Raw genomic sequence first — 46,292 nt, forward strand, 5'->3', positions numbered from 1 at the left:
GCTCGAGACGCTGCGCATGATCGACCCGGACAGGGAGCCGATGTTCCTGACGAACCGCCCGCCCGTCTCCATCCCGCGGGCGCCCGAGAAGCCATTCACGTCACAGGCGGCGACGAACACGATGCGTCGGCATGTTCGCCATCTGGTGGTCATCGACGGCGGAAAGAACGGCAGCTAGGCGCGGTCAAGGCTACCTATGCGCGCAATCCATCAACTTACGCCTTTTTAACAGGTTGAGCGTAGGGATGAAGAAACCCTCCATGAGGAGGTTTGCGACTGACGGGACCTTGCAATGAATGCTGTGGCGGGAGAGATCGCGTCGTCTTCGGTTGAAAGGAGAACCTTTCAACGCGTCCGCGTGAAGATCTTCGGCCGCTATATGCTGCCCGACCGGACCGAACATACTTGCCAGGTGATCGACATGTCGCCCGGCAACGTCTCACTTCGATGCGAGGCCAAAGGCCAGCTCGGCGACCGCGTGGTCGCCTATCTGGATCATGTGGGTCGGGTCGAAGGAGTCGTCAGCCGCCTCTTCGACGACGGTCTGGCCATGACACTGGTGGCTTCGGAGCGCAAACGTGAGAAGCTGGCCGCCCAGCTCACCTGGCTGGCCAACAAGCATGAGCTCGACCTGCCCGAAGACCGGCGCCACGAACGTATCGCCCCCGCCAACCCCCTCACCGTCATGCAACTGGCCGATGGCCGGCAGTATGAGTGCCGCATCATCGATCTGTCGCTCTCCGGCGCGGCGGTCGAGAGCGACGTGCGGCCCGCGATCGGCGTTCAGGTGATGCTGGGCACCATGCGGGGCCAGGTCGTACGTCATTTCGACGATGGCATCGCCATCGAGTTCGCCGTCATCCAAGACGAGACCTCGCTCCACGCCCAGTTCGACCGCAACCGGCGCTGAGCGACATTTCCCACTGCTGAACTGACGCGGCCGCCGCGATCCCCGGATCGCGGCGGCCGCGTCGTATTCAAGCTGCCGTCCGCGCGGTCGGCAGCCGACCCGCGCTCGAACACGCGGCGGATCCCTGGCCGGCCAGCAACCGGATCGCCCCGATAGGACAAATTTGAATCAAATCTGTGTTTCATTCTATATTTGTTTTATGCGAATTTGTTCTTATTTTTGATCGATCTCTATTTAAACTCTACTTCCCTCTTTTGCCTGGTATAAATTCGACTGTGTCAAGGTCTTCTCAAACGGGGAGACTACATAATGGGACACATCGCAAGAATTCTGGCTGCCGTGGCGGCCTCGGCAGTCATGAGCGCGGCTACCGGCGCGGCGGCGCAGGCCCAGGCGTTCATGCCGACCACCGGCCTGTCGAGCCAGCCCATCGGCCACTACGAGTTCTGCCAGCGCAAACCTCAGGAATGCGGACCGACCAACGCCGGGGGCGCGCAGGTGGAACTGACGCGCGAATTGTGGGCGACGATCGTCGAGGTCAACAACGCCGTCAACACGATGGTGACGCCGCGTACTGACTGGGAATTGTGGGGGGTCGAGGAATACTGGGCCTACCCCAACAACGGATATGGCGACTGCGAAGCCTATGCGCTGGAAAAGCGCCGCATGCTCATCCGCGCCGGCGTGCCCGCCGCCAGCCTGCTGATGACGGTCGTCAGGCAGACCAATGGAGAGGGCCATGCGGTGCTGACGGTGTCGACCAGCATGGGCGACTTCATTCTCGACAATCTCGAGCCGCGGGTCCTTCGCTGGCACGACACCGAGTACGAGGTCCTCAAGCGCGTCTCGGAACGCCACGCGGGTCAGTGGATCGGCGTCAGCGACCACCGCAACGTCATCGTCGGCAGCGTCCGCTAAGGGAACACAGATACCCGGTCGAGTCCCCCTCCCCGTCCCCAACGACCGGGTCAGGAGCCGGCCCTTCCCCGGGGCCGGCTCCGCTTTCCTCAAAGTGGGGCTGGCCTCTAGACGGGCTTCAGGCCGGCGCGAAAGCGGCGGGCATTGGCAACATAGTGGGCTGCCGAAACCCTGAGCCGCGCCACTGCCGCGTCGTCGAGCGTGCGCACGACCTTGGCCGGGGAGCCGACAATCAGCGAATTGTCCGGGAAATTCTTGTTTTCGGTAACCAGGGCTCCGGCACCAACGAGGCAATTGCGCCCGATGACAGCGCCGTTGAGGATCGTCGCTCCCATCCCCACCAAGGAATTGTCGCCGATCGTGCAGCCGTGCAGAATGGCGCGGTGACCGATCGTGCATCCTTCGCCGACCATTAGCGGAAATCCCGGGTCGGTATGCATCACCGTGTGCTCCTGGACGTTGGAGCCTGTGCCAATGGTTATGGGCTCATTGTCGCCCCGCAGGACCGCGCCGAACCAGATCCCGACCTCGCGGCCGAGAGTCACGCGGCCGATCACCACCGCATCCGGCGCGATCCAGACCGTATCGGCATCCTCGATGGTCGGCGCGACTTCGTCGATTGAATAAAGCGGCATTTCATCTCCCTGCTCTTGACGCAGGAAGCATAGGCGCAGGCACCGACGCCCGGCAAGGCACCGGTCACCGGCCGGAAACCTTTACGCTCCCTTTACCATAATCATGCACCTCATATTGCTCGAGCGGCCGCCGCGCGCGCCGATCAAGGAACCGACCGGGGTCATGAGCGAGACGATCACTGCGATAGAGCGGCAGTTGCGCCCCGCCTTCCTGAGGCGGCTGTTCCATGCATTCCTGGCACTGGCGGTGCTCTCGGGCGTGGTCAGCCTGGCCGGCCAATGGCTGGGCAGCCGCCTGGCCCTCGGCGGACACTCCCCTGCCACGACACAGCACGAGGTCGTCCTCGGCAACGACGTCCTGCTGGTGGCGGAGAACTCCATCCGTTTCGAGGAAGCTCGCCAATCCGGCGTCGCCAGCCGCCTCGACCTCTATCTGCACTGGCCAAGCCTGGACGGCTATTCGGAGGCTGCACGGGACGCCTTCAACCATGTGAACGGCTCTCGCGAGATCATCTTCCTGACGTTTCACAAGCGGCTCACATCCCGCGACATGAGCGGGCGATACGACCCGATCTATGCCGCCGTCACCGAAACCGGACATGCTGGTCCCAACGGTCTTGCCATGCGGCCGTTCAAGGCCGGCTCAGGCTTCGTCGAGGAGATACTGGCGGTCGGCCCGCCCAACATTTCGGGCCGCCGCTTCGTCGCACGCTGCCTGTCGGCAGCGCTGGCCAGCGAATCCCTGGCGCCCTGCGAACGCGACCTGCACCTAGGTGAAGGGCTGAGCGTGAACTATCGGTTTCCCGAGCATCTGCTGGCTGAGTGGGACGCGCTCGACGAAGCGATCTCCGTAAAGATCGCCGAGATGCTTCAGTAAAGAGCGCTGGACAAACGGAAACAGACCATTGCGCGGTCTGTTTCCGTGAGGCCGGCGGTTGCCGGCGGGTCCAATCGCCAAGCGCGGCCGGTCCCTTTTCAGGGACATTAGCCGCGGGCAGTGTGCCGCCGGAGTTTCCCCCGCGGCACGCCGTGCAACGCCATCAGGAGTTGACGGCGTCCTTGAGGCCCTTGCCGGCCGAGAATTTCGGCACGTTGCGGGCCGGAATCTGGACCGTGTCGCCGGTCTGCGGGTTGCGGCCGGTGGAAGCCTCTCTGCGCGAAACCGAAAAATTGCCAAATCCGACGAGACGGACATCGCCGCCCTTCTTCAATTCGCCGCTGATGACGGAGAAAACCGCATCGACAGCCGATTGAGCGTCGGCCTTCGAGATCTTCGCTTCATCGGCGACCGCGGAAACTAGCTCGTTCTTGTTCATCAAAAACTTCCCTTCGCTATGAAAGACCGGAATGAACGACTCAACCGGCAGGTTCGGGATACTATGCAGCGAAGGCCCGCGGACCAAGCCGGAAAATGCCCCGAAAGCCCGGAAATCCAAGGTTTTTGACCTTCAAGACACGAAAAAGCCGGGCCACGGGGCCCGGCTCTCCAAATATTTCCGATTGTGTCGTCTATCAGTGAGCCAACGAGGCCTGGCTCGTGTCCTCGGCTTTGGCTGCCGGGGTGTCGACAGGTTCGACCCATTCGATGGGCTCGGGCATCCGCAATAGGGCGTGGCGGAGCACCTCGCCGACGCGACTGACCGGCACGATTTCCAGCCCGCTCTTCACGTTGTCGGGGATGTCCACCAGATCCTTGGCGTTCTCCTCGGGGATCAGCACCTTCTTGATGCCGCCGCGAAGCGCCGCAAGGAGCTTTTCCTTCAAGCCCCCGATCGGCAGCACGCGGCCGCGCAGGGTGATCTCGCCGGTCATGGCGATATCCTTGCGCACCGGGATGCCGGTCAAGACCGAGACGATGGCGGTGACCATGGCGATGCCGGCCGACGGACCGTCCTTAGGCGTCGCACCCTCCGGCACGTGCACGTGGATGTCGCGCTTGTCGAAGATCGGCGGCTCGATGCCGAAATCGACGGCGCGGCTGCGCACATAGGACGCAGCGGCGGAGATGGACTCCTTCATCACGTCCCTGAGGTTGCCGGTGACGGTCATCTTGCCCTTGCCGGGCATCATCACGCCTTCGATGGTGAGAAGCTCGCCGCCGACCTCGGTCCAGGCCAAGCCGGTAACCACGCCGACCTGATCCTCGCCGTCGGCCTGGCCCACGCGGTAGCGCTGCACGCCGAGATACTCGTCGAGGTTCTTCTCCGTGATCTTCACCGACTTCTTGCCGGTCTTCAGGATCTCAGTGACCGCCTTACGGGCAAGCTTCATCAGTTCCCGCTCGAGGTTACGCACGCCCGCTTCACGGGTGTAGTTGCTGATCGTCGCGCGCAGCGCCTCGTCCGTGACGGCGAACTCCTTGGGCTGGAGTGCGTGGTCGCGGATTGCCTTCGGCAGGAGGTGCCGCTTGGCGATCTCGACCTTCTCGTCCTCGGTGTAGCCGGCAATGCGGATGATCTCCATGCGATCCATCAGCGCCGGAGGGATGTTGAGCGTGTTGGCCGTCGTCACGAACATGACGTTGGACAGGTCGTACTCAACCTCCAGATAGTGGTCCATGAAGGTCGCGTTCTGCTCGGGATCGAGGACCTCGAGCAAAGCCGAAGACGGATCACCGCGGAAATCCATGCCCATCTTGTCGATCTCGTCGAGCAGGAAGAGCGGGTTGGATTTCTTGGCCTTCTTCATCGACTGGATGACCTTGCCGGGCATCGAGCCGATATAGGTCCGCCGGTGACCGCGGATCTCGGCCTCGTCGCGCACGCCGCCAAGCGCCATGCGGATGAACTCGCGGCCGGTGGATTTCGCAATGGACTTGCCGAGCGAGGTCTTGCCGACGCCGGGCGGGCCGACGAGGCAGAGGATCGGCCCCTTGATCTTGCGCTGGCGCGACTGGACCGCGAGATACTCGACGATGCGCTCCTTGACCTTCTCGAGACCGAAATGATCGGCATCGAGCACGTCGAGCGCGTAGCCCAGGTCCTTCTTGACCTTGGACGGCTTGTTCCACGGGATGGACAGGAGCCAGTCGAGATAGTTGCGCACGACGGTGGACTCGGCCGACATGGGCGACATCGTCCGCAGCTTCTTGAGCTCGGCCTCGGCCTTCTCGCGCGCTTCCTTGGACAGCTTGGTCTTCTTGATGCGCTCCTCGAGCTCGCCCGCCTCGTCGCGGCCGTCCTCGCCCTCGCCGAGCTCCTTCTGGATCGCCTTCATCTGCTCGTTGAGATAGTATTCGCGCTGCGTCTTCTCCATCTGGCGCTTGACGCGCGAGCGGATGCGCTTCTCGACCTGGAGGACCGATATCTCGGACTCCATGTAGCCCATGGCTTTCTCGAGCCGCTCGCGCACGGACAGCGTGGCCAGCATCTCCTGCTTGTCGGCAATCTTGACGGCAAGATGGGAAGCGATGGTGTCGGCGAGCTTGGAATAGTCGTCGATCTGACTGGCGGCGCCCACGACCTCAGGCGAGATTTTCTTGTTGAGCTTCACGTAGTTCTCGAAATCGGCGACCACGGAGCGCGACAGCGCCTCGATCTCGACCTCTTCCTCTTCCGGCTCGGCCAGCGTTTCGGCATTGGCCTCGTGGAACTCGGCATTGCCCGTGTAGCCGGTGATCGACGCGCGCGCCGCGCCCTCGACCAGGACCTTCACGGTCCCGTCCGGCAGCTTCAGGAGCTGCAGCACGTTGGCGAGCGTGCCGACCTCATGGATGGCGTCGGGCGCCGGATCGTCGTCGGAGGCGTTCTTCTGGGTGGCCAGCAGAATCTGGCGGTCGGACCCCATCACCTCTTCCAGTGCCTTGATCGACTTTTCCCTGCCCACGAAGAGCGGAACGATCATGTGCGGGAAGACGACGATGTCGCGCAGGGGAAGCACCGGATAGGTGCCGACAGCGCCCGTGGTCCTTTCAGGTGTGCTCATTTTCAAGCCTTTCATGTCGCGGTCGCCTCATGGCCAACCGCGAATCCTATTGTAACCGCTGGAAGCAAATCCGCCTATTGCGGGAATTCAGGGGTTTCAGCACGGAAATGTCAGACCCAGCCTGCATCATAGGTGGAGGCCTGAGGCCCAAAGATCAAGGGCGGGAAATGGCGCTCCGTGCGGCACCTGTGCCCCGGCGGCCGAACGCCGCCGGGCTGGGCAGCAATACCAGACGATCACGCGCTGGCGCTGCCCTTTTCGTTCTCGCGCTCGGCATAGATGTAGAGCGGGCGGGCATTGCCCTGTACGACCTCGTCGGAGATCACGACTTCGCGAACGCCTTCGAGCGCCGGCAGCTCGAACATGGTGTCGAGCAGGATCGATTCCATGATGGAGCGCAGGCCGCGTGCACCCGTCTTGCGCTCGATCGCCTTCTTCGCGATCGCCGACATGGCGCTCTCATGGAAGGTCAGTTCGACATTCTCCATGTCGAAGAGCCGCTGGTACTGCTTGACCAGCGCGTTCTTGGGCTCGGTCAGGATCTGGATCAGCGCCGCCTCGTCGAGGTCCTCAAGCGTCGCCAGGACAGGCAGACGGCCGACGAATTCGGGGATGAGACCGAATTTAAGCAGATCCTCGGGCTCGACCTTGCGGAAGAGCTCGCCGGTCTTGCGGTCCTCGGGCGAGGAGACATTGGCACCGAAGCCGATCGAGGTCTTGCGGCCGCGGTCGGAGATGATGCGGTCGAGACCGGCAAAGGCGCCGCCGCAGATGAACAGGATGTTGGAGGTATCGACCTGCAGGAACTCCTGCTGGGGATGCTTGCGCCCGCCCTGCGGCGGAACGGAGGCCACGGTGCCTTCCATGATCTTCAAGAGCGCCTGCTGCACGCCCTCGCCCGACACGTCGCGGGTGATCGAGGGGTTGTCGGACTTGCGGCTGATCTTGTCGATCTCGTCGATATAGACAATGCCGCGCTGGGCACGCTCGACATTGTAATCGGCCGATTGCAGCAGCTTGAGGATGATGTTCTCGACATCCTCGCCCACATAGCCGGCTTCCGTCAGCGTGGTGGCGTCGGCCATCGTGAAGGGCACGTCGATGATGCGGGCCAGTGTCTGGGCCAGCAGCGTCTTGCCGCAGCCCGTGGGGCCGATCAGCAGGATGTTCGACTTCGCCAGTTCGACGTCCTGGTTCTTGGCCGCATGCGCCAGGCGCTTGTAGTGATTGTGGACCGCCACAGACAACACGCGCTTGGCGTGGGACTGGCCGATCACGTAATCGTCGAGAACCGTCAGGATCTCCTGCGGGGTGGGAACGCCTTCGCGCGACTTCACCATCGAGGATTTGTTTTCCTCGCGGATGATGTCCATGCACAGTTCGACACACTCGTCGCAGATGAAAACCGTCGGGCCCGCGATCAGCTTGCGGACCTCATGCTGGCTCTTGCCGCAAAACGAGCAGTAGAGCGTGTTCTTCGCATCGCCCCCGCCGTTGCTGATCTTGCTCATATTCCATGTCCTTTCGGCACTTCCGTCTCGTCGACCCCAAGGGTCGCGAAGCGCTGTGGCACTTTAGGGCGCGAGGCCGTCGCTGCCAACCGGCGACCGCCGCGTCCCTGCTTCCGAAATCCTGGAGATCCGACCTTTCGCCGGCTCCCCAAACCCTCCAACGCAGAAAGTTGGCATCGGATCATCAACATAGGCTTAAGGGACGCCCCGCAGCCAAACTTATGTATCAACCCGGATATTGCCGCCTGACCAGACCAGATACCGACGCAACGCGGCTGGACCCTGCGACTTCGAAACTAGGTACGAAACGAAACACAGGAAAGGGCCAACTGTGGCAGAATTGACGCTGCCACCGTCAAAAATCGTTCACAATCGACGTGACGACCCAAATCAGCTCGAGGCAGGCGCGTCCATCGCCTCGCGATTCGTGATGACCTTGTCCACAAGTCCGAAATCCTGCGCCTCTTCGGAGGTCATGAAATGATCGCGATCGAGCGTCTTTTCGATGGTCTCGTAGTCCTGGCCGGTATGCTGGACATAGACCTCGTTCAGGCGACGCTTCAGCTTGATGATGTCCTGGGCGTGGCGCTCGATGTCGGAGGCCTGGCCCTGGAAACCGCCCGAGGGCTGATGCACCATGATGCGGGCGTTCGGGGTGGCGAAACGCATGCCCTTCTCGCCAGCGCACAGCAGCAACGACCCCATGGAGGCCGCCTGCCCGACACAGAGCGTGGACACGGCTGGCTTGATGAACTGCATGGTGTCGTAGATGGCCATGCCACTTGTCACCACGCCGCCGGGCGAGTTGATGTAGAGGGAAATTTCCTTCTTCGGGTTCTCGGCCTCAAGGAAGAGAAGCTGCGCGCAGACCAGCGTCGCCATGCCGTCCTCGATCGGGCCGGTGATGAAGATGATCCGCTCCTTGAGGAGGCGAGAGAAGATGTCATACGCCCGCTCACCGCGATTGGTCTGCTCGACCACCATCGGCACGAGGTTCATCGCGGTTTCGACTGGATGCTTCATCGGGCATGTCCCTTGTTCTGGAAGCGATTCGCGACCGGACGGCGGAATCTCTGAGATGCTGGGCCCTAGATAGGTTGGCAGGACCGGCTTGCGCAAGAGCTAGACGGCTTCGGCGCGCAGCCAACTGCCAAGTGAAGCCGAATCGCCCGTTTCGAGCGCTTCGGCGACGCGCCGACCAACGGCTGCCCCGAACTTGTAACCATGTCCGGAACAGGCAGAGACGACCAGGCAGACACCGATTTCCTGGCAGTGGAAACGCTCGTCAGCGGTGAAAGTGTAGGCACAGGTGACGAATTCACGCACCGCGTAATCGCCGACCCGGGCGATGGCTCCAGCGAACAGATCGCGCAGGGCCTCACCCTCGCCGGGCCTGGGAACGCGGTCGGCATCGGCGTCGTCCGTGGGGCGTTTGGTGAGACCGGACCCGAATTTGAGCCCCGCCCCTCCCGAAGGCGGGATGATGTAGCCATCCGTTTCGCCGCCCACGTCCAGAATGATCGGGGCGGAATCCCACGCCGAGACGAGCTCGGCTGGAGGCTGGAGGTAGACAACGCCGGTCCGGTGGGTGGAGAGCGTGCCAGTCACCTCTGGAAACAGCTTCGGCACCCAGGCACCGGCGGTCACGACGACGCGGTCGGCCAAGATGGTGTCGCCGCTCTCGAGCTGCAGGCGGCCTTGCTTCGGGTCAACGGAGATCACGCGTGTGTTTTCAAGCACGGTCGCGCCGTTCCGGCGCAGCCAGGCGGCGGTCCCGGCGGCGATCCTGCGACAGTGCAACGCACCGCCTTCAGGCGAATGGAAGACGAAGCGCATGGAGACCGCATCGAGGAACGGCCATCGCTCGGCTGCTTCTTCGGCACCAAAGACCTCATGCGCGTATCCGCCGGCTCTCATGCCCTCAAGATAGCGTTCGGCCTCGTCACCTTCCTCGCGCGACATGCAGATGAAGCCGCGATGATCGTAGTGATTCGTGCCCAGATCCGCCCAAAGGGCGTCCCAGGCCTCGTAGGCCTCGGTGATAAGACGGCCGTAACCGCTGTCTGGGCCGTAGGCGCGCCGGATGATGCGGTGATGATCGCCGGAGGCCGCGAGTGGATTGGGAATCGTGCCCTGCTCGACGAGCGTGACGTCGTGGCCGCGCGCGGTCAGCGACCAGGCGGTGGACAGGCCGGCAATGCCGGCTCCGACGATGGCAATCTTCATGGGAATTCTCCGCAGGCAGGTCGCGGAAGCTTAGCCTCTGGCACAGGCCTGGCAAGACAGGCTAAGCAGCGCTCATGACACAGACCGCTCCAGCGCCCGACCATCTCCATTTCGATCGCGCCCGCCGGAAAGTGCGGATCGATCCGCATGACCACCGCTTCTTCCAGGATCCGTATCCGGCCTACGCCTATCTGAACCGGGAGGCGCCGGTCTTCTTCTGGGAGGAATTCGGCCACTGGTGCCTGGCCGGTTTCGATGACGTCAACCGGCTGTTCCGCGACAAGCGCTTCGGGCGCGAACGGCCCGGCGGCTACATGAACGCGGTGAAGGCCTTGGGAGACCGGTCGCATCTGGCAGCATTCGACGCGGTCGAGGCGGGGTCCATGCTGGAACTCGAGCCGCCTGTCCACACGCGGCTGAGGACCCTGGTCAATCGCGCCTTTGTCTCGCGCCAGGTCGAGAAACTGCGCCCGCGGATCGAGATGCTGGCGCACGCGCTTGTCGACGCTTTCGAGGACAGGGGCGAGGTCGACCTCATTCCGTCCTTCGCGACGCCACTGCCCGCCACCGTGATCGCCGAAATGATGGGGTTGCCCGCCGAAACCGGACCGCAGCTCGTCGCCTGGTCGAATGACATGGTGCGCATGTACATGCATGCGCCCACGCGCGCGGACGCTGACAAGGCCAACGAATCGGCCGCTGCCTTCGCGGGCTTCATCCGCCACCACGCCGACGGGCGGCGCAAGGACCCGGGCGACGATTTGCTCAGCGTCCTGATCGCCGCGCACGAAAGCGGCGACAGGCTGTCGGAGGACGAACTCGTCTCTTCGGCCATCCTGCTGCTCAATGCGGGCCACGAAGCGACGGTGCACCAGACCGGCAATGCCGTGCGCACGATCCTGCGCCAGGGCGGCGACCCGCGCCGCTTTTTCGGCGACGACGCGGCGACGGCGGCCACGGTCGAGGAATGTTTGCGGATCGACGCGCCGCTGCACATGTTCACCCGCTTCGCCTATGAGGACGTGGAAATCGCCAAGGGCGTCGTCCTTCGGCAGGGCGAAACGCTCGGCCTGCTCCTGGGCGCGGCGAACACCGATGCGGCGGCTTTCGACGCCCCCCTCGCCTTCTTGCCAGACCGGCAGGACCAGAAGAACGTCTCCTTCGGCGCGGGCATCCATTTCTGCATCGGCGCGCCCCTGGCGCGGCTCGAAATGCAGGTGGCGCTCAAGGTGCTGTTCGAACGACTGCCGGGGCTGAAACTGACCGAAGACCCGCGCTACCGCGACACCTATCATTTTCATGGGCTGGAGCGGCTGACGGTTGCGTGGTGAGAGGCGGCAGGAGTCTTCAGATCCTGCGCGGCCTGCGGGGCTGTCCCATCTCGCAGTCCAGTTCCTTTCGCTTCCAGCCGCCCAGATCGGCGGCCGCCTCGTAGGTGCTCTGCAGGAAGGCGAGGAGCATCGCCTCGGGGTCCCTTGCCTCGCGAACTGCATCGTAGGGCAGGATGAATTCGCCGAGCTGGCCATCGAAATAGGCGGCCTCGGGCATTGCCCGTGCCTGGGCAAACCCCTCCGGCGCAGGATAGGCATAGGAATAGAAGGCCGGGAAACCGCTCCCTGCGCCGGGCCAGAAACCAGCCGAGGAAACCTGGTGGCTGTATGCTTCCCGGGTGATCTCGTCGGGAAGGGCCGGAATGCCGCCAGCATGAAGCGGCGCCACCTCGCCCGAAAATCTTGTGACGGCGAGGTCGAAGGAGCCCCAGAAGAAGTGGACCGGACTCGCCTTGCCCAGGAAGCCGGTGCGGAAGCGCTTGAACGTGCGGTCGATCGACACGCAGGCGCGGAAGAAGCGGTTCACCGCATCACGGTCATAGGCGCGCAGGCGCGTGTCATCGGCGAAGCGGATGCCGTCGGCGATTTCGCTCGGGCGAGCGCTGAAGCGGCTGGACAGTCCGAGTTCATCCAGCAGGGCGATAAACCGTTCGTGGAAATGCCGCACGGACATCGGTTCCAAATCGAACCCGCCATCGCCGCCGGCGGCGGTAAAGGCGCGCACCTTGTGATCGACGAGATCGAGAACGATTTCCGCATCCTCGTTGCCATCGGGGACAAGTCCGGTCGTGAGCCCCCGCGCGCTCACATAGAGCGTCGCCTGCCAGGAATGGTTCTGCCAGGGCGTGTTGGCCAGGCGGTACTTTCCAACGATCTGGCTGAAAAGATGAAGCGCCTCGCAGCTTTCCCGCCACGCCTCGTAGGGTATTGCAGGCCAGGCTCCGTTCATGGGCGTCACATTCCGCTCGCTGGACCGATCCGAAAACAAGGAAAGCACTGGGATCGCTCCCAGTGCCTCCCTGTTCAGATCGACATCCGCTCGCCAGTATGCCCGAAGGCAGTCCGCCGCGCCGGACCCCGAACCTGACCGGTCTTCGGTTCCGCCAACCCCAAGGGGATGGCTTGCCTCGACCTTGCTCCTTCGCCCGAAAGCTGGGGAGTTTGCCATCGAAGAACGTCCGGCCTTCATGGCAGCATCGGCTGCGGCGCGGCCGAAGCCGCAACCAGCAGTTCCGCGGGATACCTGGCGATCGGTTGGCGGGCGAACCCACGGCCCCGATCGGGCCAGCACGGTCCCAGGAACTCTTTCAAGTCTCGCTTTCGGCTTGTTCCCCGTATCCGCTGGGGGCCTTTGGCTCCTGAGATGATTGAAGCCTATGCCTCTTCCCTTGCGTCAGCAATGTGCGCAAGCCTGTGGATAGTGTGAATAGCGTGGATCAGCGACCGCACTGCGAAATGCAATGGACTAAGCGCGGCCGGCCCGCATCGGGAGCAGGACGGCGACTGCCGCGATGACAGCCAGGACGATGCCGGTGACGCGCGGATCGAAGTAAGTATGGAATGTAAGGCTCGCGACATTCGTGATGGCATGGATCAGTGCGGCGGCGAAGACGCTCTTGCCTGCGTTGTTGTAGATCCACACGATAATGAACCGGATCGCCACGACCCAGAGCGTCCACCAGGCAATCCACTCCAGCGAACGACCCACCTGCAGCAGCGGTATCCAGTGCCAAGCAGCCGTCGCCAGACCGAGGACAAGACTGGTGGCCAGTGCGGAATGACGCGCCTGAAGTGCATCGGTTGCATAGCCTGTCCAGCCCAACTCCTCGCACTCTGCCGCAATGAAGAACACCACGAACATCATGATGGCGACGGGTATGTGAAGTTCGGGGGGTGAAGGTGGCTGATCCCAAACCGCGATGATCAGGAAGGTGGCGGCCGTCGCGAGCGGCATCAGTAGAAGTATTGGCACAAACCAGTAATGCGGCCGGATGCGGCGGCAGTCGAATGCCCGCCTCCAGAGTGCGGCAACGCCACGGCGGCCGGCTTGGCGATAGACAAGGATGGACGCGGCCGCCACGGGGCAGAGAACCGCGAGCGCGCTGAAGGGCACGCCCGGCGCGAACCGCAGATCGACAAATGCGTTGGCCAGCCAGAATGGAAGGGAGAGCAGGGTAACGAGCAGAAAGAATTGCAGCGACGACGGCTTCACTGGCACCTCCCTTGCTGCCTCCACCTCAAATCCTGATCACATACTCCTTGCGCGTCGTCTCGCGAACTTCCCAGCTTCCCTTGAAGCCCGGCCGCAGGACGAAACTGTCGCCTGCGCGGACCGTGCGCGCCTGCCCGCCCTCCTCTTCGATCACCGAGACACCGGACAGGATGTGGCAGAACTCCCATTCGTCATACTCGATCCGCCACTTGCCGGGTGTCGATTCCCAGATGCCGGCAAAAAGGCCGCCTTCGGCCTCCTCGACATTCCATGTTCGGAAGCGAGGATCGCCGGAAATCAGGCGACCAGGGGCAGGACCGCCCTCCACCGGCTCGATGCCGTCGGCGGCGATGGTCAACAGGAGAGGCATAACGGGCTTCCTCGAAAACAGCCGATCCGCCAGGGGTTTGGCGGATCGGCTTCACGGGGTGATTCAGGCCTTGGCCAGCGCCTGCTCGAGATCGGCGATGATGTCGTCGGCATCCTCGATGCCGACGGACAGGCGGATCACGTCCGGGCCGGCGCCGGCGGCGGTCTTCTGCTCGTCGGAGAGCTGGCGGTGGGTGGTCGAGGCCGGGTGGATGATCAGCGACTTGGTGTCGCCGATATTGGCCAGGTGCGAGAAGAGCTCCACGCCCTCGACGACCTTCACGCCGGCATCGAAGCCGCCCGTCAGCCCGAAAGTGAACACCGCCCCGGCGCCCTTGGGCGAGTATTTCTGCATCAGGGCGTGGTTCTTGTCCGATGCCAGGCCCGGATAGGAAACCCACTTGACCTTGTCGTGCTTCGACAGCCACTCGGCGACCTTGAGCGCGTTGTCGCAGTGACGCTGCATGCGCAGCGGCAGGGTCTCCATGCCGGTCAGGATCATGAAAGCGTTGAAGGGCGAGATGGAGGGCCCGAAATCGCGCAAGCCGAGCACGCGGCAGGCAATGGCGAAGGCGAAATTGCCGAAGGTCTCGTGCAGGACGACGCCGCCATATTCGGGCCTCGGCTCGGACAGCATCGGATAATTGCCGGATTTCGACCAGTCGAAGGTACCGCCGTCGACGATCACGCCGCCCATGGAGTTGCCATGGCCGCCGATGAATTTTGTCAGCGAGTGGACGACGATATCGGCGCCGTGTTCCAGCGGGCGCAAGAGGTAGGGCGATGCCATGGTGTTGTCGACGATGAGTGGCAGGCCGTGTTCACGGGAGACGTCGCCGATCTTTTCGAGATCGACAAAGGTGCCGCCCGGATTGGCGAGGCTTTCCACGAAGATCGCGCGGGTGCGCTCGTCGACGAGATCGGCCATGGAGGCCGGGTCGTCCGTATCGGCCCAACGCACCTCCCAGCCGAAATTCTTGAAGGCGTGGCCGAACTGGTTGATCGAGCCACCATAAAGCTTCCTCGCCGCGATGAAGTTGTCGCCCGGGCGCATCAGCGTGTGAAAGATGAGCAACTGGGCGGCATGGCCCGACGCCGTGGCGAGCGCGGCCGTGCCGCCCTCCAATGCCGCCATGCGCTCCTCCAGCACCGCCTGGGTGGGGTTCATGATGCGGGTATAGATGTTGCCGAAGGCCTTCAGCCCGAACAGCGAGGCCGCGTGGTCGACGTCGTCGAAGACGTAGGACGTGGTCTGGTAGATCGGCGTGGCGCGCGCGCCGGTCGCGGGATCTGGCTGGGCACCGGCATGGACGGCGAGCGTGTTGAAGCCAGGGGTGCGCTGGGACATGGATTCTCCTCCTGCATTGTCATCGACTGCGGCGGGCATTGATTGCAGAGGCCGGCGCCAAAGGCAAAGAAGATCGTTGCCGAAATCGACCCCGAGACAGCGCTTCCGTTCTAGCGCTGCCTGATGCCGAAGCTCTGGAAACCCTGCCGCATGACCGGCTTGCGCGAGGACAGGACGCCGCTGTTGACGCCGTTCCAGCCGATCTCGCCGGACAGCCGCGCATATTCGATCTTCGGGCAGCGGTTCATCACCACCCTGATGCCGGCCGCCTCCGCCTTCGCGGCGGCCTCGTCGTGGCGAACGGTGAGCTGCGTCCACAGAACCTTCGGCACGGGATCGAGCGCAAGCATTTCGTCGACGATGCCGGGCAAGGCTTCGGAGGCGCGAAAGAGGTCGACCATGTCGATGGGGACCGCCACATCGGCCAGGCGCGCGACCACGGGACGCCCGCAGATTTCCTTGCCCGCCTGCCCCGGATTGACCGGGTAGACCTCGTATCCCTTGTCGACCAGATATTTGAGGACGAAGAAGGAGGGCCGGACCTCGTTTGCCGAGGCGCCCACGATGGCGATCGTCTTCACCTCGTTCAGGATGCCGGAGATGTAGGAATTGTCATAGGTGTCGTGGTTCATGCGGGCAGCGAAATTCGCCCCTCCTCGTCGATGGGGAAGTCGGGATTGTGGGCGACTTCCCACAGATGACCGTCAGGATCGGCGAAATAGCCGGATCGTCCACCCCAGAAGGCCGTGGTCGCCGGCTTGACGATGCGGCCCCCGGCCTGAGCGGCCGCATCCAGAACCGCATCGACCTCAGCAGCCGACCGGGTGTTGTGGGCAAGCGCCAGGGAAGAAGCGGCGGCCGGTCCCATCTCGATGCCTGCGTCGCGCGCCAGGTCCTCGCGCGGAAACAGAGAAAGGATCACGCCACCCAGCTGGAAGAAGGCAACCCCATCGGTGAAGCGCTGGTGGCGCTTCAGTCCCATTGCCTCGTAGAAGGCGGTCGCACGGTCGAGGTCGTCGACACCGAGCGTGACGATAGAGATGCGTGGCTCCATCAGGATTTCTTCCACTCCGGCCTTCGCTTCCCGAAGAATGCGGCAATCCCCTCTTCCGCGTCGGCGGCGAGCATGTTGTCGACCATCGCCTTTGATGCGTGATCGTAGGCGGCCGCCACGCCCATCTCGCTCTGGGCCTGGAAGGTGTGCTTGCCGAGCTGGATCGCGAAAGGCGATTTGGCGGCAATGGTTTGGGCGTATTTGTCCACGATCTGATTCAGGTACTGTTCCGGGACCACCCGGTTGACCAGCCCGTACTCGCGGGCGCTGGCGGCATCGACCATCTCGCCGGTCAGGAGCATTTCCATGGCGTGCTTGCGATGCACCTTGCGCGAGAGCGCGACGGCGGGTGTCGAACAGAACAGGCCGACATCGATGCCGTTGACGCCGAAGCGTGAACGGTCGGTCGCGATGGCGAGATCGCAGGAAGCGACCAACTGGCATCCGGCGGCTGTCGCGATGCCGTCAATCGCGGCGATGACCGGTTTTGGATGGTTCACCACCGACTGCATGAGACGCGCACACATGGCGAAGGTTCGCTCGAAGAACGCCCTGCCGGCGTCCGGATCGCTGCGGTGAGCGTTCATCTCCTTCAGATCATGGCCGGCCGAAAAGACCTTGCCGGGTCCGGCCGCGAGAACGATCACCCGCACCTCTGGGTCACCGGCCGCGGCGTCGAGCGCAGCCTGCAATGCCTCCATCACGGCGATGGACAAAGCGTTGGCCGGCGGGTTGGAAAGGGTGATGCGGCAGATGCCGTCGGAGCTTTCCGCCACCACGGGCTGATGCGGCTCATGCGCGGTCGGTACAGTCAGATTATCGGTCACGCCATCATCCATTTCCTGCCATGATGAGGCAGACTAGAGCATATGACGCATATTGGGAATCAGGTAGCGTCGCTTACTGGCACACGGATTGCGGCAGCCAAGCCGAGATCTCGATCGTCGTTCCCTCCCCGCCGCGGGAATTGGGCCAGTCATATTGCCTCGTCGCGGCACGAACCAGGCCATGATCCGCGAAGAACTCTCCCCCCGGCCCGATCGCCAGGGCGCCGGTTACTTCAAGCGCCCCGACATCGACCCACGGCGATCGTCCCGCTTCGAACTGATCGAACCATTGTGCCCGTGTCGGAAGGGTACTCGCGACGATGGCGGCAGGCGACTCGCCCCCAACGACGCCAAGGGGCAATGGCGGCAGGCAGTGTGCCTCCAGTCCCTCGTCCCAGACATCCTGGGCGGCATTAACCAAGGGGGCGGCCGGCATCAACGGCGTCCATTCCATCGGCCGGCCGTCGGCCCTCCAATAGGCCGCCTGCCGTTCGAGCGGATAGACCAGCATGATGACGAGCACGGCGCCGAGCACCAGCACCTCGCCGCCAGGCCGAAAACGCATTGCCCCCCAGCGCCCCCTCATGCCGCGCGACAGCAGCCATGGCGGCAGAAACAGGAAGTTGACGAGAAGCCAATGATCCTTGATGTCGACGCCCAGCACCAGCGCGCCGAGTGCTATCACGAGGAGCGGCCCGAACGAGGCCACCGCCAGCATCGTCTCGAGACGGCCTGCCTCTTCGTCTGCGGGCTTTGGCGCGCCCGCGATACCGAAACGAACGGCAATCCATGGCAGAACCAGCACCCCCAGCGTTGCCCCGATCACCACCAGCGGACCCATCAGATGATCCGACCAGCGGCCGGAATCCAGACCCGTGCGCTCCACGATGAAGTCGCCTGCCTCCGACCCGCCGGAAAAGAATGTCCGCCAGAGCGTCGGCGCAACCAGGGCCGCAAAGAGCACGAGCGACGCCGCCAGGTGCACCGGCCGCAGGCGCGACCGCCAGTATGGGTCGATCAGCACGAGGAGGCCGAGGCACGCAGGTATCAGGACGAAGGTGAACTTCGACAGGAGGCCGCCGGCAGCGGCGACAGCCGCCAGCAGCCACCAGCCGATTGACCCGCGTGTCAGCGCCCGCCACGTGCCGAGCAGGAACAGGGCCGCGAACGGGTATTGCGCAATATTGGCATTCCACTGCGGCAGGTGGACGCCGAAATAGAAGACGAGACCGGACAAAACGACCGCGATGAAGGCGAATGTCCGGTCATGCACGTCACGCAGCAGGGCATAGAGGGCCAGTTGCGCTGCGACGAAGGCGAGCGCGGAGACCAGATAGACACTTGGCAGCCAGCCACCCGTCGCCAGAAAGGCGATTTCCTGGAGCCAGACCTTCATTGGCGGATGGCGATAGAGGCCGAGCGGCCATTCGCGCCCCCAGGCACTCTGTTCCACCACGTCGAGCGGCAGCCCGGCATTGGACCAATATGGGATGAGCACCCATGCTCCCGCGTAGAGGAGCAACCACAGATGGACGCCGTAAGGACTGGCCGCAAGCCTGTTGAGAATCATGACGCCTCTGGTTGGCCCTTCTTGCATCCGCCAGCGGGTTTACCGACGATAACCGGCGAGTCGGTTGCAGAAAGGTTCAAGGCCGACTTAGCTTCTGCCCGCATGGGGTTCAAGGCGGCTGGTTTTTCGGAGGGGCCGAGGTGGCGCATGCGCTGGCCACGCGCGGCAAAGGGAGGTGCGCATCTCATGAACAAATCCGACCTGGTTCCTCTCATGTCGGCCGAAGAGGTCAATGCGTTGCTTGGCCGCGTCTATCCGCAGCTAAACGACGATTTCGCCGATTATCGGGCAACGGACGTGTTTGCCGGGGGGTGCACGGTGCGGCTGATGGCGGGCGAACGACACCTGCGGCCGGGCGGCACCGTATCCGGCCCGTCGCTCTTCACGCTCGCCGACATCGGCGGCTATGTGTGCGTCCTGACCCATGGCGGGCCGGACGTCCTGTCGGTCACCACGAACCTCAACATCAACTTCATGCGCAAGGCACCGGCCGGCCCGATCGACGGCCATTGCCGCATTCTCAAGCTCGGGCGCAGCCTGATGGTGTTCGAGATCGACATGGTGGCAGGTCCCGACGGACTTACCGTGGCGCATGCGACGGGGACCTATTCGATCCCCCCGAGGCGCGGGTAGCGGACGGCAAAACAGGCAAAAATGCCAACAGCTGTGTGGTAAAATCTTACCGTTTTCGTAAGCTATTGTTTTTGCTTCATATTTGCGCTTCCGTTCCAGCATTTGCGTGTTGACGCTCGGTTCTCGCTCCCCTACAAGCACCTCCTGAAGCAGCGGCCCGTGGGTCGCCGTTTTTTCTTGGCCGGGCAAGTTGCACGGACAAGTCAAGCAACAAGAAACGCCTTCGCCTGGCGAAGGTCCCGGATTAAGGCAGAAACCATGAAGACATTTTCGCAGAAGCCTGCGGACGTGACGAAGAAGTGGGTGCTGATCGACGCGCAGAACGTTGTCGTCGGCCGCCTCGCCACCATCGTCGCCAGCCGCCTGCGCGGCAAGCACAAGCCGTCCTTCACCCCCCATGTCGACGATGGCGACAACGTCATCATCATCAATGCCGACAAGGCGGTGTTCACCGGCCGCAAGCTGACGGACAAGAAGTATTACTGGCACACCGGCCATCCCGGCGGCATCAAGGAGCGCACCGCGAAGCAGATCCTCGAGGGTCGTTTCCCCGAGCGCGTGGTCGAAAAGGCCATCGAGCGCATGATCCCGCGCGGCCCGCTTGGCCGCCAGCAGATGAAGAATCTCCGCGTCTATGCCGGCGCCGAGCACCCCCACGAGGCTCAGCAGCCCGAGACGCTCGACGTCGCGGCGCTGAACCGCAAGAACACAAGGGCCTGACAACATGGCTGAACTGAATTCCCTGCAGGACCTCGGCACGGTCCAGGACGCGCAGCCGGCAGCCCCGGTCCACGTCCAGAAGCTCGACGGTCATGGCCGCGCCTATGCCACCGGCAAGCGCAAGGACGCCATCGCCCGCGTCTGGGTGAAGCCCGGCTCCGGCCGCATCATCATCAACGACAAGACTTTCGACGCCTATTTTGCGCGTCCAGTCCTGCAGATGGTGCTGCAGCAGCCGATCGTGGCGGCCAACCGCAATGGCCAGTACGACATCATCGCCACCGTCACCGGCGGCGGGTTGTCCGGCCAGGCCGGTGCCGTTCGTCATGGCATCTCCAAGGCGCTGACCTATTTCGAGCCGGAGCTGCGCGCCGTGCTCAAGAAGGGTGGCTTCCTGACCCGCGATAGCCGCGTTGTCGAGCGAAAGAAGTACGGCAAGGCCAAGGCCCGCCGTTCCTTCCAGTTCTCCAAGCGCTGATTGCGTCACGGATTTCGGAACATGGAAAGCGGGCCTTCGGGCCCGCTTTTTTGTTGCCCCGATGTCAGGCTCGATTGATAGGTTCGTTACCGGAAAGGATACGGAACATGCCCACGAAATCCATCGACAACGCCTTTACAGCCCGCGCAATGACGGGCGCCGCCAGCGATCCGACCCACGCCGGCGCGCTGTCCTTCATGCGGCGGCGCTATACAAAGAACCTGAAGGGTGCGGATGTCGTCGTGTGGGGAATTCCCTTCGATGCCGCCGTCTCCAACCGGCCCGGCGCGCGCTTCGGTCCGCAGGCAATCCGGCGTGCCTCTGCGATCTTCGACAACGATCCGCAGTATCCGTTCGACCGCGATCTCTTCGATGAGCTGGCGGTGATCGACTATGGCGACTGCCTGCTTGATTACGGCAACCACCAGAAAACCCCGGCGACCATCGAGCGCGAGGCAGTGAATATCCTCAAATCGGGCGCCTTTCTGATCACGCTCGGCGGCGACCACTATGTCACGTGGCCCCTGCTCAGGGCGCATGCGGCCAGGCACGGCAAGCTCGCGCTCGTCCAGTTCGACGCCCATCAGGATACATGGCCCGACGATGGCAAGCGCATCGACCATGGCTCCTTCGTCGGCCGCGCGGTGCGCGACGGGGTGGTCGATCCCGGCCGCTCGATCCAGATCGGCATCCGCACCCACGCACCGGAGGATTGCGGAATCCGCATGATCTACGGTCATGAGGTGGAGGAGATGCGGGCCTCCGAGATCGCAAAGACGATCCTGGAGCATGTCGGCGATGCGCCCTGCTACATCACCTTCGACATCGACTGCCTGGATCCGGCCTTCGCGCCGGGTACCGGAACGCCGGTGGCGGGCGGGCCATCGTCGGCCAGGATGCTTTCGACACTGCGCGCGCTGGGCGGGCTGAACATGGTCGGAGCCGACATCGTGGAGGTGGCGCCGGCCTATGACCATGCCGACATCACCGCCATCGCTGGCGCATCGGTGGCGATGCACTATATCGGGCTCGTTGCGGAAACACGGACGCGCCGCGGCTGAGACTCCGATTCAACTGCCTGACGGCCAGAGTCTCGTTCAGGCCTCAACCTTCTGATTTTGCGAGAGATTGTTTTCGACCATGAAACCCAGGATCTTCATCGACGGCGAGCACGGCACCACGGGACTGCAGATCAGGGCGCGGCTTTCGGGCCGCGACGATCTCGACATGCTGTCGATCCCGGAGGCCGAACGCCGCAATGCCGGATTGCGGGCCGAGATGCTGGCGGAGGCCGACGTGGCGATCCTGTGCCTGCCGGACGACGGCGCCCGCGAGGCCATCGCCATGCTCGACGGCAACAATTCGACGCGGCTGATCGACACCTCCACGGCCAACCGGGTGAACCCGGACTGGGCCTACGGCTTTGCCGAGATGGACGAGGGGCAGGAAAAGGCGATCGCCACGGCACGTTTCGTCGCCAATCCGGGCTGCTACCCCACGGGCGCGATCGCGCTGATCCGGCCACTGGTGAAGGCCGGCATCCTGCCGGCCGACTATCCCGTCACGGTCAATGCGGTTTCGGGCTATTCGGGCGGGGGAAAGCAGCTGATCGCGCAGATGGAGCAGGCCGACCATCCCGAGCATGTCGCCGCTCCGCATTTCCTCTACGGGCTCTCGCTCACCCACAAGCACCTGCCGGAGATGCAGCTTCACGGGCTGCTCGACCGCGCGCCGCTGTTTTCACCCAGTGTCGGGCGTTTCCACCAGGGCATGATCGTGCAGGTGCCGCTTCATATCGGCGACCTCAAGGGCAGCCCGAATCTTGCCGACATCCATGCCGCGCTGGCAGCACATTACGGCGATGGGGGATCGGTGGAGGTCGTGCCGCTGGCGGTCTCGGCCGCCCTGCCCCGTGTCGATCCGACGGAACTGAACGACACAGACCGGATGCAGCTCCATGTCTTCGGCACCGAGGGCAAGGGTCACGCCAATCTGGTCGCCGTGCTCGACAATCTTGGCAAGGGCGCCTCGGGTGCGGCCGTCCAGAACATGGAGCTGATGCTGGCCGGCCGGGCCTGAAGGCCGGTCAGCTTGCCCGCACGATGGCCGTCTGCGGCGGGTAGGCGCCCGTCGCGGCGCGCCAATGCGCCACCGCAAACCCCAGCACGACGATGGCAAAGGCGTGATGGGCAAGCGCAAGGCCGAATGGTACCACGTAGACCAGCGTCAGGATGCCCAGCGCCGCCTGTCCCAGGATGAGCACCAGAAGCACGGTGGCGCGGCGGGCATGGGTGCTGCCCGGCTCTCTGCGCCATGTCGTGTAGACGTGCCAGGCCGCGATCAGCAACAGCAGATAGGCGCCCGTGCGGTGCATGAACTGGACCGTGCGCGAATTCTCGAAGAAGTTCAGCCAGGCCGGCGTCATGGTCATGAGCTGGTCGGGCAGCATGCGCCCGTCCATCAGCGGCCAGGTGTTGTAGATCATGCCTGCATGGAGACCCGCGACCAGCGCGCCGAGATAGATCTGCACAAGCACGAGAATGGCGACAAAGCCTGCCATCTGTCGCGTGTCAGGGCGCGACGGCGGCGCGGAATGCGGTGCCAGGCCGCGCGCCACCCACATGATGGACGCAAAGATGATGCAGGCGAGCGTCAGGTGCACGGCCAGCCGGTACTGGCTGACGCTGACGCGCTCGCTCAGGCCAGAAGCGACCATCCACCAGCCGATGAAGCCCTGCAGGCCGCCGAGCGCCAGAAGGACGAGGAGCCTGGGCTTGAGGTGGCTCTCAAGCCGGCCGGTCAGCCAGAAGAAGGCGAGTGGCAGAGCAAAGACCAGACCGACGCCGCGGGCCAGCGCGCGGTGGCCCCACTCCCACCAGAAGATCACCTTGAACTCGTCGAGGCTCATGCCCCGATTGATCTCCTGATATTGCGGGATCTGGCGATACTTCTCGAGTTCTTCCAGCCATTGCGCCTCGGTCAGCGGCGGAATGACGCCATGGATCGGCTGCCATTCGGTGATCGACAGGCCGGACCCGGTCAACCGCGTGGCACCTCCGACGACGAAGAGGGCAAAAAGCACCAGCAACACCACGTAGAGCCACCAGCGCACGAGCGCGCGATTGTGGGCCTCCCGCTCACGCGAGGCCAAGGGAGCCGCATCGACCGCAACTGTGACCATTCCGATTATCCAACACTCATCGAGGTGCCGACCACTTGGCCCAGTAAAGCGTTTTTATCAAGGACACCGGTCGCGCGACATGCCGTCGCGCACGGCTGGCGGGTTCGTGATTGCCCCTTCGTCCGCCACGCTCTATTTGCTTGTCTGAAAAGGAAAAGCGAATGCCCGTGCGCCTCAAGATTTTCATCGGGACCTTCATCCTGGTCACCCTGGTCGTCATCTACGCGATCGTTGCAACGGCAGTCGCCGTCGCCCAGCTGGCCGAGTCCGGACCCGTGGTCCACCTGCTCTATTTCTTTCTGACCGGCTTCCTGTGGGTGCTGCCGGCGATGGTGGTGGTGAAGTGGATGCTGACCGAGCCGAAGGGCAAGAAGCAGCGCCTCACACAGTGACCAGCCGCTTGCGGCTTTCGGCCAGCACGGTCAGGCCGGACAGCATGGTACGGACATAGCCGATCTGCTGATAGCGGCCGTTGACGGACAGGCGCGGCAGGGCATGGAGATGGTTCCGGTGTTCGGCCTGAAGCATGCCGTGGCGCGTGGTGACGGCCGACGCGAAGCCCGCCTCGCGCACCATGCGAACCTCTCGCTCGCCGACGGCTTTCTCATAGCCGTAGGGATAGGCGAAATGCCGGGGCGAGGTGCCCGTCTCGATGGCGATGATGTCACGGCTGGCCGCGATCTCGCGCTCCGCATCTCCCAGAGCCAGACGGCGCAGATTGTAGTGGTGAACGGTGTGAGCGCCGATCGTGCCCAGCGGATGGGCGGCGATACGCCTGATCTCGTCCCAGTTCATGATGTCGGAACATCGTGAGCGAGCGACAGTCGAACGTCCAGGCGCCATCAGCTCGGCCAGCCATGCCTGCTGGTCCTGCTCGGGCACCTGCGTCGTCAGGTAGTCCTGCAGATGGCGCGCGGCCTCCCGCTTGCCCTCCGGCGTTGCGCAATCGAAGGAGAACTTGCCGTTGTCGGTGAGGTAGACCAGCCAGTCGCGCCGGGTGACGATCTCCTCCACCATTTCCCACCACAGGCCGACGCGACCTTCGGTCAGGGCCGGCGCGACGTAAATCGTGAAGGGCGTGCCGTGTGCCTCGAAGACGGGGACAGCGTGGGTGAGGTTGTCGAGATAGCCATCATCGAGCGTGATCGTCGCAAAACGTGCCTGCGGACTCCCGCGTGAAACGCATTCGACTGCCTCGTCCATGGAGACGAAGGTGTAGCCCATGCGCTTCATGGTCGTCAGCACCGTGTCCAGAAATCGGGGCGTGATGGTGAGATGCCTGTTCAGACCGAGTTCGGTGGCCGGTTCGTCGTTGACGCGATGCAGCATCAGGATCGTGCCGATTCCCGACAGACTCGGCGCCACCGCAGAGGCCAGCCCGGAATAGTGGGCCGCGTTCATGAACAGCTTGCGAGCCAGTTCCCGCCCGTCGAACATTCCTTCACCTTTTCACGCTAGAAGAGTTTCCGTCCGCGATACCCGCCGGAAAGCGCGGACAACATCAATTGTCGGCCCGAAGGATTGAGACATGGTTGACGGATCGGCGGTCCTGCACGCGGACAGGAACCAGACCACGTCCATAACGGCGCAAGCCGCGGCCTCCCGCCTGCATGGATTGGTGGAGCCGTATGGTCCGGAGGCCCTTTCGCGATATAGACAGATTGCAGACAGTGGTATTGCCGGCCATTCCCAGCAGACCCTGTGGATCGAAAGCTGGATGGAGGCGGTCCCGACGAAGGGCCTCATCCTGACCATCTTCGAGGGCAGCGATGCCATCATGGCGTTGCCTCTCGAGGTCGCCGATACCCATTCCATCCGACGCGCCCGCTATATGGGCGGCAGCCATGCCAACGGGAATTTTCCCGCCTGCGTACGCGGTGCCAACGCGCCGGCTGCCGCTGAGCTGAGGCAGGCCATCGCGGCAGCCCTCGCCGCCAGCCGCCCGGACATCGATGCCCTGGTTCTTGAGCGGCAGATGCGCTCGCTTCAGGGAATGTCCAATCCGCTGGCCGTGCTGGCGCACCAGACGAGCCCCAATATCGCGCTTGCGGTCAATCTCGACGACGGCTTCGAAGGCGTTCTGGCCAAGCACAACGGGAAGAAGCGCCGCAAGAAGCACCGCTATCAATCCCGCAAGTTCGAGGAAGCCGGCGGCTTCCGCTTCATGAGGGCCCAAACCCCGGAGGACGTCGACCGGCTGTTCTCAGCCTATGCCGAGATGAAGGCCATCTGGTTCCGGAAGAACGGCCTGCCCGACGTCTTCGCCGGCGAGGAATACGGACGCTTTTTCCGAAACCTGTTCGCCCGCGCCCTTCAGCAGGAAGAACCAGACTTCTACCTGGAAGCGCTGGAGGTTGCTGGCGTCGTTCGCGCCGTATCGGGGTCCAGCCGGGTCGGCGACCGGGTCGTGTGCGAGTTCGGCGGCATCGCCGACGACGACATGACGCCCTTCAGTCCCGGGGAGTTCCTGACCTTCGAAAGCATCCAGGCCGCCTGTCGGGACGGCAACACCGTCTACGATTACGGTGTGGGCGACGAACACTACAAGCGCCACTGGTGCGACGAGGAGATCCATCATTTCGACGTGGCGCTTCCCCTCTCGGCCAAGGGACGCCTCTATGCCGGCATAAAGAAGCCGTTCACAGCGTTGAAGCGTCAGGTCAAGTCGTCTCCGCGGTTGAACAGGCTCGTGCGGCAGTTGCGCGGACGCGTGGGCCGGGAAGCAGAGCACAAAGACGCGGAGTGATGGAGGAAGCGGCGCTGCGGGTCAGCGGCGCCAGGTCTTTCAGGCAGCGCGCCGCCCATGCGGCTTCGGCGACCGGACATCCACGGGTGTCACCACCTTGATGTCGATGAACCCACCCGATTCAAGATCACGTATCGCGGAACGGACAGCCTCGTCCTCGGGCTCCGTCGCGCCCAGCATGACCACGGTACCCGCGCCCGCCACGCGCTTGATGCCGCTGGCATTGGCCTGGCCGCATTCCACGATGACGAGATCATAGGCGGTCTCGAGCGACGCCAGGATGATCGGCAGCCGATCGATGGCACGCATGGCCTTTGCCACGTCGGCCGTCCCGGCAGGGATAATGTGGCATTCGGAGTAGAGGTCGGCATGGATAACCTCCGAGAACTGCGCCTCCGAGCACAGCAGATTGGTAACCCCCGGCAGATTTTCCTGTTCGAGCATTGCGAGTCCAGCGGCTCCGGAGCGTGTCAGATCCAGGAAGACGACGCGCAAGCCTGCATCGGAGGCTTCGCGGGCTACCATCACCGAGGCGGCAACCCCTTCGTCCCCCTCGGGAGATACAAAGGCGGCCCGGGCGATCTCGCCAGCCAGAAGGATCCGGGCGGCCACCCTCGCGGAGAGCCCGTCTTCCTCTGCGTCTTCCACACCGGGATCGATCTCGGACCGATCGGCGTCCGTCGACGCCACTGGCGTCATCACGACGTCCTCGACGCGCTCGAACATGCGGCCGGGCGCGGCAGCCAGAGCCCTGCCGCTGAAGAGTTCACGCAGCAGGATGCCGAGCACGGCAAGCATGAGCGCACCCGCGAAAGAGGCGCCCACGATCGGCACCGGCTTCGGGAAATAGGGTTCCGCCGGCGGCATGGCGCGCGCGAAGACGCGGGCGTCGACCGGCAGGTAGTTGCGCTCGAAACGCGAGGACGCCTCGCGATGGCGGGTAAGGTAGGATTCCAGCAATTCGCGCTGCGCCGTGGCCTCGCGCTCCAGCGCGCGAAGCTCGACCTCGCGCTCGCTCGACTCCGCGGAAGCGGCCTTGAGCTGGTTGAGTTCGGCGGTCAGCTCCTGCTCGCGCCGCAGGGCGGACGCACCCTCGCTTTCCAATGCCTGCAGGACCTTGCGTCCCTCCTCGCGGATCTGCCGATCGAGATCGGCCAGCTGCGAGCGCAGCGAACGGATGCGCGGGTGGTTTTCCAGCAGCGTCGTCGAGAGATCGGCAATCTCGGTATTGATCTGAATGCGCCGTTCCACCAGCCGCTGGACCAGCGGCGAGGAAAGGACTTCGGGCATGGCTTCGACGGAACCGCCAGTGTCGAGCGCGGCCCGAACGTCCTCGGCCTTCGCGACCGCAGCCGAGCGTTCCGCTCGCACACGTGAGAGTTCGGAAGACAGTTCCGACAGCTGCTGAGAGGCCAGCGTGGCGTTGTTCTGCCCGAGAAACAGATTGGAGCCCGAGCGGAAATCAGCCGCGCGTGCTTCGGCCTCGCGGACCTGGTCGCGTAGCTCCTCGATCTCGGGCGCAAGCCAACCGGTCGCATCGGTATTGGCGACGAGCTTGGCCTCGCGCTGAATATCGAGATAGGCGTCGGCGATCGCGTTGGGCACGGCGGCCGCCAGCTCGGGCTGGCGTGAGGAGAATTCAATGACGATCACACGCGACCGCTCCACGCGGTAAACGGTGAGCTGCTCCCGGACCGCCGAGATGACACGCTCTTCCGCCGGCTGACCGTTCGTATTGGAGGCGAGGCCAAACATGGCGAACAGGCTGCGCAACAGGGAGCTTCGAGGAGCGAATTCCTCGTTCGAGGCCAGGTCGAGTTCACGCACCACGCTGCGGAGGATGTCTGAAGATGAGACGAGTTCGACCTGGGACGTCACGCCCTCTTCGTCGAGAATGGGGCGGTCGGACTCCGCCGAGAGACCGGGCCTCGTATAGACGGATTCGCGCGTCTCGATGAGAATACGGGTCGCCGCCTTGTAATGCGGCGCGGCCAGCATGGCGAATGCCAGGCCCGCAAAGGCAGCGATCAGGGCGATCGCCAGGATCACCTTCCAACTGTCGACAATGGCTCGCCAAAGCCTGGCGAGGTCGACATCCACGTCGCTGACAGTCGGGTTCGTGCCCTGCATTTCAATCCACTCCGGTGCAGATGGAGCGGAAAGTAAACGGCCATGGTAACCACGAGGTTAAGGATCGGCTCCTCTGCCCGCATCGTTTTCGATACTTGACCGGTCAAGAACGCCTTTACCAGCCATTAACCCTAACGGAGCGATAACGGCGCCAGTGCTCCTGGCCGCCCTCCCCTGATCGAGGAATGTTGTAACGCCATGAAGAAATCCGTCGCCGCCATCACATTGTTGAGCGTGGGCGTCATCCTGTCCGGCTGCAGCAGCTACAGGCCTGCGCCGAACGCCTTTCACGAGGCGATCACCCAGCCCTACATCCTCGACGCCGGGGATCGGGTGCGCATCACGGTCTTCGAACAGGATTCGCTCAGCAACGTCTACGCGGTGGACCAGGCGGGATACATCTCGTTCCCGCTCATCGGCGCGGTGCCCGCGCGCGGGCATACACTCGAGCAGATCGAGGCTCACATGGCCGCAAGGCTGAGCGACGGCTTCCTGCGCAATCCCGACATCAGCGCCGAGATCGAGCGCTATCGGCCCATCTTCATCATGGGCGAAGTCGGCGCGGCGGGCCAGTACACCTTTGTGCCGGGCATGACCGTACAGAAGGCAATCGCGGCGGCTGGCGGCTTCAGCCCGCGCGCCCATCAGGGCAGTGCCGACATCACGCGCGAGATCAACGGGGATGTGATGACCGGACGCGTCCCCATTTCCGATCCCGTGCTGCCCGGCGATACGGTCTATGTCCGCGAAAGGCTGTTCTGAAAGGTGCCCCCTCGCCCGCTTCGCATCGTCCACTGCTTCCGCTCGCCCGTCGGCGGGATTTTTCGCCATGTCCGCGATCTGGCCGAAGCCCACGCAGCCGCGGGCCACGAGATCGGCATCGTGTGCGATTCCTCAACGGGCGGCGAACTCGAGGAGCGCTATTTCGAGAGCATCGCCGACTTCCTGGCGCTCGGCGTCTACAAGGTGCGCATGCAACGCCATATCGGGCCCGGTGATCTGGGCGCGGCGTGGCGCACCTATGGCGCCATCCGCCGGATGGCACCGGACATCCTGCACGGGCATGGCTCCAAGGGCGGCGCATATGCCCGACTCTTCGGCACGGTGATGCGCGCGCGCGGCCAGAAGGTGGCCCGGCTCTATTCCCCGCATGGCGGAGTGCTGCATTATGATCGCAACCTGATGGGGCGTGGCCTCTTCTTCCTCGAACGCCGCATGGATCACCTGACCGACCACATGATCTTCGTCTCGAAATACGAGGAGGACATGTTCGAGGCGAAGATCGGCCGGCCGAGGGCGCCCACGACGATCGTCTATAACGGCCTGCGGGCCGGCGAATTCGAGGATGTCGTGGTCGCGCCGCAGGCTGCGGACTTCCTCTATATCGGCATGATGCGCGACCTGAAGGGTCCCGACATCTTCATCGACGCCCTCGCGCAGGCATCAAAGATCGCATCACGGCCGGTCTCCGCGGTCATGGTGGGTGCCGGCGACGATCTGCCCAAATACCGCCATCAGGCCGACCGGCTGGGGCTGACAGCCCAGGTGACGTTTCGCGACCCGATGCCCGCCCGGCAGGCCTTCGCGCTGGCGCGCAACATCGTGGTGCCCTCGCGCGCCGAATCCATGCCCTACATCGTTCTTGAGGCTCTGGCGGCGGGCAAACCGATGATCGCCACGGCGGTGGGCGGCATTCCGGAGATATTCGCCGGCCGCACCGATCTCCTCATCCGACCCGATCCCGCCCAGATGGCCGCGCGCATGGGTGAGGTCCTGGCCGACGAGGCGGGCTATGCGCAGCGCATGCCACCGCGCGAGGAACTCCGGCAACGCTTCGGCGCCGACGTGATGGCGGGCGAGATCGAGGCGATATATCGCCAGTACGCCTAGCATCCGGCCTTTCCCATCAAGGGTTTCTTAGTGGCTTTCCGCTATGCCGTAGGCAGCCTGCGAGAACCCATATGAACAAGATCGACACGCCGCACAGCTTCACCGCCGACGCGGTTCGCGCGCACAAGGACGGGGAACCGCCCAAGGAGGCGGGAGGCAAGCTGAACCCCACCGCCCTGCAGATCGCCAGCCAGTACCGGCGAGACACGATGTCGCCGGTCATGGTCAGCGGGACGCTGCGCCTGGCGGAGTTCGCCCTGCTGGTACTGGCCGGCATCGGCGTCAGCCTCTGGTATGTGGGCGCGCCCGTGGCGATCAGCCTGCAATATCTGGTGACGATCCTCTCGGGCGGGGCAATTGCCGTCATCCTGCTGGAGCTGAGCGACGGCTACCGCATGTCGTTCCTGCGCAGGCCGGGTGCCAAGCTGGGCAGGCTGACACTGATCTGGGCGGGAACCCTCGCCCTGATCGCGCTGGCGGCGTTCTTTCTGAGAATTTCGGAGGACTATTCGCGCGTCTGGTTCGCCGGCTGGTTCGTCACCGGCCTGATGGCGCTGATGGTGCTGCGGCTGGTGATGGCACGGCTGATCGTGCGCTGGGCGCGCAACGGCACGATGGAACGGCGTGCCGTCATCGTGGGGGGCGGCAAGGCCGCGGAGGCCCTGATCCGCTCGCTGGAACGCGAGCCGGCCAACGACATCCGCATCTGCGGCATCTTCGATGACCGCGACAACACGCGTTCGCCACCGGTCGTGGCGGGATATCCCAAGCTCGGCACGGTGGAGGAGCTTGTCGAATTCGCCCGCATGGCCCGTATCGACATGCTGATCGTGTCGCTGCCGCTGTCGGCGCAGGCGCGTGTGCTGTCGATGCTGAAGAAGCTTTGGGTGCTGCCGGTCGACATACGCATGTCGGCGCATTCGAGCGAATTGCGATTCCGCCCCCGGGCCTATTCCTATATCGGCTCGGTGCCGCTGCTCGACATTTTCGACAAGCCGATCAACGACTGGGACTCGGTCGCCAAGCGCGTATTCGACATCGTCTTCAGCCTGCTGGGCATCATCCTCTTCTCGCCGGTCATGCTGGTCACCGCCATCGCCATCAAGCTCGACAGCAAGGGCCCGGTTCTGTTCATGCAGAAACGACACGGCTTCAACAATGAAGAGATCAACGTCTACAAGTTCCGCTCCATGTATGCGGACCAGTGCGACCCCACGGCCAAACAGGCGGTGACGAAGGGCGATCCGCGAGTGACACGCGTCGGCCGGTTCATCCGCAAGACATCGATCGACGAGCTGCCGCAGTTCTTCAACGCGCTGAACGGGTCGCTTTCGCTGGTCGGGCCGCGCCCGCACGCCGTCGCCGGCCAGACGCGCAACAGGCTCTACCACGAGGTGGTGGATGGCTATTTCGCGCGACACAAGGTGAAGCCCGGCGTCACCGGCTGGGCCCAGATCAACGGATGGCGCGGCGAGATCGACAGCGACGAGAAGATCCGCATGCGCACCGAATACGATCTCCACTACATCGAGAACTGGTCGCTGCTCTTCGACCTGAAGATTCTCTTCCTGACGCCGATCAAGCTCCTGAAATCGGAAAACGCCTATTGAACGGGAACGCCCATGCATTGCCGGCAGAGATCGTCAACGCCAAGCTGATCTCGATCATCGGCACGGCGGCGGTCTTCTTCGGCGTGTTCCTCTCCGGCTTCGTCATCAACGAACCCGCTCCCTATGAGCTGTTGATGGCCGGCCTCATCGGCGTCGCCTTCATCTGCGGGCTCAAGATCCCGGCATCGATAGCGCCCCTCCTCATGCTCCTGATGCTGTTCGTCATCGGCGGCATGATCGCCATGACGCAGATGGCCGACATCAGGGACACGCCGCTCTATCTGGCCGTAAGCTTCTTCCTGTCGCTGACAGCCGTGTTCTTTGCCGCCGTCCTGGTCGCCCGGCCGGATCTCTTCCGCGTCATCTTCCTGGCCTGGACCCTGGCGGCGATGGTGACGGGACTGCTCGGCATGCTGGGCTATTTCGGCCTGACCGGGGGGCGCTTCACGCTCTACGACCGGGCTGCCGGGGCCTTCAAGGACCCCAACGTCTTCGGCCCCTATCTGGTGCTGCCGGCCACCTATCTGTTCCATCGGCTGATGACCGGAAACCCGCTCAAGATGCCGCTTTATGTGGGCGCGATCCTGTTCCTGTCGCTGGCGATCCTGCTTTCATTCTCGCGCGGCGCCTGGGGGCTCTACTTCTTCTCGCTGGCAACTGTTGCCGGCGCGCTGTTCATCCAGAGCACGAGCGGGGCGTTCCGCCTGCGCATTGCCGTGATGGCAGTCATGGCCGGCCTCGTGATCGGCATCGCGGCGATGGTAGCCCTGCAGATACCTGCCATCGCCGACCTCTTCGTGCAGCGCGCGCAACTCGTCCAGGACTATGACGGCGCGCGGCTCGGGCGCTTCGCGCGCTATACGATCGGATTCGAGCTTGCGATGGAGCGGCCTCTGGGCATCGGTGCGCTGGTGTTCGGCCGCATGTATGGCGAAGACACGCACAATATCTGGCTGAAGACGCTGCTCGACTATTCCTGGCTGGGGTTCGCCGCCTATCTGACACTGATCGTCTGGACGATCGCGGGCGGCTTCCGCATCCTGTTCCGCGACCGTCCCTGGCAGCCCTTCCTGCTGTGTGCCTACACGGTCCTGATCGGACATGTTCTGCTTGGCACGGTGATCGACACCAATCACTGGCGCCATTTCTACATCCTTCTGGGCATCATCTGGGGCGCCATGGCGCTGGAGGCGCGGCACCAGCGTGCCGCCGCTGCCGCCAGCGCCTGAGCACCGCAGACAACAGCACTTTCTGCCGACACAAAAAAAGCCGCCGGTCGCCCGGCGGCTTCTTGTTGTCTGCGGACAGAACGCCCTATTCGGCGGGGCTCTCCGACATATCGGAGATCAGCGCCTCGGGGGCATCCTTGGCGGCCTGCTTGCGACGCTCCTCAATGATGAGTTCGTCGCGGGAGGTCGCGATGCGGCGGATCTGCGCCATGGTGCCGCCGGTACCGGCCGGGATGAGACGGCCGACGATGACGTTTTCCTTCAGGCCCTGAAGCGTATCGACCTTGCCTGCCACCGAAGCCTCGGTGAGCACGCGGGTCGTCTCCTGGAAGGAGGCCGCGGAGATGAAGGACGGCGTCTGCAGCGATGCCTTGGTGATGCCGAGCAGGACGGGCTGGCCTTCGGCCGGCTTCTTGCCTTCCTCGACCAGGCGGTCGTTGATCTGCTGGAACTCCACCTCGTCGACATGGTCGCCGGGGATGTAGGTCGAGTCGCCCTGTGCCGTGATCTCCACCTTCTGCAGCATCTGGCGAACGATCACCTCGATGTGCTTGTCGTTGATGGCCACGCCCTGCAGGCGGTAGACCTCCTGGATCTCGTTGACGAGATAGGATGCCAATGCCTCGACGCCCTTGATGGCGAGGATGTCGTGCGGGGCCGGGTTGCCGTCGAGAATGTAGTCACCCTTCTCGATGGCGTCGCCTTCCTGGAGGTGGAACGGCTTGCCCTTCGGGATCAGGTACTCGACAGGCTCGACACTCTCGTCGTGCGGCTCAACGATGATGCGGCGCTTGTTCTTGTAATCCCTGCCGAAGCGGATGGTACCATCGATCTCAGCGATGATGGCGTGATCCTTCGGACGACGGGCTTCGAAGAGCTCGGCCACGCGCGGCAGACCGCCGGTGATGTCCTTGGTCTTGGCGCTTTCCATCGGCACGCGGGCAATCACGTCGCCCGGAGCAACCATCGCGCCCGGTTCGACCGACAGGATCGATTCCACCGACAGGAGGAAGCGCGAGTCGTTGCCCTTCGCCATCTTGGACACCTTGCCCTTGTCGTCGAGCACGGTGATGGCCGGCTTGAGGTCCGAACCGCGCGGCGTTGACCGCCAGTCGATGACCTCGCGCTTGGTGATGCCGGTCGATTCGTCGGTCGTCTCCTGAACGGAGATGCCTTCGACCAGATCCTCGAACGCGATCTTGCCGCCCAGCTCGGTCAGGATCGGCCTGGTGTAGGGATCCCACTCGGCGAGGCGCTGGCCGCGCTTCACGCTGTCACCATCATCGACAAAGATGCGGCTGCCGTAATTGATACGGTGGACAGCGCGCTCCTTGCCGGCCTCGTCGGAGATGACGACGGCCATGTTGCGGCCCATCGCGACCAGATGGCCATCGGAATTGCGGACCACGGAGCGGTTGCGGATGGCAACCGTGCCCTCATACGAGGCTTCCAGGAAGGACTGGTCGGCAACCTGCGCCGCGCCGCCCATGTGGAAGGTACGCATGGTGAGCTGGGTGCCCGGCTCGCCGATCGACTGAGCGGCGATGACACCGACGGCCTCGCCGATATTGACCGGCGTACCACGCGCCAGATCGCGGCCGTAGCAGACCGCGCAGACGCCGACCCGCACATCGCAGGTAAGCGCAGAGCGGATACGCACGGTCTGGATGCCGGCACCCTCGATGGCGTCGATGTCGCGCTCGTCCATGAGCGTGCCGCCCTTGACGATGACTTCACCGGACGTCGGATGCAGGATGTCCTCGAGCGCGGTACGGCCGAGAATCCGCTGACCGAGCGAGGCGACCACCTGGCCGGCATCGACGATCGGCTGCATGGTCAGGCCGTTCTCCGTGCCGCAATCGGGCGACACGACGATGCAGTCCTGAGCCACGTCGACGAGACGACGCGTCAGATAGCCGGAGTTGGCGGTCTTCAGAGCCGTATCGGCGAGACCCTTACGGGCGCCGTGGGTCGAGTTGAAGTATTCAAGAACGGTCAGACCTTCCTTGAAGTTCGAGATGATCGGCGTTTCGATGATCTCGCCTGACGGTTTGGCCATGAGGCCGCGCATGCCCGCCAGCTGACGCATCTGGGTCGGCGAACCACGCGCGCCCGAATGCGACATCATGTAGATGGAGTTCATCGGCTTCTGGCGGCCATCATCGTTGAACTCGATCGACTTGATGCGCGCCATCATCTGGTCGGCGACCTTCTCCGAGCACTTGGCCCAGGCGTCGACGACCTTGTTGTACTTCTCGCCCTGAGTGATCAGGCCGTCATTGTACTGCTGCTCGTATTCCTTGGCGAGCGCCTCGGTCTCGGCGACCAGGGCAGCCTTGGTGTCGGGGATCAGCATGTCGTCCTTGCCGAACGAAATGCCGGCCGAGCAGGCACGAGTGAAGCCCAGCGACATGATGCGGTCGCAGAAGATCACCGTCTCCTTCTGACCGCAGTGGCGGTAGACGGTATCGATCATCTTGGAGATGTTCTTCTTGGTCATCTCCTGGTTGACGATGTCGAACGGCACGTTTGCGTTCTTCGGCAGAACCTCGCCGATCAGCAGACGCCCGGGGGTCGTGTCATAGATCTTGGAGACGGGGTTGCCGTCATGATCGACGCTCTTGACGCGGCCCTTGATCTTGGCGTGCAGGGTCACCGCCTTGGACTCGAGCGCATGATGCAGTTCGCCGATATCGGCAAACGCCATGCCCTCGCCCGGCTCCTTCTCGTTGGCGATCGACAGGTAGTAGAGACCCAGCACCATGTCCTGCGACGGCACGATGATCGGCGCGCCGGAGGCGGGATGCAGGATGTTGTTGGTCGACATCATCAGCACGCGTGCTTCCAGCTGGGCTTCCAGCGAAAGCGGCACGTGGACAGCCATCTGGTCGCCGTCGAAATCGGCATTGAAGGCCGTGCAGACGAGCGGGTGCAGCTGGATTGCCTTGCCCTCGATCAACACGGGCTCGAAGGCCTGGATGCCGAGGCGGTGAAGCGTCGGGGCGCGGTTAAGCAGCACCGGATGCTCGCGAATGACCTCGTCGAGAATATCCCAGACTTCCGGCTTTTCCTTCTCGACCAGCTTCTTGGCCTGCTTGACGGTGGAGGAATACCCCTTGGCGTCGAGACGGGCGTAGATGAAGGGCTTGAAGAGCTCGAGCGCCATCTTCTTGGGCAGGCCGCACTGGTGCAGCTTGAGCTCGGGACCGGTCACGATGACCGAGCGGCCCGAATAGTCGACGCGCTTGCCGAGCAGGTTCTGACGGAACCGGCCCTGCTTGCCCTTGAGCATGTCGGAGAGCGACTTCAGCGGGCGCTTGTTGGCACCCGTGATCACGCGACCGCGACGGCCATTGTCGAACAGCGCGTCGACGGCCTCCTGCAGCATGCGCTTCTCGTTGCGGATGATGATGCCCGGCGCGCGCAGCTCGATCAGCCGCTTGAGGCGGTTGTTGCGATTGATGACGCGGCGGTAGAGATCGTTCAGATCCGACGTCGCGAAGCGGCCGCCGTCGAGCGGAACCAGCGGGCGCAGATCCGGCGGAATGACGGGGACGATCTTCATGATCATCCACTCGGGACGGTTGCCCGAATCGATGAAGTTCTCGACGACCTTGAGACGCTTCAGAAGCTTCTTCTGCTTCAGTTCGGACGTGGTCGTGGCCAGATCGGAACGCAGGTCGCCAGCGATCTTCTCGAGTTCCATGGCGGCCAGGAGGTCATGGATGGCCTCCGCACCGATCATGGCGGTGAAGGAATCCTCGCCGAACTCGTCGACGGCCATCATGTACTCTTCCTCGGAAAGAAGCTGGTGCTCCTTCAGCGAGGTCAGGCCGGGCTCGGTGACGATGTAGTTCTCGAAATAGAGGACGCGCTCGATGTCCTTCAGGGTCATGTCGAGAAGCGTGCCGATGCGGCTCGGCAGGGACTTCAGGAACCAGATATGGGCGACGGGCGCAGCAAGCTCGATGTGGCCCATGCGCTCGCGACGCACGCGCGACAGGGTGACCTCGACGCCGCACTTCTCGCAGATGACGCCCTTGTACTTCATGCGCTTGTACTTGCCGCACAGGCACTCATAGTCCTTGATGGGACCGAAGATGCGCGCGCAGAAAAGGCCGTCGCGCTCGGGCTTGAAGGTCCGGTAGTTGATCGTCTCGGGCTTCTTGATCTCGCCGAACGACCACGACTGAATCTTCTCAGGGGAAGCCAGCGAAATCCGGATGGAATCGAAGGTCTGCGCCGGCGCCTGAGGATTGAAAAGATTCATGACCTCTTGGTTCATGCCGTTCTCCTTGACGGGGCATCTGCCCCTCTTGTCCTAACGTATCGGGGACCGTTCCGTTCGGTCCCGGCTGCGCCGCGGATGAAGATCCGCGGCGCTCCTGGCATTATTCGGCCGCGTCGGGCAGGCGCTGCGGCTCCAGATCGACCTGCGAATTGAGCAGTTCGACGTTGAGGCCGAGCGAGCGCATTTCCTTGACGAGAACGTTGAAGCTCTCGGGAATGCCCGCCTCGAAGGTGTCGTCGCCGCGCACGATGGCCTCATAGACCTTGGTACGGCCGGCCACGTCGTCCGACTTGACGGTCAGCATCTCCTGCAGCGTGTAGGCGGCGCCATAGGCCTCGAGTGCCCAGACCTCCATCTCGCCGAAGCGCTGGCCGCCGAACTGCGCCTTGCCGCCCAGCGGCTGCTGGGTAACGAGCGAGTAGGGACCGATCGAACGCGCGTGGATCTTGTCGTCGACCAGGTGGTGGAGCTTCAGCATGTAGATGTAGCCGACGGTCACCTGGCGATCGAACTCCTCGCCCGTACGCCCGTCATAGAGCGAGACCTGACCGGTAGTGGACAGACCCGCCATCTCGAGCGCTTCGTTGATGTCGGCCTCGTTGGCACCGTCGAAGACCGGCGTGGCGATGGAGACGCCGCGACGCAACTGCTCGCCGAGGCGAACAACCGACTCGTCGTCGAACTCGCGGACCGGCTCGTTGCGATCATTGTCGGGAATGATCGCCTCGAGCTTTGCACGAACCGGCTTGATGTCGCCCGACTCCTTGTAGGCGTCGATGAGTTCGCCGATCTGGCGTCCCATGCCGGCGCAAGCCCAGCCAAGGTGAGTCTCCAGGATCTGGCCCACATTCATGCGCGAAGGCACACCCAGCGGGTTGAGCACGATGTCGACATGGGTGCCGTCTTCGAGGAACGGCATGTCCTCGATCGGAACGATGCGCGAAACCACACCCTTGTTGCCGTGACGACCGGCCATCTTGTCGCCGGACTGCATCTTGCGCTTCACCGCGACGAAGACCTTGACCATCTTCATGACGCCAGGGGGCATCTCGTCGCCGCGCTGGACCTTCTCGACCTTGTCCATGAAGCGCTGCTCGAGCGCCGACTTGGACTCGTCATACTGACCACGCAGCGCCTCGATCTCGCTCTGCGTCTTCTCGTCCTCGACCGCAAACTGCCACCACTGCGAACGCGGGTAGTCGCCGAGCAGTTCGGCCGACAGCTTGGTGCCCTTCTTGAAGCCCTTCGGGCCCGCAATGGCATCCTTGCCGTCCAGCATGTCGGTAAGGCGCGAATAGACGTTGCGATCGAGGATCGCCTGCTCGTCGTCCCGATCCTTGGCCAGACGCTCGATCTCCTCGCGCTCGATCGCCATCGCGCGCTCGTCCTTCTCCACGCCGTGGCGGTTGAAGACGCGAACCTCAACGATGGTGCCGAAGGCACCGGGTGGCATGCGCATGGAGGTGTCGCGCACGTCGGACGCCTTCTCGCCGAAGATGGCGCGGAGCAGCTTCTCCTCCGGCGTCATCGGGCTTTCGCCCTTCGGCGTGATCTTGCCGACCAGGATGTCGCCCGGCTGGACCTCGGCACCGACATAGACGATGCCCGCTTCATCGAGGTTCTTCAGCGCCTCTTCCGAGACGTTCGGAATGTCGCGCGTGATCTCTTCCGGCCCAAGCTTGGTGTCGCGGGCCATGACTTCGAACTCCTCGATGTGGATCGAGGTGAAGATGTCATCGCGAACGATGCGTTCGGACAGGAGGATGGAGTCCTCGTAGTTGTAGCCGTTCCAGGGCATGAAGGCGACGAGCACGTTGCGGCCGAGCGCCAGATCGCCGAGATCGGTCGAGGGACCGTCGGCAATGATGTCGCCCTTCTCGATGCGATCGCCCACCTTCACCAGCGGACGCTGGTTGATGCAGGTGTTCTGGTTGGAGCGCTGGAACTTCATCAGGCGATAGATGTCGACGCCCGACTTGCCCGGATCGACGTCCTCGGTGGCGCGGATGACGATACGGGTCGCATCGACCTGGTCGACCACGCCGGTGCGCCGGGCAGCGATCGCGGCGCCGGAGTCACGGGCGACGATCGGCTCCATGCCGGTGCCGACAAACGGCGCCTCGGCGCGCACCAGCGGCACGGCCTGACGCTGCATGTTCGAGCCCATCAGCGCGCGGTTGGCGTCATCGTTCTCGAGGAACGGAATGAGCGCGGCGGCAACCGAAACGAGCTGCTTGGGCGAGACGTCCATCAGGTCGACATTCTCGCGCGGTGCCATCATGACCTCGCCGGCATGGCGGCAGATCACGAACTCCTCGGTAAAGGAGCCGTTCGCATCGAGCTCGGCGTTGGCCTGGGCAACGTAGTGCTTGGCCTCTTCCATCGCCGACAGGTAGACGACCTCATGCGACACCTTGCCGTCGATGATGCGACGGTACGGGCTCTCAATGAAGCCATACTTGTTCACGCGGGCGAAGGTGGCCAGCGAGTTGATCAGACCGATATTCGGGCCTTCCGGCGTCTCGATCGGGCAGATGCGGCCATAATGCGTCGGATGAACGTCACGGACCTCGAAGCCCGCACGCTCGCGGGTGAGACCGCCCGGTCCAAGCGCCGAAAGGCGACGCTTGTGGGTGATCTCGGAGAGCGGGTTCGTCTGATCCATGAACTGAGAGAGCTGCGAGGAGCCGAAGAACTCGCGCACGGCGGCAGCCGCCGGCTTGGCGTTGATCAGGTCCTGCGGCATCACGGTGTCGATCTCGATGGACGACATGCGCTCCTTGATGGCGCGCTCCATGCGCAGCAGACCCAGGCGATACTGGTTCTCCATGAGCTCGCCGACCGAACGCACGCGGCGGTTGCCGAGATTGTCGATGTCGTCGATCTCGCCCTTGCCGTCGCGCAGCTCGACCAGCGTCTTGACCACCGCAAGGATGTCTTCCTTGCGCAGGACGCGCACGGTGTCCTCGGCGTCGAGTTCCAGACGCATGTTCATCTTGACGCGACCCACGGCCGACAGGTCGTAGCGCTCCGCATCGAAGAACAGCGAGTTGAACATGGCCTCGGCCGTGTCGATGGTCGGCGGCTCGCCGGGGCGCATGACGCGGTAGATGTCGAACAGCGCGTCCTGACGCGACTCGTTCTTGTCGGCGGCCAGCGTGTTGCGGATGTAGGCGCCGACATTGACGTGGTCGATGTTGAGGATCTGGATTTCCTCGACGCCCGACTCCAGAAGATCAACCAGGTTGCCCTTCTTGGCGCCGCTCTTGGCATCGACGGTCAGTTCGAGTTCGTCACCGGCCTCGAGATAGATCTCGCCGGTTTCGACATTGACGACGTCCTCGGCGATGTAGGCGCCGATGAGATCATCCTCGGTGGCGCGGATCGCCTTCAGACCCTTCTCGGCGAGCTGCTTGGCCTGGCGGGCGGTGATCTTGCGGCCGGCCTCCACGACCATCTCGCCGGTATCGGCGTCGATAAGGTCGACAACGGCCTTCATGCCGCGATAGCGCTCCGGCACGAACGGCACGCGCCAGTGATCGCCCTCGCGGGTGTAGGTGATCTTCTCGTAGAAGGTCGACAGGATTTCCTCGGGGTCCATGCCGAGCGCCATCAGCAGCGACGTGGCCGGGATCTTGCGGCGACGATCGATACGGGCGTGCACGATATCCTTGGAATCGAACTCGATATCGAGCCACGAGCCGCGATACGGAATCACGCGCGCGGCAAACAGGAGCTTGCCCGACGAGTGCGACTTGCCCTTGTCGTGATCGAAGAAGACGCCCGGCGAACGGTGCATCTGCGAGACGATGACGCGCTCGGTGCCGTTGACGATGAAGGTGCCGTTGGACGTCATGAGCGGCATGTCGCCCATGTAGACGTCCTGCTCCTTGATGTCCTTGATCGACTTGGCCTGGGTGTCCTCGTCGATATCGAACACGATCAGGCGCAGCGTCACCTTCAGCGGCGCGGCATAGGTCAGGTCACGCTGGCGGCATTCGTCGACGTCGAACTTCGGCGCCTCGAACTCGTACTTGACGAATTCCAGCATCGCCGTGCCGGCGAAATCGGAAATCGGGAAGACGGACTTGAAGACCGCCTGAAGTCCCTCATCCGCGCGCCCACCCTGGGGCTCGTCGACCATGAGGAACTGATCGTAGGATGCCTTCTGCACCTCGATGAGGTTGGGCATCTCCGCAACTTCCGGAATCTTTCCGAAAAATTTGCGGACCCTCCTGCGACCATTGAAAGTCTGGGTCTGGGCCATCGTTGCTCCTTGCTGCAATCCTGGGCCGCCGTTGCCGGCCTGCCGCACCTGCCGAATGCCGCGCCACCGCGCGATCCATCAAAAACGGGTAAAAACCCGTTTCCTGAGGGCCGTGATCGGCCGTCAGGAAAGAGGTTTTCCCACACAATCGAACCGGACCGGCGGGCGATCTCTCGCCCGCCGGTCCGAACGCATTACTTCAACTCGACCTTGGCGCCTGCGCCTTCGAGCTGTGCCTTGATCTTGTCGGCTTCGTCCTTGGAGACGGCTTCCTTGACCGGCTTGGGCGCACCCTCGACCAGATCCTTGGCTTCCTTGAGGCCAAGACCGGTGATGGCACGGACTTCCTTGATGACGTTGATCTTCTGCGCGCCGGCATCGGTCAGCACGACATCGAACTCGGTCTTCTCTTCGACGGCTTCAGCCGCGGCACCACCACCAGCAGCGGCGGCAACGGCCACCGGAGCAGCGGCGGACACGCCCCACTTCTCTTCGAGCATCTTGGAGAGCTCGGCCGCCTCGATGACGGTCAGGTTGGAAAGCTCGTCTACAATCTTGGCGAGATCAGCCATTTGTCTTTTTCCTTATACGATGGTTCGAACACGTGTTCGGATGGCAGCGAAAAACGGTCTAAGCCGTCTCGTCCTTCTTGGAATAGGCGCCAAAGACGCGCGCAAGCTGGCCTGCGGGCGCGTTGACGACCTGGGCAATCCGGGTTGCCGGCGTGGAAATCATGCCGACGATCTTGGCCCGAAGCTCGTCCAGCGACGGCAGCGAGGCAAGTGCCTTCACTCCATCGGAATCGAGGTTGGTCTCACCCATCGCGCCGCCGAGAATGACAAGCTTGTCATTGCCCTTGGCGAAATCGGATGCGATCTTCGGTGCCACGACCGGGTCCTCCGAATAGCAAATCAGGGTCTGTCCGGTGAACAGAACCTGCATGCTTTCGGAAGGGGTGCCCTGAAGAGCGATCTTGGCCAGACGGTTCTTCGCGACCTTGACGGTGCCGCCCGCATCACGCATCTTCGAACGAAAATCGTTCATCTGCGCGACGGTAAGCCCGGCATAGTGGGCCACGACGACGGAACCGGTGCTCTGAAACACCTCGTTCAGCGACGTGACGAATTCGCGTTTTTCCGCTCTGTCCACTGCCTATCTCCGTTTGGCGACCGCCTCATGGCGGCCACCGGGTTGCCTTTTGCCGCTCGGGAACAATCCATGCGGATGCCCGAACGACGCTCGAGGATCCTGTCCCCTTCCGTGTTGCTGCCCCGAAGGGCGGCGACGACAAAAGGCACATACGGTTCGAACCATTCACCGGGGAAATTCCCCGTCGTTTGGTTCTGACCCGTCTCATGCAGGCTCGGATCGGATTAAGGTGTGGCCTGGGCCGCACCACCTGCAGTCTCGGACAGGATGACCGGGAGTTTCCTCCCGGTCATCCGGGTCCCGGAGGACCCGGAATTACGGCCGGGTTGCCCCGGCAAAAGTACTAGCCCGCGGCCGTAAGGCTGGACGGGTCGATCTTGATGCCAGGGCCCATGGTGGAGGTGATGGCCACCTTCTTCAGATAGTTACCCTTGGCGCCCGTCGGCTTGGCCCTGATCACCGCATCGGCGAAGGCGCGGACGTTCTCTTCCAGCGCAGACGCGTCGAAGGAGATCTTGCCGACGCCGCCATGCACGATGCCGGCCTTCTCGACGCGGAACTCGACCGCACCGCCCTTGGAAGCCTTCACCGCAGCCGCGACATCGGGCGTCACGGTGCCGACCTTCGGGTTCGGCATCATGCCGCGCGGGCCGAGCACCTTGCCCAGACGACCGACCAGCGGCATCATGTCAGGGGTCGCGATGCAGCGGTCGAAATTGATCTCGCCCTTCTGCACGCTCTCCACCAGATCCTCGGCGCCAACGATATCGGCACCGGCCGCGGTGGCCTCGTCGGCCTTGTCGCCCCGGGCAAACACCGCCACGCGAACCGTACGACCCGTGCCGTTCGGAAGGTTGACGACGCCGCGCACCATCTGGTCGGCGTGACGCGGATCCACGCCAAGATTCATGGCGATCTCCAGCGTCTCGTCGAACTTGGCGCTGGCGCGCTCCTTCAACATGCCGATCGCCTCAGCGAGGCCGTACTGCTTGTCACGATCAAGGCCCTCTTGTGCCTTGGCGACGCGCTTTGCAATCTTCTTTGCCATCGTATCAGCCCACCACTTCCAGGCCCATGGAGCGGGCGGAGCCCTCGACCATGCGCATTGCCGCCTCAACGTTGTTGGCGTTGAGATCCTTCATCTTGGCTTCGGCGATCTCACGAACCTTGTCGCGGGAGATCTTGCCGGCCGTGGACTTGCCGGGCTCCTTCGAACCCGACTTCAGGTTGGCTGCCTTCTTGAGAAAGTAGCTGACGGGCGGGGTCTTCATGGCGAAAGTGAAGGACTTGTCCTGGTAGTAGGTAATGACCACCGGGATCGGAGAGCCCTTCTCGGCTTCCTGCGTCTGGGCGTTGAACGCCTTGCAGAATTCCATGATGTTGATGCCACGCTGACCAAGCGCGGGGCCGATCGGGGGCGACGGCGTCGCCGAGCCCGCGGGCACCTGCAGCTTGAGCTGGCCTGCGATTTTCTTAGCCATTCTTCTTCTGCCTCTTTGTCATGCCGGAACGCTCCGGCCTACGCAGTCGGGTGGTGCGGCGAGTTCGAGCCGGCCAAGCCCGCTCCACCTCCCACCCAGTTGATGGCCCGGCGCGCCGCTCGCGGCGCGCGGGCCAGACGGTCAGCCCTTTTCGACCTGACCGAATTCCAGATCCACCGGCACGGCACGTCCGAAGATCGACACCTCGACCTTGAGGCGCGAGCGCTCTTCGTCGACTTCCTGCACCGATCCCGAGAAGGAGGCGAAGGGCCCGTCGGAGACGCGCACGGCCTCGCCGATTTCGAAGGTCACGGACGGCTTCGGCCTCTCCACGCCCTCCTGCACCTGATGCAGAATACGCTCGGCCTCGGCATCCGTGATAGGCACGGGACGCGAATCACCAAGAAAACCAGTGACTTTCGGCGTATTCTTGATAAGGCTGAAGACCTCGTCGGTGAGTTCCGCGCGCACCAGCACGTAGCCGGGGAAGAACTTGCGCTCGGCATCGACCTTGCGGCCGCGACGCACTTCGACGACCTTCTCGGTCGGAACCACGATCTGCTCGATCCGCTCGCTCAGCCCCTTGCGCCGGGCCTGATTCTCGATGTCCTCGGCGACCCGCTTCTCGAAGTTCGAATAGGCGTGGACGATATACCAACGCGCAGTCATGTCAGATGCTCTCCCTTCCCGACCGGCCTAGCGCCCGATGCCGAGGATGAATTCCACGACCCAGGATATGATCTGGTCGGACAGGAAAAAGAAGATCGCAGCCAGACATGCAAAGATCAGAACCATAATGCTGGAGATGAGGGTTTCGCGCCGCGTCGGCCAGGTCACCTTCGAGGTTTCCGTCCGTACCTGCTGGAGAAACACGAAAGGATTGGTGGTCTTCGACGCCATCTGCCGCTCATCTTTTGTTTTCGGATCGGTCGCCCGAAGGCCCGTGGCCCGCGAATACGCCGATCTCTTTATCTAAAGTCACGCGCCGGGGCCGCGAATCACCTGGAAGTTTCCATACAATTCGGGCGCGTAAGGCTGTTTTCCCAGCCCCACGCACCGCGTGTCTGTCTGCCCTACATAATTCCGTTTCGACCGGCACGCAAGTGGCGATTTCCAAACCTGGTTCAAGCCGGAGAATGGCAGGGGCAGCAGGGCTCGAACCTGCGACCTGCGGTTTTGGAGACCGCCGCTCTACCAACTGAGCTATACCCCTAACGCTTCCGCGTGATGCTACCTAATCGCTGCAGGTCTCGGCATCAAGCGGATTCGGAGGCGAAACACGACGGTTCCACCTCCCCGTCCTCCGATCACTGCGTGATCGATGCGACGATGCCGGCGCCGCGGACAAAGCGCTTGCGCGCTTTGCCCATTTCCTTGTGCGTCGGCAGCTTGCGGCTTCGGCAAAACGCGTCACCGCGTTTTGCCGATTCCTTGTATCCCCGATTACTCGGTGATCGATGCGACGATGCCGGCGCCGACGGTGCGGCCGCCTTCGCGAATGGCAAAGCGCAGCTTTTCTTCCATGGCGATCGGCACGATCAGCTCGACGTCGACCGTCACGTTGTCGCCCGGCATCACCATCTCGGTGCCCTCGGGAAGCGACACCACACCCGTCACGTCGGTCGTGCGGAAGTAGAACTGCGGACGGTAGT

General features: G+C 63.5%; 41 protein-coding genes, 1 tRNA gene and 1 pseudogene (1 of these 43 cut by a window edge). 16 read left to right on the top strand and 27 right to left on the bottom strand.

Annotation, left to right across the window (positions count from 1 at the left end; all coding sequences use genetic code 11):
- The 3 genes from GRZ55_RS18580 to GRZ55_RS18590 form a co-directional block, all read left to right on the top strand.
- Positions 1 to 178 carry the final stretch of a PAS domain-containing protein gene (locus GRZ55_RS18580; RefSeq protein WP_246734867.1) on the top strand. It extends 473 nt beyond the left edge of the window, so 178 of the gene's 651 nt are visible here — the last part of the coding sequence; its start codon lies off the left edge, out of view; its stop codon occupies positions 176 to 178.
- Between the two features lie 114 nt (positions 179 to 292).
- A complete protein-coding gene (locus GRZ55_RS18585; RefSeq protein WP_169288455.1) occupies positions 293 to 910 on the top strand; it encodes a PilZ domain-containing protein in 618 nt (205 codons plus the stop codon).
- 357 nt (positions 911 to 1,267) lie between these two features.
- Positions 1,268 to 1,828, top strand: coding sequence for a transglutaminase-like cysteine peptidase (locus GRZ55_RS18590; protein WP_246734871.1), 561 nt, complete (start codon positions 1,268 to 1,270; stop codon positions 1,826 to 1,828).
- Between the two features lie 107 nt (positions 1,829 to 1,935).
- Here the strand turns inward: GRZ55_RS18590 and GRZ55_RS18595 are convergent, their stop codons facing one another.
- The gene (locus GRZ55_RS18595) at positions 1,936 to 2,463 is read right to left on the bottom strand and encodes a gamma carbonic anhydrase family protein (protein WP_169288457.1); all 528 of its coding nucleotides are present in this window, start codon (positions 2,461 to 2,463) and stop codon (positions 1,936 to 1,938) included.
- Positions 2,464 to 2,626: 163 nt separating this feature from the next.
- On the opposite strand from GRZ55_RS18595, the gene GRZ55_RS18600 reads away from it, so the two are divergent.
- Positions 2,627 to 3,340 (top strand): hypothetical protein, encoded by a 714-nt coding sequence (locus GRZ55_RS18600; protein ID WP_169288458.1) that lies wholly within the window; start codon positions 2,627 to 2,629, stop codon positions 3,338 to 3,340.
- Positions 3,341 to 3,503: 163 nt separating this feature from the next.
- On the opposite strand, the gene hupB is transcribed toward GRZ55_RS18600, so the two are convergent.
- From hupB to GRZ55_RS18625, 5 genes are all read right to left on the bottom strand, one after another.
- Positions 3,504 to 3,779, bottom strand: coding sequence for a DNA-binding protein HupB (gene hupB / locus GRZ55_RS18605; protein WP_169288499.1), 276 nt, complete (start codon positions 3,777 to 3,779; stop codon positions 3,504 to 3,506).
- Positions 3,780 to 3,975: 196 nt separating this feature from the next.
- Complete coding sequence (lon, locus tag GRZ55_RS18610) at positions 3,976 to 6,387, bottom strand: endopeptidase La (RefSeq protein WP_169288500.1); 2,412 nt, start codon at positions 6,385 to 6,387, stop codon at positions 3,976 to 3,978.
- A gap of 236 nt (positions 6,388 to 6,623) precedes the next feature.
- A complete protein-coding gene (gene clpX / locus GRZ55_RS18615) occupies positions 6,624 to 7,898 on the bottom strand; it encodes an ATP-dependent Clp protease ATP-binding subunit ClpX (RefSeq protein ID WP_169288459.1) in 1,275 nt (424 codons plus the stop codon).
- A 390-nt stretch (positions 7,899 to 8,288) separates the two neighbouring features.
- Positions 8,289 to 8,921: an ATP-dependent Clp endopeptidase proteolytic subunit ClpP gene (gene clpP / locus GRZ55_RS18620; RefSeq protein WP_169288460.1), complete on the bottom strand. Its 633-nt coding sequence runs from the start codon at positions 8,919 to 8,921 to the stop codon at positions 8,289 to 8,291.
- A gap of 99 nt (positions 8,922 to 9,020) precedes the next feature.
- Positions 9,021 to 10,124: an FAD-binding oxidoreductase gene (locus tag GRZ55_RS18625; protein WP_169288461.1), complete on the bottom strand. Its 1,104-nt coding sequence runs from the start codon at positions 10,122 to 10,124 to the stop codon at positions 9,021 to 9,023.
- Between the two features lie 74 nt (positions 10,125 to 10,198).
- Here GRZ55_RS18625 and GRZ55_RS18630 point away from each other — a divergent pair, with 74 nt between their 5' ends.
- A complete protein-coding gene (locus tag GRZ55_RS18630; RefSeq protein WP_169288462.1) occupies positions 10,199 to 11,455 on the top strand; it encodes a cytochrome P450 in 1,257 nt (418 codons plus the stop codon).
- A gap of 16 nt (positions 11,456 to 11,471) precedes the next feature.
- Here GRZ55_RS18630 and GRZ55_RS18635 read toward each other — a convergent pair whose 3' ends face one another.
- The 8 genes from GRZ55_RS18635 to GRZ55_RS18670 form a co-directional block, all read right to left on the bottom strand.
- The gene (locus tag GRZ55_RS18635; protein WP_169288463.1) at positions 11,472 to 12,404 is read right to left on the bottom strand and encodes a DUF5996 family protein; all 933 of its coding nucleotides are present in this window, start codon (positions 12,402 to 12,404) and stop codon (positions 11,472 to 11,474) included.
- Between the two features lie 516 nt (positions 12,405 to 12,920).
- The gene (locus tag GRZ55_RS23480) at positions 12,921 to 13,667 is read right to left on the bottom strand and encodes a CPBP family intramembrane glutamic endopeptidase (RefSeq protein WP_169288464.1); all 747 of its coding nucleotides are present in this window, start codon (positions 13,665 to 13,667) and stop codon (positions 12,921 to 12,923) included.
- A gap of 25 nt (positions 13,668 to 13,692) precedes the next feature.
- Positions 13,693 to 14,037 (bottom strand): cupin domain-containing protein, encoded by a 345-nt coding sequence (locus GRZ55_RS18645; protein ID WP_169288465.1) that lies wholly within the window; start codon positions 14,035 to 14,037, stop codon positions 13,693 to 13,695.
- A gap of 63 nt (positions 14,038 to 14,100) precedes the next feature.
- Positions 14,101 to 15,384 (bottom strand): O-acetylhomoserine aminocarboxypropyltransferase, encoded by a 1,284-nt coding sequence (locus tag GRZ55_RS18650; RefSeq protein ID WP_169288466.1) that lies wholly within the window; start codon positions 15,382 to 15,384, stop codon positions 14,101 to 14,103.
- A 110-nt stretch (positions 15,385 to 15,494) separates the two neighbouring features.
- Positions 15,495 to 16,016: a CoA-binding protein gene (locus GRZ55_RS18655; protein ID WP_169288467.1), complete on the bottom strand. Its 522-nt coding sequence runs from the start codon at positions 16,014 to 16,016 to the stop codon at positions 15,495 to 15,497.
- Positions 16,013 to 16,438: a VOC family protein gene (locus tag GRZ55_RS18660; protein WP_169288468.1), complete on the bottom strand. Its 426-nt coding sequence runs from the start codon at positions 16,436 to 16,438 to the stop codon at positions 16,013 to 16,015. The genes GRZ55_RS18655 and GRZ55_RS18660 overlap by 4 nt, the downstream gene beginning before the upstream one ends.
- On the bottom strand, positions 16,438 to 17,253 hold the full coding sequence (locus GRZ55_RS18665; protein ID WP_246734873.1) for an enoyl-CoA hydratase: 816 nt from the start codon (positions 17,251 to 17,253) through the stop codon (positions 16,438 to 16,440). The genes GRZ55_RS18660 and GRZ55_RS18665 overlap by 1 nt, the downstream gene beginning before the upstream one ends.
- An 85-nt stretch (positions 17,254 to 17,338) precedes the next feature.
- On the bottom strand, positions 17,339 to 18,835 hold the full coding sequence (locus tag GRZ55_RS18670) for a glycosyltransferase family 39 protein (RefSeq protein ID WP_169288470.1): 1,497 nt from the start codon (positions 18,833 to 18,835) through the stop codon (positions 17,339 to 17,341).
- A 186-nt stretch (positions 18,836 to 19,021) separates the two neighbouring features.
- Between GRZ55_RS18670 and GRZ55_RS18675 the strand changes: the two genes are divergently transcribed.
- The 5 genes from GRZ55_RS18675 (at position 19,022) to argC (ending at position 22,745) form a co-directional block, all read left to right on the top strand.
- Complete coding sequence (locus GRZ55_RS18675) at positions 19,022 to 19,468, top strand: PaaI family thioesterase (RefSeq protein WP_246734868.1); 447 nt, start codon at positions 19,022 to 19,024, stop codon at positions 19,466 to 19,468.
- Positions 19,469 to 19,726: 258 nt separating this feature from the next.
- The gene (gene rplM / locus GRZ55_RS18680) at positions 19,727 to 20,188 is read left to right on the top strand and encodes a 50S ribosomal protein L13 (RefSeq protein ID WP_169288472.1); all 462 of its coding nucleotides are present in this window, start codon (positions 19,727 to 19,729) and stop codon (positions 20,186 to 20,188) included.
- 4 nt (positions 20,189 to 20,192) lie between these two features.
- Entirely contained in the window at positions 20,193 to 20,666 is a 474-nt protein-coding gene (gene rpsI, locus GRZ55_RS18685; protein ID WP_169288473.1) for a 30S ribosomal protein S9, read from the top strand.
- A gap of 107 nt (positions 20,667 to 20,773) precedes the next feature.
- A complete protein-coding gene (gene speB / locus GRZ55_RS18690; protein WP_169288474.1) occupies positions 20,774 to 21,727 on the top strand; it encodes an agmatinase in 954 nt (317 codons plus the stop codon).
- Positions 21,728 to 21,806: 79 nt separating this feature from the next.
- On the top strand, positions 21,807 to 22,745 hold the full coding sequence (gene argC, locus GRZ55_RS18695; protein WP_169288475.1) for an N-acetyl-gamma-glutamyl-phosphate reductase: 939 nt from the start codon (positions 21,807 to 21,809) through the stop codon (positions 22,743 to 22,745).
- A 7-nt stretch (positions 22,746 to 22,752) separates the two neighbouring features.
- Here the strand turns inward: argC and GRZ55_RS18700 are convergent, their stop codons facing one another.
- On the bottom strand, positions 22,753 to 23,847 hold the full coding sequence (locus GRZ55_RS18700) for a COX15/CtaA family protein (protein WP_169288476.1): 1,095 nt from the start codon (positions 23,845 to 23,847) through the stop codon (positions 22,753 to 22,755).
- A 161-nt stretch (positions 23,848 to 24,008) separates the two neighbouring features.
- Here GRZ55_RS18700 and GRZ55_RS18705 point away from each other — a divergent pair, with 161 nt between their 5' ends.
- Entirely contained in the window at positions 24,009 to 24,239 is a 231-nt protein-coding gene (locus GRZ55_RS18705) for a DUF2842 domain-containing protein (RefSeq protein ID WP_169288477.1), read from the top strand.
- Here the strand turns inward: GRZ55_RS18705 and GRZ55_RS18710 are convergent.
- The gene (locus GRZ55_RS18710) at positions 24,229 to 25,284 is read right to left on the bottom strand and encodes a polysaccharide deacetylase family protein (protein ID WP_169288478.1); all 1,056 of its coding nucleotides are present in this window, start codon (positions 25,282 to 25,284) and stop codon (positions 24,229 to 24,231) included. The genes GRZ55_RS18705 and GRZ55_RS18710 overlap by 11 nt on opposite strands.
- A gap of 91 nt (positions 25,285 to 25,375) precedes the next feature.
- Here GRZ55_RS18710 and GRZ55_RS18715 point away from each other — a divergent pair, with 91 nt between their 5' ends.
- Positions 25,376 to 26,593, top strand: coding sequence for a GNAT family N-acetyltransferase (locus GRZ55_RS18715; RefSeq protein ID WP_169288479.1), 1,218 nt, complete (start codon positions 25,376 to 25,378; stop codon positions 26,591 to 26,593).
- Between the two features lie 39 nt (positions 26,594 to 26,632).
- Here GRZ55_RS18715 and GRZ55_RS18720 read toward each other — a convergent pair whose 3' ends face one another.
- Positions 26,633 to 28,723, bottom strand: a complete 2,091-nt coding sequence (locus GRZ55_RS18720; protein ID WP_169288480.1) for a GumC family protein — start codon at positions 28,721 to 28,723, stop codon at positions 26,633 to 26,635.
- A gap of 198 nt (positions 28,724 to 28,921) precedes the next feature.
- Between GRZ55_RS18720 and GRZ55_RS18725 the strand changes: the two genes are divergently transcribed.
- The 4 genes from GRZ55_RS18725 (at position 28,922) to GRZ55_RS18740 (ending at position 33,452) form a co-directional block, all read left to right on the top strand.
- Positions 28,922 to 29,485 carry a polysaccharide biosynthesis/export family protein gene (locus tag GRZ55_RS18725; RefSeq protein ID WP_169288481.1) on the top strand — a complete coding sequence of 188 codons (564 nt, stop codon included), beginning with the start codon at positions 28,922 to 28,924 and terminating at the stop codon, positions 29,483 to 29,485.
- A gap of 3 nt (positions 29,486 to 29,488) precedes the next feature.
- Positions 29,489 to 30,613: a glycosyltransferase family 4 protein gene (locus tag GRZ55_RS18730; protein ID WP_169288482.1), complete on the top strand. Its 1,125-nt coding sequence runs from the start codon at positions 29,489 to 29,491 to the stop codon at positions 30,611 to 30,613.
- Positions 30,614 to 30,684: 71 nt separating this feature from the next.
- Entirely contained in the window at positions 30,685 to 32,223 is a 1,539-nt protein-coding gene (locus GRZ55_RS18735) for an undecaprenyl-phosphate glucose phosphotransferase (protein ID WP_169288483.1), read from the top strand.
- Positions 32,220 to 33,452, top strand: a complete 1,233-nt coding sequence (locus tag GRZ55_RS18740; RefSeq protein WP_169288484.1) for an O-antigen ligase — start codon at positions 32,220 to 32,222, stop codon at positions 33,450 to 33,452. The genes GRZ55_RS18735 and GRZ55_RS18740 overlap by 4 nt, the downstream gene beginning before the upstream one ends.
- An 85-nt stretch (positions 33,453 to 33,537) precedes the next feature.
- Here the strand turns inward: GRZ55_RS18740 and rpoC are convergent, their stop codons facing one another.
- The 10 genes and pseudogenes from rpoC to tuf all read right to left on the bottom strand — a co-directional run.
- On the bottom strand, positions 33,538 to 37,737 hold the full coding sequence (gene rpoC / locus GRZ55_RS18745; protein ID WP_169288485.1) for a DNA-directed RNA polymerase subunit beta': 4,200 nt from the start codon (positions 37,735 to 37,737) through the stop codon (positions 33,538 to 33,540).
- 106 nt (positions 37,738 to 37,843) lie between these two features.
- Positions 37,844 to 42,010, bottom strand: coding sequence for a DNA-directed RNA polymerase subunit beta (gene rpoB, locus GRZ55_RS18750; RefSeq protein WP_169288486.1), 4,167 nt, complete (start codon positions 42,008 to 42,010; stop codon positions 37,844 to 37,846).
- Between the two features lie 194 nt (positions 42,011 to 42,204).
- A complete protein-coding gene (gene rplL, locus GRZ55_RS18755) occupies positions 42,205 to 42,582 on the bottom strand; it encodes a 50S ribosomal protein L7/L12 (protein WP_169288487.1) in 378 nt (125 codons plus the stop codon).
- A gap of 58 nt (positions 42,583 to 42,640) precedes the next feature.
- A complete protein-coding gene (rplJ, locus tag GRZ55_RS18760) occupies positions 42,641 to 43,159 on the bottom strand; it encodes a 50S ribosomal protein L10 (RefSeq protein WP_169288488.1) in 519 nt (172 codons plus the stop codon).
- A gap of 343 nt (positions 43,160 to 43,502) precedes the next feature.
- Complete coding sequence (gene rplA, locus GRZ55_RS18765; protein ID WP_169288489.1) at positions 43,503 to 44,207, bottom strand: 50S ribosomal protein L1; 705 nt, start codon at positions 44,205 to 44,207, stop codon at positions 43,503 to 43,505.
- A 4-nt stretch (positions 44,208 to 44,211) separates the two neighbouring features.
- The gene (rplK, locus tag GRZ55_RS18770) at positions 44,212 to 44,640 is read right to left on the bottom strand and encodes a 50S ribosomal protein L11 (protein WP_169288490.1); all 429 of its coding nucleotides are present in this window, start codon (positions 44,638 to 44,640) and stop codon (positions 44,212 to 44,214) included.
- Between the two features lie 141 nt (positions 44,641 to 44,781).
- Positions 44,782 to 45,309: a transcription termination/antitermination protein NusG gene (gene nusG, locus GRZ55_RS18775; protein WP_169288491.1), complete on the bottom strand. Its 528-nt coding sequence runs from the start codon at positions 45,307 to 45,309 to the stop codon at positions 44,782 to 44,784.
- Between the two features lie 27 nt (positions 45,310 to 45,336).
- Positions 45,337 to 45,540, bottom strand: a complete 204-nt coding sequence (secE, locus tag GRZ55_RS18780; RefSeq protein WP_169288492.1) for a preprotein translocase subunit SecE — start codon at positions 45,538 to 45,540, stop codon at positions 45,337 to 45,339.
- Between the two features lie 237 nt (positions 45,541 to 45,777).
- Positions 45,778 to 45,853 (bottom strand) — tRNA-Trp (locus GRZ55_RS18785).
- Between the two features lie 230 nt (positions 45,854 to 46,083).
- Positions 46,084 to 46,292, bottom strand: a pseudogene (tuf, locus tag GRZ55_RS18790) (elongation factor Tu); the annotation flags it as partial.

Source organism: Chelativorans sp. ZYF759, from assembly GCF_012911015.1.
GTDB lineage: Bacteria > Pseudomonadota > Alphaproteobacteria > Rhizobiales > Rhizobiaceae > ZYF759.

Bases quoted from the DNA above. Each gene is read 5' to 3' on its own strand.
- GRZ55_RS18585 (WP_169288455.1), top strand. From the start codon at position 293: ATGAATGCTGTGGCGGGAGAGATCGCGTCGTCTTCGGTTGAAAGGAGA.
- GRZ55_RS18590 (WP_246734871.1), top strand. From the start codon at position 1,268: ATGAGCGCGGCTACCGGCGCGGCGGCGCAGGCCCAGGCGTTCATGCCG.
- GRZ55_RS18595 (WP_169288457.1), bottom strand. From the start codon at position 2,463: ATGCCGCTTTATTCAATCGACGAAGTCGCGCCGACCATCGAGGATGCC.
- GRZ55_RS18600 (WP_169288458.1), top strand. From the start codon at position 2,627: ATGAGCGAGACGATCACTGCGATAGAGCGGCAGTTGCGCCCCGCCTTC.
- hupB (WP_169288499.1), bottom strand. From the start codon at position 3,779: ATGAACAAGAACGAGCTAGTTTCCGCGGTCGCCGATGAAGCGAAGATC.
- lon (WP_169288500.1), bottom strand. From the start codon at position 6,387: ATGAGCACACCTGAAAGGACCACGGGCGCTGTCGGCACCTATCCGGTG.
- clpX (WP_169288459.1), bottom strand. From the start codon at position 7,898: ATGAGCAAGATCAGCAACGGCGGGGGCGATGCGAAGAACACGCTCTAC.
- clpP (WP_169288460.1), bottom strand. From the start codon at position 8,921: ATGAAGCATCCAGTCGAAACCGCGATGAACCTCGTGCCGATGGTGGTC.
- GRZ55_RS18625 (WP_169288461.1), bottom strand. From the start codon at position 10,124: ATGAAGATTGCCATCGTCGGAGCCGGCATTGCCGGCCTGTCCACCGCC.
- GRZ55_RS18630 (WP_169288462.1), top strand. From the start codon at position 10,199: ATGACACAGACCGCTCCAGCGCCCGACCATCTCCATTTCGATCGCGCC.
- GRZ55_RS18635 (WP_169288463.1), bottom strand. From the start codon at position 12,404: ATGAACGGAGCCTGGCCTGCAATACCCTACGAGGCGTGGCGGGAAAGC.
- GRZ55_RS18645 (WP_169288465.1), bottom strand. From the start codon at position 14,037: ATGCCTCTCCTGTTGACCATCGCCGCCGACGGCATCGAGCCGGTGGAG.
- GRZ55_RS18650 (WP_169288466.1), bottom strand. From the start codon at position 15,384: ATGTCCCAGCGCACCCCTGGCTTCAACACGCTCGCCGTCCATGCCGGT.
- GRZ55_RS18655 (WP_169288467.1), bottom strand. From the start codon at position 16,016: ATGAACCACGACACCTATGACAATTCCTACATCTCCGGCATCCTGAAC.
- GRZ55_RS18660 (WP_169288468.1), bottom strand. From the start codon at position 16,438: ATGGAGCCACGCATCTCTATCGTCACGCTCGGTGTCGACGACCTCGAC.
- GRZ55_RS18670 (WP_169288470.1), bottom strand. From the start codon at position 18,835: ATGATTCTCAACAGGCTTGCGGCCAGTCCTTACGGCGTCCATCTGTGG.
- GRZ55_RS18675 (WP_246734868.1), top strand. From the start codon at position 19,022: ATGAACAAATCCGACCTGGTTCCTCTCATGTCGGCCGAAGAGGTCAAT.
- rplM (WP_169288472.1), top strand. From the start codon at position 19,727: ATGAAGACATTTTCGCAGAAGCCTGCGGACGTGACGAAGAAGTGGGTG.
- rpsI (WP_169288473.1), top strand. From the start codon at position 20,193: ATGGCTGAACTGAATTCCCTGCAGGACCTCGGCACGGTCCAGGACGCG.
- speB (WP_169288474.1), top strand. From the start codon at position 20,774: ATGCCCACGAAATCCATCGACAACGCCTTTACAGCCCGCGCAATGACG.
- argC (WP_169288475.1), top strand. From the start codon at position 21,807: ATGAAACCCAGGATCTTCATCGACGGCGAGCACGGCACCACGGGACTG.
- GRZ55_RS18700 (WP_169288476.1), bottom strand. From the start codon at position 23,847: ATGGTCACAGTTGCGGTCGATGCGGCTCCCTTGGCCTCGCGTGAGCGG.
- GRZ55_RS18705 (WP_169288477.1), top strand. From the start codon at position 24,009: ATGCCCGTGCGCCTCAAGATTTTCATCGGGACCTTCATCCTGGTCACC.
- GRZ55_RS18710 (WP_169288478.1), bottom strand. From the start codon at position 25,284: ATGTTCGACGGGCGGGAACTGGCTCGCAAGCTGTTCATGAACGCGGCC.
- GRZ55_RS18715 (WP_169288479.1), top strand. From the start codon at position 25,376: ATGGTTGACGGATCGGCGGTCCTGCACGCGGACAGGAACCAGACCACG.
- GRZ55_RS18720 (WP_169288480.1), bottom strand. From the start codon at position 28,723: ATGCAGGGCACGAACCCGACTGTCAGCGACGTGGATGTCGACCTCGCC.
- GRZ55_RS18725 (WP_169288481.1), top strand. From the start codon at position 28,922: ATGAAGAAATCCGTCGCCGCCATCACATTGTTGAGCGTGGGCGTCATC.
- GRZ55_RS18735 (WP_169288483.1), top strand. From the start codon at position 30,685: ATGAACAAGATCGACACGCCGCACAGCTTCACCGCCGACGCGGTTCGC.
- rpoC (WP_169288485.1), bottom strand. From the start codon at position 37,737: ATGAACCAAGAGGTCATGAATCTTTTCAATCCTCAGGCGCCGGCGCAG.
- rpoB (WP_169288486.1), bottom strand. From the start codon at position 42,010: ATGGCCCAGACCCAGACTTTCAATGGTCGCAGGAGGGTCCGCAAATTT.
- rplL (WP_169288487.1), bottom strand. From the start codon at position 42,582: ATGGCTGATCTCGCCAAGATTGTAGACGAGCTTTCCAACCTGACCGTC.
- rplA (WP_169288489.1), bottom strand. From the start codon at position 44,207: ATGGCAAAGAAGATTGCAAAGCGCGTCGCCAAGGCACAAGAGGGCCTT.
- rplK (WP_169288490.1), bottom strand. From the start codon at position 44,640: ATGGCTAAGAAAATCGCAGGCCAGCTCAAGCTGCAGGTGCCCGCGGGC.
- nusG (WP_169288491.1), bottom strand. From the start codon at position 45,309: ATGACTGCGCGTTGGTATATCGTCCACGCCTATTCGAACTTCGAGAAG.
- secE (WP_169288492.1), bottom strand. From the start codon at position 45,540: ATGGCGTCGAAGACCACCAATCCTTTCGTGTTTCTCCAGCAGGTACGG.